Origin of the sequence: Micromonospora sp. NPDC047134 (genome assembly GCF_040643455.1) — a bacterium.
Taxonomy (GTDB): Bacteria; Actinomycetota; Actinomycetes; order Mycobacteriales; family Micromonosporaceae; genus Micromonospora.
Map to the genome: position 1 here is coordinate 349,361 of NZ_JBEYUI010000002.1, position 57,671 is coordinate 407,031.

General features: G+C 67.7%; 44 protein-coding genes and 2 pseudogenes (2 of these 46 running past the window's edge). 26 read left to right on the plus strand and 20 right to left on the minus strand.

All coding sequences use genetic code 11. The annotated features are described in order from the left end of the window. Positions 1-868, plus strand: partial view of a TIR domain-containing protein gene (locus tag ABZ795_RS04460; protein WP_357528773.1) — the 3' end only. 2,018 nt of this gene lie to the left of the window's left edge; 868 of the gene's 2,886 nt are visible here — the last part of the coding sequence; the start codon falls outside the window, past its left edge; the stop codon is at positions 866-868. Here ABZ795_RS04460 and ABZ795_RS04465 read toward each other — a convergent pair. Both ABZ795_RS04465 and ABZ795_RS04470 read right to left on the minus strand, forming a co-directional pair. Next, on the minus strand, positions 853-3,720 hold the full coding sequence (locus tag ABZ795_RS04465; RefSeq protein ID WP_357528775.1) for a toll/interleukin-1 receptor domain-containing protein: 2,868 nt from the start codon (positions 3,718-3,720) through the stop codon (positions 853-855). The two genes, ABZ795_RS04460 and ABZ795_RS04465, sit on opposite strands and share 16 nt — an antisense overlap. Further along, positions 3,702-5,900, minus strand: coding sequence for a tetratricopeptide repeat protein (locus ABZ795_RS04470; protein ID WP_357528777.1), 2,199 nt, complete (start codon positions 5,898-5,900; stop codon positions 3,702-3,704). Before ABZ795_RS04470 ends, ABZ795_RS04465 begins: the two co-directional genes overlap by 19 nt. A gap of 176 nt (positions 5,901-6,076) precedes the next feature. On the opposite strand from ABZ795_RS04470, the gene ABZ795_RS04475 reads away from it, so the two are divergent. Genes ABZ795_RS04475 through ABZ795_RS04500 form a run of 6 tightly spaced genes read left to right on the plus strand, consistent with a single transcriptional unit; the run spans position 6,077 to position 13,393 of the window. Then, positions 6,077-7,324 (plus strand): OmpA family protein, encoded by a 1,248-nt coding sequence (locus ABZ795_RS04475; protein WP_357528779.1) that lies wholly within the window; start codon positions 6,077-6,079, stop codon positions 7,322-7,324. Then, entirely contained in the window at positions 7,321-8,685 is a 1,365-nt protein-coding gene (locus ABZ795_RS04480; protein WP_357528781.1) for a hypothetical protein, read from the plus strand. The genes ABZ795_RS04475 and ABZ795_RS04480 overlap by 4 nt, the downstream gene beginning before the upstream one ends. Beyond that, a complete protein-coding gene (locus ABZ795_RS04485; RefSeq protein ID WP_357528782.1) occupies positions 8,682-9,476 on the plus strand; it encodes a hypothetical protein in 795 nt (264 codons plus the stop codon). Before ABZ795_RS04480 ends, ABZ795_RS04485 begins: the two co-directional genes overlap by 4 nt. 18 nt (positions 9,477-9,494) lie before the next feature. After that, positions 9,495-10,034, plus strand: a complete 540-nt coding sequence (locus ABZ795_RS04490; protein ID WP_357528784.1) for a hypothetical protein — start codon at positions 9,495-9,497, stop codon at positions 10,032-10,034. Next, the gene (locus ABZ795_RS04495) at positions 10,024-12,672 is read left to right on the plus strand and encodes a M48 family metalloprotease (RefSeq protein ID WP_357528786.1); all 2,649 of its coding nucleotides are present in this window, start codon (positions 10,024-10,026) and stop codon (positions 12,670-12,672) included. Before ABZ795_RS04490 ends, ABZ795_RS04495 begins: the two co-directional genes overlap by 11 nt. A 40-nt stretch (positions 12,673-12,712) precedes the next feature. Further along, positions 12,713-13,393 (plus strand): hypothetical protein, encoded by a 681-nt coding sequence (locus ABZ795_RS04500; RefSeq protein WP_357528788.1) that lies wholly within the window; start codon positions 12,713-12,715, stop codon positions 13,391-13,393. Here the strand turns inward: ABZ795_RS04500 and ABZ795_RS04505 are convergent. From ABZ795_RS04505 to amcA, 10 genes are read right to left on the minus strand one after another with little or no spacing between them, the layout of a single operon-like run. Next, entirely contained in the window at positions 13,308-14,195 is an 888-nt protein-coding gene (locus tag ABZ795_RS04505; protein WP_357528790.1) for an aminoglycoside phosphotransferase family protein, read from the minus strand. The genes ABZ795_RS04500 and ABZ795_RS04505 overlap by 86 nt on opposite strands. Next, a complete protein-coding gene (locus ABZ795_RS04510; RefSeq protein ID WP_357528792.1) occupies positions 14,192-14,842 on the minus strand; it encodes a histidine phosphatase family protein in 651 nt (216 codons plus the stop codon). The genes ABZ795_RS04505 and ABZ795_RS04510 overlap by 4 nt, the downstream gene beginning before the upstream one ends. Positions 14,843-14,864: 22 nt before the next feature. Beyond that, on the minus strand, positions 14,865-15,602 hold the full coding sequence (locus ABZ795_RS04515; protein WP_357528793.1) for a phosphotransferase: 738 nt from the start codon (positions 15,600-15,602) through the stop codon (positions 14,865-14,867). Further along, complete coding sequence (locus ABZ795_RS04520) at positions 15,599-16,414, minus strand: class I SAM-dependent methyltransferase (protein WP_357528795.1); 816 nt, start codon at positions 16,412-16,414, stop codon at positions 15,599-15,601. The genes ABZ795_RS04515 and ABZ795_RS04520 overlap by 4 nt, the downstream gene beginning before the upstream one ends. A gap of 24 nt (positions 16,415-16,438) precedes the next feature. Further along, the gene (locus ABZ795_RS04525) at positions 16,439-16,960 is read right to left on the minus strand and encodes a topology modulation protein (RefSeq protein WP_357528797.1); all 522 of its coding nucleotides are present in this window, start codon (positions 16,958-16,960) and stop codon (positions 16,439-16,441) included. A gap of 51 nt (positions 16,961-17,011) precedes the next feature. Next, positions 17,012-18,058, minus strand: coding sequence for a hypothetical protein (locus ABZ795_RS04530; RefSeq protein ID WP_357528799.1), 1,047 nt, complete (start codon positions 18,056-18,058; stop codon positions 17,012-17,014). Next, the gene (locus tag ABZ795_RS04535; RefSeq protein WP_357528801.1) at positions 18,040-19,743 is read right to left on the minus strand and encodes a carbamoyltransferase C-terminal domain-containing protein; all 1,704 of its coding nucleotides are present in this window, start codon (positions 19,741-19,743) and stop codon (positions 18,040-18,042) included. The genes ABZ795_RS04530 and ABZ795_RS04535 overlap by 19 nt, the downstream gene beginning before the upstream one ends. A 32-nt stretch (positions 19,744-19,775) precedes the next feature. Next, a complete protein-coding gene (locus ABZ795_RS04540; RefSeq protein ID WP_357528803.1) occupies positions 19,776-20,720 on the minus strand; it encodes a thymidylate synthase in 945 nt (314 codons plus the stop codon). Positions 20,721-20,740: 20 nt separating this feature from the next. Further along, the gene (locus tag ABZ795_RS04545) at positions 20,741-21,712 is read right to left on the minus strand and encodes an NAD-dependent epimerase/dehydratase family protein (RefSeq protein ID WP_357528805.1); all 972 of its coding nucleotides are present in this window, start codon (positions 21,710-21,712) and stop codon (positions 20,741-20,743) included. Then, positions 21,709-21,891 (minus strand): multiple cyclophane-containing RiPP AmcA, encoded by a 183-nt coding sequence (gene amcA, locus ABZ795_RS04550; protein ID WP_357528807.1) that lies wholly within the window; start codon positions 21,889-21,891, stop codon positions 21,709-21,711. Before amcA ends, ABZ795_RS04545 begins: the two co-directional genes overlap by 4 nt. 481 nt (positions 21,892-22,372) lie before the next feature. Between amcA and ABZ795_RS04555 the strand changes: the two genes are divergently transcribed. Next, the gene (locus ABZ795_RS04555) at positions 22,373-23,707 is read left to right on the plus strand and encodes a helix-turn-helix transcriptional regulator (RefSeq protein ID WP_357528809.1); all 1,335 of its coding nucleotides are present in this window, start codon (positions 22,373-22,375) and stop codon (positions 23,705-23,707) included. Here ABZ795_RS04555 and ABZ795_RS04560 read toward each other — a convergent pair. After that, positions 23,704-24,360, minus strand: coding sequence for an HAD family hydrolase (locus tag ABZ795_RS04560; protein ID WP_357529026.1), 657 nt, complete (start codon positions 24,358-24,360; stop codon positions 23,704-23,706). The two genes, ABZ795_RS04555 and ABZ795_RS04560, sit on opposite strands and share 4 nt — an antisense overlap. 66 nt (positions 24,361-24,426) lie before the next feature. After that, positions 24,427-24,924, minus strand: coding sequence for an NUDIX hydrolase (locus ABZ795_RS04565; protein ID WP_357528811.1), 498 nt, complete (start codon positions 24,922-24,924; stop codon positions 24,427-24,429). Between the two features lie 938 nt (positions 24,925-25,862). Here ABZ795_RS04565 and ABZ795_RS04570 point away from each other — a divergent pair. The 4 genes from ABZ795_RS04570 to ABZ795_RS04585 all read left to right on the plus strand — a co-directional run bounded on the left by ABZ795_RS04570 (position 25,863) and on the right by ABZ795_RS04585 (position 29,886). Beyond that, complete coding sequence (locus ABZ795_RS04570; protein WP_357528813.1) at positions 25,863-26,753, plus strand: replication-relaxation family protein; 891 nt, start codon at positions 25,863-25,865, stop codon at positions 26,751-26,753. Positions 26,754-27,125: 372 nt separating this feature from the next. Beyond that, positions 27,126-28,025, plus strand: a complete 900-nt coding sequence (locus tag ABZ795_RS04575; protein ID WP_357528815.1) for a DUF2637 domain-containing protein — start codon at positions 27,126-27,128, stop codon at positions 28,023-28,025. After that, entirely contained in the window at positions 28,022-28,417 is a 396-nt protein-coding gene (locus ABZ795_RS04580; protein ID WP_357528817.1) for a hypothetical protein, read from the plus strand. The genes ABZ795_RS04575 and ABZ795_RS04580 overlap by 4 nt, the downstream gene beginning before the upstream one ends. Next, on the plus strand, positions 28,414-29,886 hold the full coding sequence (locus tag ABZ795_RS04585) for a tyrosine-type recombinase/integrase (RefSeq protein WP_357528819.1): 1,473 nt from the start codon (positions 28,414-28,416) through the stop codon (positions 29,884-29,886). Before ABZ795_RS04580 ends, ABZ795_RS04585 begins: the two co-directional genes overlap by 4 nt. 335 nt (positions 29,887-30,221) lie before the next feature. On the opposite strand, the gene ABZ795_RS04590 is transcribed toward ABZ795_RS04585, so the two are convergent. The 4 genes from ABZ795_RS04590 to ABZ795_RS04605 form a co-directional block, all read right to left on the minus strand. Beyond that, positions 30,222-33,512 carry an SNF2-related protein gene (locus ABZ795_RS04590; RefSeq protein ID WP_357528821.1) on the minus strand — a complete coding sequence of 1,097 codons (3,291 nt, stop codon included), beginning with the start codon at positions 33,510-33,512 and terminating at the stop codon, positions 30,222-30,224. Next, positions 33,509-36,415: a DUF1156 domain-containing protein gene (locus ABZ795_RS04595; protein ID WP_357528823.1), complete on the minus strand. Its 2,907-nt coding sequence runs from the start codon at positions 36,413-36,415 to the stop codon at positions 33,509-33,511. Before ABZ795_RS04595 ends, ABZ795_RS04590 begins: the two co-directional genes overlap by 4 nt. 2 nt (positions 36,416-36,417) lie before the next feature. Then, the gene (locus tag ABZ795_RS04600; protein ID WP_357528825.1) at positions 36,418-36,786 is read right to left on the minus strand and encodes a hypothetical protein; all 369 of its coding nucleotides are present in this window, start codon (positions 36,784-36,786) and stop codon (positions 36,418-36,420) included. Positions 36,787-36,902: 116 nt separating this feature from the next. Next, a complete protein-coding gene (locus ABZ795_RS04605; RefSeq protein ID WP_357528827.1) occupies positions 36,903-40,064 on the minus strand; it encodes a DUF499 domain-containing protein in 3,162 nt (1,053 codons plus the stop codon). Positions 40,065-41,338: 1,274 nt separating this feature from the next. On the opposite strand from ABZ795_RS04605, the gene ABZ795_RS04610 reads away from it, so the two are divergent. The 12 genes and pseudogenes from ABZ795_RS04610 (at position 41,339) to ABZ795_RS04665 (ending at position 53,354) form a co-directional block, all read left to right on the plus strand. Next, a protein-coding gene (locus tag ABZ795_RS04610; RefSeq protein ID WP_357528829.1) for an IS3 family transposase occupies positions 41,339-42,468 on the plus strand; the annotation gives its coding sequence in 2 pieces (ribosomal slippage) (positions 41,339-41,584 and positions 41,587-42,468; 1,128 coding nt in all). Between the two features lie 70 nt (positions 42,469-42,538). After that, positions 42,539-42,646, plus strand: a pseudogene (locus tag ABZ795_RS04615) (IS110 family transposase); the annotation flags it as partial. 39 nt (positions 42,647-42,685) lie between these two features. Continuing rightward, positions 42,686-43,105 (plus strand): annotated as a pseudogene (locus ABZ795_RS04620) (transposase family protein); the annotation flags it as partial. A 712-nt stretch (positions 43,106-43,817) separates the two neighbouring features. Further along, on the plus strand, positions 43,818-44,984 hold the full coding sequence (locus ABZ795_RS04625) for a glycosyltransferase (protein WP_327022425.1): 1,167 nt from the start codon (positions 43,818-43,820) through the stop codon (positions 44,982-44,984). Further along, positions 44,981-46,312, plus strand: coding sequence for an aromatic ring-hydroxylating dioxygenase subunit alpha (locus ABZ795_RS04630; protein WP_357528831.1), 1,332 nt, complete (start codon positions 44,981-44,983; stop codon positions 46,310-46,312). The genes ABZ795_RS04625 and ABZ795_RS04630 overlap by 4 nt, the downstream gene beginning before the upstream one ends. After that, the gene (locus tag ABZ795_RS04635; protein ID WP_013731916.1) at positions 46,309-46,836 is read left to right on the plus strand and encodes an aromatic-ring-hydroxylating dioxygenase subunit beta; all 528 of its coding nucleotides are present in this window, start codon (positions 46,309-46,311) and stop codon (positions 46,834-46,836) included. Before ABZ795_RS04630 ends, ABZ795_RS04635 begins: the two co-directional genes overlap by 4 nt. Before the next feature lie 148 nt (positions 46,837-46,984). Beyond that, a complete protein-coding gene (locus ABZ795_RS04640) occupies positions 46,985-47,371 on the plus strand; it encodes a carboxymuconolactone decarboxylase family protein (RefSeq protein ID WP_013731917.1) in 387 nt (128 codons plus the stop codon). Then, positions 47,361-47,897: a hypothetical protein gene (locus tag ABZ795_RS04645; protein ID WP_357528834.1), complete on the plus strand. Its 537-nt coding sequence runs from the start codon at positions 47,361-47,363 to the stop codon at positions 47,895-47,897. Before ABZ795_RS04640 ends, ABZ795_RS04645 begins: the two co-directional genes overlap by 11 nt. A gap of 117 nt (positions 47,898-48,014) precedes the next feature. Continuing rightward, positions 48,015-48,959 carry a glycosyltransferase gene (locus ABZ795_RS04650; RefSeq protein WP_357528836.1) on the plus strand — a complete coding sequence of 315 codons (945 nt, stop codon included), beginning with the start codon at positions 48,015-48,017 and terminating at the stop codon, positions 48,957-48,959. 155 nt (positions 48,960-49,114) lie between these two features. After that, positions 49,115-50,929, plus strand: coding sequence for an ABC transporter ATP-binding protein (locus ABZ795_RS04655; protein WP_357528838.1), 1,815 nt, complete (start codon positions 49,115-49,117; stop codon positions 50,927-50,929). An 82-nt stretch (positions 50,930-51,011) separates the two neighbouring features. Continuing rightward, entirely contained in the window at positions 51,012-52,706 is a 1,695-nt protein-coding gene (locus tag ABZ795_RS04660) for an ABC transporter ATP-binding protein (RefSeq protein WP_357528840.1), read from the plus strand. Positions 52,707-53,081: 375 nt separating this feature from the next. Next, positions 53,082-53,354 (plus strand): hypothetical protein, encoded by a 273-nt coding sequence (locus ABZ795_RS04665; RefSeq protein WP_357528842.1) that lies wholly within the window; start codon positions 53,082-53,084, stop codon positions 53,352-53,354. Positions 53,355-53,394: 40 nt separating this feature from the next. Here the strand turns inward: ABZ795_RS04665 and ABZ795_RS04670 are convergent, their stop codons facing one another. Beyond that, positions 53,395-54,903 (minus strand): PIN-like domain-containing protein, encoded by a 1,509-nt coding sequence (locus ABZ795_RS04670; protein ID WP_357528844.1) that lies wholly within the window; start codon positions 54,901-54,903, stop codon positions 53,395-53,397. Between the two features lie 257 nt (positions 54,904-55,160). Between ABZ795_RS04670 and ABZ795_RS04675 the strand changes: the two genes are divergently transcribed. Continuing rightward, on the plus strand, positions 55,161-55,715 hold the full coding sequence (locus ABZ795_RS04675; RefSeq protein ID WP_357528846.1) for a kinase: 555 nt from the start codon (positions 55,161-55,163) through the stop codon (positions 55,713-55,715). Positions 55,716-55,771: 56 nt separating this feature from the next. Here ABZ795_RS04675 and ABZ795_RS04680 read toward each other — a convergent pair whose 3' ends face one another. Next, entirely contained in the window at positions 55,772-56,998 is a 1,227-nt protein-coding gene (locus ABZ795_RS04680) for a serine protease (RefSeq protein WP_357528848.1), read from the minus strand. A gap of 439 nt (positions 56,999-57,437) precedes the next feature. On the opposite strand from ABZ795_RS04680, the gene ABZ795_RS04685 reads away from it, so the two are divergent. Next, a protein-coding gene (locus ABZ795_RS04685) for an endo-1,4-beta-xylanase (RefSeq protein ID WP_357528850.1) crosses the window boundary here: on the plus strand, positions 57,438-57,671 show its 5' end (the start). It continues 1,185 nt past the right edge of the window; only the first 234 of its 1,419 coding nucleotides appear in the window; it begins with the start codon at positions 57,438-57,440; its stop codon lies off the right edge, out of view.

The following is a 57,671-nucleotide window of genomic DNA, read 5'->3' on the forward strand; positions in this document are numbered from 1 at the left end:
GATCCGTACGCTTGTCACGGATCTCGCCGCAGACAACGGTTCCTTGGCGCTCGAACGCCTTCAGGAGGCGCGAATCGAGCTGGCCCGCATCCAGTTGACCACCAACGAGCAGCAGGCGGCCCGGCACACCGCACGACTCGTCGTCGACCACTACGCCGCCCACGGTCTCGCCGACCACGTCCACGCCCGTCAGGCGCGGCTGGTACTCGACGGGGCGCACCTGGCGCTTGGCCTCTGGGAGCTCCACCCGGACCCGGCGCACTGGCGGCGGGCGTGCCGGTCTGTCGGTGAGCTGTTGCGAAGCCAGCGCGATGAGATCGGGCCGCTCAACCTGACCACACTCGCCACCGAGGTCGAGTACGCGCACGCGCTGCTGTGCAACGGCCTGGCCCGGCACGCCGCCGCGCTGCTCGCCGGCACCCGCGCGCGCGTGGCACAACTGCTCGGCCCCGAACATCCGCTGCACCTGCACGCGTTGCTGCTCGCCGGCCGGGCTGCGGCGCAGCGCGCCGACTATGCCGCTGCGCTCGAGCTGCACGAACGGGCCCACCGTGGGATGGAGCGGGTCCTGGGGCCCCGGCATCCGCAGACCGTGCATGCCCGCTACGGGCTGGGTGTCGCGCTTGCGCTCACCGGGCAGCGGGGGAGGGCCTGCCGGATCTTCACCGACGTCCGCCGTCTCGCGCCGCAGACCGTCGGCCGAAAGACGGATCTCTACGCCCAGAGTTGGGTAGCGATGTCGCTGGTTGTGCTACCGAGCGCGTTGTGGCGCACGGTAACGACGGCGTCCCGCCGACCGCCTGAGCAGTCCGTGGCCGCGCCGCACGACTGGGTCCTTGCCGAGGCGGCTGGTTACCCGTCGAGTTGATCGTCCACCCAGTCCCGCAGCCTGTCGGCCAGGCGGGCCTGCGGATGATTGGCGCCGCGGGCCTCGCGCAGACCGGCGGCCGCGTCGGTGAGGATGTCCAGCGCGGCTTCGAGTTGGTGGCCGACCTGCCCGAGCAGGGCGGACGCATGCCCCACGTAGCAGAGGGCGAGCAGAGTCTCCGCGTCCTCCGCGCCCAACCGGCGGACCCGCTCCTCGTGAACTACATGTGCCCGGGTGAAAACGGCCACCCGGTAGTCCGTGTTCGCGTCGAAGTCCTCCAACGGATCGAGCAGCAGCCCCGGCGGTGGTGCGGCCGGTCCGTCCGGCGCAGGCCGGCCCTCCGCCGGCAGTTCCGGTACCGGACCGTCCATCGTCGGCAGTTCCGGTGCGAGGTCGGCGAGCAGGTTGTGCAGGGTCGCGAGGACGTGTGGATCGGCGGGGTCATGTTCGAGGACGCGCGTGGCGTAGACCGTATGGAGACGGGCCGGGTCGGTGACGATCGCGACGTTCTCCGCCGCACTCAGCGTCTCGGGATGGGTAGGGCCCAGCAGCCGCACCCGGCCCGCGTACACCGCTTCGAACGTCGCCGCAGCGGCGACCTCGCCGGCTTTGTGCTGGCTTGCGCCAAGGTTGTTGAGCGCCTCCAACGTCAGGACGTCGTCGTCGCCGCGGAGCCGCTGCATCCGCTCGTGTACGACGCTCCGCAGCCGATGGGCCAGCCGCGGCCGGCCGGCTCTCGCCACGGCGGTCGCGTAGTCACCGAGCGAGACGAGGGTGTCGGCGTTGTGAACGCTTAGCAGGCGACGGCGGGCGCGGTAGACCGTCCGGAACAGCTCGGCAGCCGCAGCCGGCTCACGCAGGTTCAAGTGCCCGACCGCCACATTGTGCAGGGCGGTCAGGGTGGCCGGGTCGTGAGAGCCGAGGACCCGAGCAAGGGCCGCGTGGATCCTGACCTTGAGCTCGATCGCCTGGCGGTGTCGTCCGCGCAGATCCATCGTTGCCGCGAGGCCCACCAGCACGGCGAGCGTCGACGGATCGTCGTCCCCCAGGGTCGCCCGGCAGGCAGCGGCGAGCCGGGCGAAAACCTCCTCGGCCCGGGCCAAGTCGCCGAGCTCCACATAGGCGCGGCCAGCTTCGTTCAGTGCGTACCGGTCACCGGTGCCCTGCTCCGGCCGAGCCACCTCGCGCAGGTGAGGCAGGTCCCGTTCGAGCCGGGCATAGCGCAGCCTAGGTCGGCTGTCGTCGAGCCGCCGGGTGAGGATCTCCAACGCGGCCCAGCGAAACCGCTGGCGTCGCTCGTCCGCCAGATCGATGAAGCGCAGCGTGCGGATCACGAGAGCGTGTACGAGCCACAGCGGCTGATCGTCACCGTGCACCGGCTGGGTCAGTCCCCGTTGCCGGGCCACGTCAAGGCCAGCGGAGACGAGAGCGGCGCGTTGGGCGGGCTCGACGTCGTCGGCCGCGCCGATGATCTCGACCAGCAGCGGCTCGGTGATCGGGGCCGTTGCGAGCACGCTGACCAGCTGAAGCACCTCGCGCGCTGGAGCAGGGAGTTCGCGGATGCTTCGGAGCAGCGTCGCCGCGACGCTCGCCGGTCGCCGTCCTGCGACCTCGCCATGCAACTCGTCGGCGAGGGCCATCGCGTCCGGCCCGGGCGTGGCCAGTTCTGCTCGCAACGCAGCGTATCCGGCGAAGTTATCCGTGGCAGCCAGCCCAGCGACGAGTGACAGCGCCTGGGGATGCCCGCCGAGCTCGGCACAGGCGAGTTGGCGGGCGGCCGCTCGCTCGCCCGCTGCCGGGGGACGGGCCGAGGTGAGCAGCGCCACCGCGTCCTCGTCGGCCAGGGCCGACAGGCGGATCGGCTCGCCGCGCCGCGCCGCCGACTCGTATCGTGTGGTGATTAGCGTGCGGCCATTGGCGGTGGGGGCGAGCAACGCGTCGAAGAGTTCGTCGCCGGTGTCGCGCGGCAGGTCATCGACGATCCAGAGGTACGGCAGACTGGCGCGTTCTAGATGGTCGCGGAGTGCGTGTTCGTCGGCTTCCTGGCCCTTGGTGAGCTGCCGCGTGATCCACTCAAGCTGACGTCGCCGTATGTCGAACACGAACGCATGGTCGCCGTGAGCATTCAGGTGGCTGCCGAAGCCGTGTAGGAAGAAGATGCCGCCCGGGTACTCCTCAGCGAACTGGCGCGCGTACTCGACAGCCAGCGCGGTCTTTCCCTGTCCACCTAGGCCGAGCAGTACGGCGACCACCCGCCCGGGGCTGGTCGGTGTGTGTCCGGGGGTCAGCACTGCCTTGATTCGCCACAGCTCGGCCCACCTACCGCGGAAGGCAGGCGCTGGCTGGGGCTCGTGCGGCAGCCACCTTCCCGGGATGGTGCTCGGCGCATCGCCCAGGACTCGATCGTCCACCTCCTGGCCGAGATGGGTCGCGACCGATGCCGCAGTCGCCTCCACGGAGGCCGTCGCGGCCGGCAGCTTCACATCGGCCAGCTGAGCCGGAACCAAGTCGGCGAAATCTACGCCGTGCCGCACGGCGAGCACCCGGCGGGTGTGCCGGTCTAGGCGGTAGGCCTGGGCGAGCGCGGTGGTGAGTTCCCAACGGCAGTACGGGCTCTCCGGGAACGCGGGGCTGTAGAGCGCGACTAGGGACCGCGACCGGGCTAGGTGCTCGGCGATCGCCTCGTCGATCTGCTGGTAGTCCCGGATGCCGCGCTCGTCCCGGAACACCAACAGCCCTTGGGCCTTCAGGGCGGCCTGGAGTCGGCACGCCAGGGCGTAATCCATCCAGGAGTAGCTGAGGAAGACGTCGTAGCAGGGCAAGGGGTTCGCTGTCACTCCGTGATGGTCCACCAGGCGACATCCAGATCACTGACCGCGTCCGGACGCAACTGGGCCAGCAGAGTGTGGGCGTCGCGTAGCAGCGGGTGATTGTCCTCCAGTGCGGGTAGCTCCCAGGCACCGTCGTCGGTACTGGCACCGGTGCGACGGTCGTATGCTGGGGAGCGGTCACGTACCTGGTCGAGCAGGTCGACGGCCTCGTCGGTCCGGCCGGTGCGGGCGGCCAGCCGGGCGGTGCCGAGCCGGGCCGCCAGGGCAAGCGGATGACGATCCGCCGGGGTGCCGTCGGTGATCGCCTGGGCCTCGGCGAAGTGGGCCTGGGCCCGGGCGACGTGTCCCAGGGCAGCCTGTGCCTCGGCGAGCCCGGTCAACGTGCCCACTCGTGCGAGGTGGTGCGGTGCCAGGGCGGCCTCGTCGCCGAGGATCGCGTTCCAGTCGCGCAGGGCGGCCTCTGCGTCACCACTGGCGAAAAGGGTGCGTGCGACCGTGCGGCGAACCTCCAGGGTCGTCGGGTGAGCAGGCCCGAGTGACTGATCGGCGAGCCGAGCCACGGTGTTCAGCTCTGCGGGCTCGCCGGTGGCTTGCGCCCAGCACAGCCGGATCTCGATCGCCAGCCGAGGTGAGACGGTCGTCCGGAACCAGTCGTCCAGGGCCGGCGACTCGGCGAGCAGGGCCGCCGCCTCCGCGGGGCGTTCCAGGTCGAGCGTGCAACGAGCGATGATCAGCAGCGTGTGCTGGTAGGCATAGCTGAATGGCAGGTAGCCGGGTGTGTCGGTGAGGTGGGTCTTGCGGGCCACCAACGCCGCGCGGGTCGGGTGACCGGCCTGCAACAACACGTCGGCGAGGCCGAGCCGGGCCAGGTGGATGCCGCGTGGATGCAGCGCGCGGTCTGCCAGCAGGAGCCGGGACTCACGTACGGCGTCGTCGAGGCGACCGCCTGCGGCGTACGCGCGAACGAGCGCGTTGCGGCTCAACGACAACCGTTCCCGGCTGGTCGGGTCGGATCGGCCGATCGGTGCGCTGCGGATCCGGACCGCCTGCTCGGCATGCTCGACGGCCTCGTCGGGCCGACCGAGCGCCGCGAGCGTGTCGGCGAGATTCGTCAGGGCGCGGGCCTTGCGGGACGGATCGGCGAGTTCCTCGTCCGCCAGCCGCAGCGAGGTCTCGATCGGCGCGAGTGACTCCTGGTAATGGCCGAGCCGGTGAAGCGCGAGGCTCAGCCGGCTGGTGAGGTCGGCCCGTACCTCGATCAGCTGGCGGCGGGTCTGGCCGCGCTCCTGATGATCAGCCGAATATGGACCTTCGATGGCGGCGGCGACCAGATGCTCGGCCTTGCTGGCTTCCTCTGTGGCACGTACCAGCAGGACGTTGGTGCTGAGCAGTTCCATGATCAACGCGCCGTACGCGTCGATGTGGTGCCGGGCGGCTCGGCCGCCGGTCTCGGCGCGCGACAGAACGGCCTCTGCGCTCTCCAGTGAGCGGGCCCACGGCACGCGGCTGGACACGTACCGCCCGAACCAGTATCCCTCCAGCCCGGCGGCAAGCACTTCGGGCGTCACCTCGCGGTCGTCGGTGCAGGCCACGGTGGCGACGCTGGATAGGTGCAGTGCTGCGCCCTTGGGTAGCTGCGGTGGCGCGAAAGCAGCGGTCGCCGACGCGAGGTGTCCGGCCAGGTAGTCGGCAAAGATCGCTGATCGTCCGTGCCAGGCTTCCTTGGCGATCACAGCCAGTTGCCCTTCGCCGAAGTCATGCTCCCCGGCGCTGTGCGAGCCGCCGGCAGCCGCGCCGCGGACCCGATCGGCGGCGGTGTCGCCCAGACCGGCTCGAAGCTGGCCGAGGAGGAAGTCGTGCTTCCGACAGAACGCGGCGATGTCGGCGAATGCATGCCGGACGGCGGCCCGAGCATCCTCGGCCCGTTGCAGGGCAGGTGCCTCAATCTGCTGTGGGTGCTCCACCATCCATCGTTGCCAGGCGTGTGCGACCGCCAGAGCGGCGAGCACGCCCTTGGCCTTGACCTCGCCATACAGCCAGACTCCGCTGCGTCCACGGTGGCCGGAGGGGCGGCCACGTCCGGATTCGATCCGGAGCTCAGCGGCGACCTCTTCCATCCTCATTGATCGATACGTGGTGCGGGAGAGGACGCTCTCGGCGGCTTCGGCGATGGCGGTCAAGTGATTGGCGGGATCCGGCACCCGAGCATCGTACGTCACGGTAGCCGAACAATATTTATTAAAGTTAAATATTGACGTTAGGAAAGAAGTTGTAGTCGCGTTAAAAATCGAGTTACTCTCGGCCCCATCGTCACGTCCATGCCCTGCCGTCCCTGTGCAGGGCGTTATCCCTTAACTGACCGATTGATGGAGCGCCCATGAGTGCCGCGCCCAGCCTCGCCCCTTCTCATGCTCTTCTCCGTCCCGTCGCCGGACTCTTGATCATGGTCTTGCTGGCTCTGTCGAGCGGCTGCGGCGACGGCGGCGACGGGCCAAAGCCTGTACCCGACCGCGTCTCCGACAAGCTCTGTGTAGAGGTGGACCACTTCGAGTCGGACAACAAAAAGATCGACCTCGCGCTCGTGGTCGACAACACGGCATCGGCGGCGCGGGGCGAACTGCCACCGGCTGCCACCAGAGCCCTTGATGAGGCGCAGGGGCGGGCCCGCGAACGCAAGAGCGCGGGACAGGTCGTGCTCATCGCGGTCAACGGTGCAGGGATGCAGCCCAGTGTGGTCCGCCGGGTCGCCCTAGACCCGAAACCGGGTGATGCGGAGAGCTCGCGCAACGCTCGCGGCGCCGTGATCTCCTGCGTTCGGCAGTGGGCCCGTGAGGCTGCTCCGCAGGCGAAGGGGAGCGACGTGCTCGCCGCGATCACGTTCGCTGCGCGGCAGCAGGCCGAGCAGATCCTCGTCGTCTCCGACGGCGTGGCCAACGCCGGCGAGCTCGACGTCAACGGCGACGCGCTAGACACCGACCCGACGGCCCTGGCCCAGGCTCTCCTGCGGGACAAGCGGATCTCCGCCGAGACCATGAGAGGTTCCTCGATCGTCTGGGCAGGGCTGGGTGACACCGCTGAGCCGCTGGACGGCAGCGTCCGAGCGGCACTCCAGGAGCTGTGGTTGGAGATCCTCACCAAGGCGGAGGCCAAGGTGACCTTCGATAAGCAGCCCCGCGAGTCCGGCGTCTCCGACGACAATCTCCCGCTCGACCCGGTGTCGCTGGTGGCCACCCGCACGCGGCTGCCCTGCGGTTCGCGGTTCATCGCGCCGGGCACCGTGCTGTTTAAGCCGGGCAGTGACAAGTTGCGGCCGAAGGTGGAAGACGTCCTGCGCCCGGTGGTCGAGCAGTTGCGCGCGAACCCGGACCAGCACGCGCTGGTCACCGGGCACACCGCCGCCTACCAGTCGAAGCGCTACCGGCAGCGCCTATCCGAGGACCGTGCCCGAGCCGTCCGGGCGGAGCTGATCAGGCTGGGCGCACCGGCCGAGCGCGTGCGTGACGCCGGATACGGGTCACGCCGGCCGCTGGTCGACGAGTTTCCTGGTGGTCGGCACGACAAGATCCGTGCCGCACAGAACCGGCGGGTCGAGATTGACGTGAGCCGGAAGGACTGCGCGCGGTGAACACCCCTCGTTGGGCTAGCCGGCTGTTCGACCTGATCTTCCCGTCCGGTGCCGTGGAGCGGGAGCGGGAGCGCATCCTGCGCGCCGAACGCCCGCAGGCCGCGAAACTTGCACCGGAACAAATCAGCCCCGGCGAGGTCGCCGTCGCGCTGGAGACCAGCTCGACGCTCGCCGCCCGTGACGCCAAACAGGCCAAAAGGCTGCTGAAGGCGACGAAGAAGCTCTCCTCCGCCGCGGAGCAGCAGCAGCGGGCGTACCAGCAGCTCAAGGGAGTCGTCTCGGACCAGCGTCAGGTCGGGCGCTTCAGGCAGTTGCCGGCGCCGCAGGAGCCCGGCCCCGGCACCGACCCCGGGCGGGGGAAATACTTCGACCCGTACTGGCCACTCGTCGTCACCTGGGTGCTCAGCCTGGTCGAGGTGCTGTTCATTGTCGTCGAGGTGGTCTTCTGGTATCAGGTCTTCAACGACGACGTGGAGGCGGACGCCGGGCTGCTCGACGCCGAGCGGATGAGCGCGATCCTGCTCGCGGTGCTTATCCCCGTAGTGGGTGTCTGGGTCGCGCGCACCGTCGGCAAGCTCGGGCATCGCTGGGTGGCCGGCTACCCGGGTACGCGGCGCTCCGCCATGCTCGGCACGGTGCTCAGCGGCGTGGTCGGCGTGCTGGCAATCATCGCCATCGCGTGGTTGGTCTACATGCGGTTCTCGCCCAAGGAGCAGATCTTCGCGAGCGTCTCCGTGCCTGCTGTGCCGATGGCCTTGGTCTTCGTGCTGGTGCTGCTCATCGACATAGTGGCCCGGACCTTCCTCGCTTCCGAGATCTGGGCGCAGAGCGCTGCGCGCGCACGGCATTTCGACCGGAAAGCCAATCGCCTGATTGCCCGGAACAAGGCGCAGAAAGACGCCTGGGACGCCCTGCGCAGCGTCATAGATGTGGCGCTCGACCAGAGCGAGCGGGTCGGCTTGGTCGGCGGCCTCCTCGTCCTCGATGAACGGGCGGTGGGCGGACGCGGCGGGCATCCGCTCGCCGACACGACAGAACGCACCGCGCACACCACCCCCGTCGGATCTGGCCTGGCCGTGCCTGACCCGACGCCGCAGCACCTGTTCGGGGCTCCGGTCGCCCTCGCGCCACTGCGGACGATCAGCTCCGCGATCGATTCGCTCGCTGCCGAGTGCCCGATGACCCGGAAAGAGATCGACGACCTGATTGCCGAACTCCGCTTGGAGTTCCACGGTCCGTCGGGGCACACCGACGTGGCGGTGCTGCCCGACGTGGCGGTGCCGCGCGCCGTCAACGGCAGAGGCTCCAGCCACCCCGAGCCTGGTCCTGGCGTGCTAGACGGCACAGAGAGTAGGCCATGATGGCATCCGGCCTGTTACGGCCCGGCCCGTCGCTCGTCCGGGGTACCCGTCTGGACCCGGCGCACGGGGTCGCCCGGCGGCTCATTCCACTGCTCCTTCTGGTCCTGGTGCCGCTGGTTCTGCTGGGCTGGCTCGCCATGCAGACCGTGCATGCCGTGCAGGAGCGGTTGGAACAGTCCGGCTTGATCGAGGAGTATCAGTTGGTTGGGCCGCGGGGACCGGCCTGCCTCCGGATGGTAATCGTGGTTGACGTCTCCGGCTCAATGAGTGAATTCGCAGTGCCCCGGGACCGGGCGCTCGATCGACTGTTCACCTGGCTCGGCACCAACCTGCGTTCGGGAGACGAGCTCGCGGTGGTCGATTTCGCGGAGGAGGCAGCCACCCGGGTGCCCGCGACCGACTACCGGGGTGCCCGGCTGACCGGCCCGGCCGGGGCCGTCGACGGCGCCGGCACTCTGCTGCTGCCTCCGGTCACGGAGGTGGCCCGGCTCGGAGCCACCGATTGCGATGTCGAGCTCATGTTCATCTCCGACGCGTTGATCACAGATCTTCCGAATACCGCCGACGACGGCCGCCGGTTGCTGACCAACAACGGTGTGCACGGCATCCACCTACTGGTACCGGGCGACGACATGGAGATCAGTGACCAGTGGCGGGTGGCCTTCCCAGCGGCCCCGCCGATCCGATTCGACGGCAACGACGCCGACGAGACCGCGCTCACGCTCGGCCGCGCGGTGGCAGCCCTCACCGGCCAGCGGCTGGAACGCCGCCCCGAGCCGACAAACACCTGACGAGCAGAGGAGGGCATCGTGCCAGAGCACAGCTCACCGACGATCGACCAGGCCAGCAGCTGGATCGTCTGTGAAATCGCGCCGGAGCACAGCGCCGCGCTGGCGATCGTCAGCGCGGGCTACTTCGGCAACGACATGATCCGCCGCCGAATCGTCGCGGCTGTCCTTCGGCCTCGCCGGTGGGCGGCACCCAACTCGGTCGACCCGGAGGCCACCGCAGCGCTCATTGTCCACGTGACCCTGCTGGTGCTCAGCGGCGTCACGACGGAGTTGTTGACCGTGAGCGTCCTGGGTGCGGGGCGCGGGACGATCGCCCGGTGGCGGCGCTGGCGGGCGCAGCGCCGGCTCGCCCGGAGCCGGCCACCATCGGGTGGGCAAACCCGCCTGCCGCGGCTCACCGCAACCGACGCCCGCCAGGTCGGCGAGGGCGCGCGGCGGATCGCGCTCAACGCCGGCGTGACCACCGAACAGGCGGATCTTCTTGCGATCATGCTTGCCGCCGTGCTGACCGAGAACGGCACCGCCGCACTACCGGAGGGTGCCGCGGGTGCGGACTGAGCGCCGCGGTGCGCAGACTCTTCGCCTGAGCCCTGACGCGTTGCCGCACGCGACGACAGGTCGTTTCATTCTTCTGGTCGTCACCGCGCTGGCAAGCGCCGGCTACCTCTACGCGTGGCTGGTCGAGCAGCACGACACCATCAGCTCCGCTCCGCTGTACTGCGTACACGGTGCACAGGCCACGCCCGCCGTGCCGCCGGAACTCATGATCGACTGGTACGGCGGCTGCGTCCGCTGGCTCGGCATTCGCGAGGCGCTCGTCGTCGCCGAGTTCACCGGCCTGTTCGTCGCCGCTACGGTGCTCGTCTACCTCGCACTGCCCTGGCTGAGCAGTCGCGGGCTCGTGGCGGAGGACGACGCGAGCGCGTATGTGCCACCTGAGGCGTGGACGCGCTACCGTACGGCGCTGCCAGCCGGCCGGCTGATCCCCAAGCTCTACGTCGACCTCGCGCCGGTGACCGGTGGTGCCCGAGCGTACGGGCGGATCGGCGACTATCGGATCGTCGTCGATTCCGCCGTCCTCGCCAAGGAGGACACCACGGCGCTGCGCCGCTTCCTGGCACACGAGATGGTCCATCTCAACAACCGCGACGTCGACCTCACGTACGCGGCTGTGGCGGTGTGGTGGACGTTCGTGCCGTTCACGCTGCTGCCGCTCGTCCTGGTGGCCTGGCGCCAGCCGGCGCTGCTTGGCGACTTCAGCTGGCGCGTCTGCGTCCTGCTCGGGATGCTCTATCTGGTCAGGGCGATGGTGCTGCGCACCCGGGAGTTCTACGCCGACGTCGGATCGGTGCGGAGCCCGGCCGAAGAGGCGGAGTTGGTCGCCGCGCTGTCGCTGCGGGCGGCTCCCGTCACGGGACCGTGGTGGCGCCGTCTCGCCGCCTCCCGGCGCAGGTGGAACCACCCGGCCGTCGAGATCCGGCACCGGACTCTGCTCGGTGACGACCGCCTGTTCCGGGTCGACCGGCCCGGTGCCGCCTCAGTGGGGCTGCTGGTCGGAATGGCGTACCTGCCGGCCGACTACCTGCTCTCCCTTGCCCTACCCAACAGCGCGAACCTGCGCGGCTGGATCTGTGGCGCCATGTTCGGCGCGTTGATCGCGACGATCATCACGGGCGCTGTCTGGCGGTCGACTCTGTGGGAACTCGCCGGCGGCCGGCGGCCGGCAGTTTCGCCGATCGCGCTGTCCTTCGTCGGCGGGCTGCTGCTGGGGCAGGTGCTGACACCGCGGCTACCCGGCCTTGGCGGCTGGGCAGCGCTGGCGACCGGCTCGCCCTCGCTGGCGGCCGTTACCGCCGTTCTACTCTTCGCCGGCTGCGTCGCCTATCTGCGCTGGACCCGCTTTGCCGCACGTCAATGGCTGCCGCTGTCGGGTCGCCCGCGGCTGGCCTACCGGTTCGGCGTCGTGCAGTCGGCCGTCGTCGTCGGCGTCTGGATCGCCTTCTGGTTTCAGATCGTGGAGCTATTGCCGGCCGGGGGACGCAGCTGGCAGACGTTCGCGGTGCTCGTACTCTCGGTCAGTCTGAACCCCGTGTTGGTCCTCACCATCGTGTGGGGCTGTGGCTACCCGTTGCTCGTGTGGCAGACCAGGCGCATGGCGGCCCGGGCAGCTGAAATCCCGCTGTCCCGGGACACTGGCACCGTCATCCGGCTCCCAATTGCCCGGCCAGCGTGGCCGCCGTGGCTCGGTGCCGCTGCCTTCGCGGTCGTGGTCGCGGTGGGATACTGGTTGATCGTGCGCCCGTTCTATCCTGATTTGCGCGGCGCCCTTCAGCTGCTCTGGTCCAACGGAGACCTGCCCGCCGCCGGTCGGGTGGCGCTCGCCCTGACCATCCCGGCGCTCGCGGTCTGCCTACCGGCAGCGGCCGCGCTCGGCGGTGTCCTCGGCGGCCGCGGTCGCACCGCGACAGCGGTGGCGTCCGCCGGCAGTGGTCTCGTGTTGGCGACCATCGGTGTGCTCGTCCTGATACTCGTCCACATTGGATCGGTCTCGGACCGGCCACGCCCCGTGCTGACCACCCTGCGAGGTATATCCGGATATGGACTGGGTGCTGATCTGCCGGACGATCGCCCGGCCTACGCCGCCCTCGGCCTCATGCTCATGGTCCTGTACGCCCTGCTGGCTGCGGTGACGCTGCCGGCCGCCGCGCTGGGTAGCGGAGTCCGGGCGCTGGCTGCCGGCGTGGAGAGCCACCCCACCCGCCGGCCGTCAGGACTGCGGCCGGGCTGGCTGCTGTCCGCACTGCCCGCAGTGGCCGCCGCGCTTATGTTCGGCTATCTGAGCGTCGACGAGTGGTCAGTGCCGCAGACCACATCGATCGTCGGCGACTTCGACCTATCCGGTGTGAACGTCGTGCTCGGCGACGTCCGCCCTGGTAGCGCACCCCGATCCGCGGCGTGCGCCCAGGCCTTCGGCACGGCCGCGGGGCCGGTAGGCGTCGGTGAAACACTGACCGCCGTGTACGCCGTGCGGCTGGCGACCCTCGCCCGCTGGGCGCTGTCGTCCGACGACGTCACACTCCGCCGGGCCGGTGAGGGCACGGCCCAGGCGTTGCGGCGCAGGGAGTTGCAGCGGGCCGCCGACGGGGCAGCGGTGGTGCTGCACTACTGCGCCGTCGCGGAAACCGTCCGACGCTGACCGGCGAGGAGAGCGTGCTATGAGACGTACGATTGGGCTGTTGACGACGGGCCTGCTAACCGCGCTCCTGGCGTCGTGCGGCCTTCCCGCTCCGCCACCGCTGCCGACTCCGCCGCCGACATCGCCGGTTCCCGACCTGGTACCGACAAGCGTGCCCACCGCGCCACCGCCGTCCGACGCCGAGTTGGCAGCGGCGCTGTTGACCGCAGCCGACATCGGTGGCAGCTACCGTTCGATACCGATCGAGGCGAACGCTGCGGGTGGTCTGGGCGACGGCGTCACCCAGTGTGGGGAGGCCGCGAGCGACGACGGCGCAACTCCCGGCGGGCGTCGGGCCGAAGCCGGATTTCAGGGCGGGCAACTGGGTCCGTTCGTCGCGGAGGTGCTGACGGCGCTGCCGCAAACGGACGCGCAGCGGGCGATGGCAGCATTTCGACGAGCAATGCAGGAGTGTGCCGAGTTCACCAGCAGCGGTGATCTCTCCGGTGTCACCATCCGGCTCGAACAGCTCAGTTTTCCGACGATGGGCGACGAGACATTCGCGTACCGGGTGATTGCCGCTGCTGGTGGCGGACTCGTCCTGTACGGTCACGTCGTCGCAGTCCGCCACCGCGACGTGCTGGTGTTGATCACGCTCATGCAGGTCGGGTCGCCTGAGGTCGGGCCGACGGCGGAAATCGTTGCGAAGGCGGTCGACAAACTGAAGCGCGTGCGTAGATAGGCGCAGCGGAACGCGGATTGCCCGTGCCAGCGCGGCACAGCGTAGTCAGTGTGTCGAGGTGGGTGCAATGTTCCAGCACCTGTTGGTCGACTTTGTTGAGGTGGCCGTACCTCTCAAGGAGGCTGTCGCGCAGGTCGGGTCGGTTGGGCCAGATGCGGGTGGCGAGGCGTACGAGGTCGCGGGCGGGCAGGTCGTAGCGGCTGTGTTCGAAGTCGATCAGGCGGACGACGCCGTCGTCGTCGTAGATCATGTTGCGGGGCATGAAGTCGAGGTGGCATGGCACGGTCGGTAGGGGTGCGAGGTCTTGGAGGGCTCGCATGTGGGCGCGTACCTTGGCGCGGGTGTTGGGCGTGATGTGGTCTCCGGCTTGGTGGATCCAGTACTCGGCGCGTTGGGCGAGCCAGGCCGTCCAGTCCGGCTCAAGTCTCGGTGGTCCGGCGGCGTGGAGCGTCTTGAGGAGTAGCCCCGCTTGGCGGTAGGCGTCCTGCTCGGCCTCGGGGTCGAGTGTTCGCTGGTCGAGCGGGACACCTGGCACGGCGGTGATGACGATCGCGGGCGGATCGTCGGCTGTCGCGAGTAGGCGGGGCGCCCGGTCGCCGAGGGCCGGAACCCAGCTCCGGTAGGCGTGTACCTCCTGGGTGTGCCGTTCCCGGCTGCGGTGCGGCTTGACGATTACCTCGCCGTGCTCGGCGGTCGTGGCGCGGAGTACGTGGGTGCCGGCGTGGCCCGGGTGCCAGGTGACGGGTACTGCGTCGGTGTCGAGGAGGTGCCGGCAGAGTTGGAGGAGGTCGGCGCTGTTCATTGCCCGGGTTCGAGGTGGCGGGTGTCGTTGTGGGCGGCGAGTTGCCAGATGGTGCGGCCGAACCGGCTGGTTGGTCGCTGCCATCGAGTGACTGAGGCGTGGTCGGTGACGAAGCCGAGCCGCAGGCAGGCGTTCCGGGGGAGTGCGAGGAGTAGGTTGTTGGCGGCCTCGATGGTCTCGCCGTGGGCGGCGATGAGGATCCGCTGGCCCTCGTGTCGGGCGAGGATCTGCTGTAGGGCTTTGGTTGCCCGGTCGAGGTATTGGTTCCAGGTCTCGGATCCGTTGGCGTACGGGACGTCGGGGGCGTGTTGGGGTGGGCCCTGAAAGGCCGTCTTGACGTCCGCCCACGGGCGGCCGTCGGCGTCGCCGTGGTCAGGCCCGCGAAGTTCCGGCTCGACGGTGGGCGGTAGGTGGAGGACCTGGGTGATGATCTCGACGGTCTGGACTACCCGGAGTCTGGGTGTGGAGTAGAAGGCCGAGTACGGTCGGGCTGCGTGCTCGGTGGCCAGCCGGGCAGCGAGTCGGGTGACCTGGTGGCGTCCGCGGTCGGTCAGTCCGGTGCAGCCGTGTGGGCCGCCTACGATTCCGGCGACGTTGCAGGCGGCCTCGCCGTGGCGGGCGATGACGAGTTCGGCGGTTTGGGCCATCGGCAGGGCTCCTTCGGAGTGGTCAGGCTGGAGCGAACGGGTCGGGCCAGGGCCGGACGGTGGGCCAGGGGTGCCGGTATCCGTTGGTGTCGAGGTACCGGAGCGTCAAGAGGTGGTGTAGTTCGGCGTACTGCCGCAGCTCGTCAAGGCCACACTGGTTCGGGGCGATGGCGGTCCGGTAGGCGTCGACGCAACTCGTCAGGGTGGATTGGTCGAGACGGCCGTACGTCAGGGAGGCGGTGACGAGTAGTCCGGCCAGGTCGTAGCCGAAGGGGGCGAGGGTGAGGTCGTCGAAATCGACAACGGCGACGTCATCTCCCTCAACGAGGTAGTTGCGGACGTTTGGGTCCTTGTAGAAGGCCACGGCCTGGTCAACCCGATCGAGGACGGTGTCGAGCGTGGTCAGGTCGATGCCCGTGATGTGGGCGGCACGGTGCAGCGCTTGCCGACGCGGGCCGGCGAAGTGGGGAAGCACCAGCCCGGTCGACGTGGTGTGCGCTTGGTCGAGGCGGGCAGTATGCAGTTCTCTCCGGTGGGCGGTGTGGTGCAGCCGGCCGAGTGTGGCCGCCACGCGGGGCAGGTCCGCCACCTCGGGCGTCCGGCCCGGTAGCCGTTCGAAGACCAGGTGGTGACTGGTCCGCGTGACCAGGCGCGGGAGGCGGACGCCGGACTCCAGCCCGGTGAGCCAGTGGTGGTGGGCCGCTGCTGCTGAGCAGCGCTGTGGGTCGTCGTATCGCTTCATGAAGGGGTTGCTGGTCACGGTCGTGCTGCCAGGGCGTAGCTGACGGTGGATCGGGTCAGGTATGGCGGTGCCGGTAGTCGTTCCCGGAGGATCGCGGCGAGGCCGGTCGGACCACCGGCGGCGCGGATCCGGTACTTCGGGGTCGTGGCGAGGTATCGGGCGAGGTGCGTGGCGTCGGCGAATTCGAAGACGTGTTCCTCATGCAGGACATTGAGCACCGTGAGGTGGGTGGCGGCGATGTCGACGAGGTTGCGGCTGTGGAAGCTCTCGTAGAGGCTCGGCCGACAGGCGGCGTCGGGGTCGAGGTCGGCGGTTTGGACGAGCTGGTCGAGTTCGGTGTAGCTGTCCAGCGACTTGGTGGCCAGGACGGCGATGCCTCCGGGGCGGAGGCAGCGGGCGATCTCTGCGACTGCGGCGGCCGGTGTGGGCGAGTGGTAGAGGCAGAACGCGGCTACCGCCGCGTCGGCCAACGCATCGGGCAGCGGTAGGTGGTGGAAGTCGGCGCAGATCGTCGAGCCGGTTCCGCTGGCCTCGGCCAGCCGGGTACGGACGGTTGCCAGCAGCGCGGTCGAGGCGTCGACAGCAATCAGGCGTCGGGGGCGGAGACGTGTGGAGATGCGGAGGGTGGTGGTGCCGCGTCCGCAGCCGATGTCGAGCACGACCGCGCCGGGTGGGGTGCGCTGAGCGACCAGGTCGACGATGACGTCGGCGGCGTCGCGTCCGGCGATCTTGGCTTCGCGTAGTGCGCGGGTGCGTTCTGCGAGTCGGCCGCTGGAACGGTAAAGATCACCGTGAACCAGCTTTGGATCAAGGAACGGGTTAACCGGCATGGGTCGTCTCCCGTGCCGGGCGGGTCAGGTCATCGGCTGGGCTTGTTGTCGCATCCGTTCGATCAGTTGGTTGGCTTGGCGGCGGCTGGTGAGGGAAATCAGTCGGATGTGTGGCCCGTGTTCCTGGATGAGGGTTTGCACGCGAGGTCGCATGGTGCGGCGGTAGTTGAGGATGTACCGGACGAAGTTCCAGGTGATCCGGTCGTAGACGCCGTCTGCCTGGTGCTGGCCGCCCCGGTAGCGTCGGCGTCGCTGGGCGATGCCCCAGAGGCAGGTGGCCGCGGGAAGGTCGAGGAAGATCACGGTGTCGGCGGCGGCCAGCCGGATCGGCAGGGTGCCGGCGTAGTTGCCTTCGATGATCCAGCGCTCGCCGGTGACGAGTTTCTCCTGCTTGGCTGCGAACTCCTCCTGGGGCAGCGGGCTCCACTGCTCGTCGTAGAAGATCGCATCGAGGTGGGTCAGCGGCACGTCGAGGATCTGGGCGAGCTGCCGGGCAACTGTCGACTTGCCGCTGCCGCCGCAGCCGATGATGGCGATCCTGTCCATGGCCCTCCAGGGTAAGGGCGGTGCGGGGTGAGGTCGGGCGGACACGGCGAGTCATGACGGCACCGGTTCCGGATGACGTAGGAGACGATCGAGCACGCCGAGTTGGGCGGAGAGCCGGAACGGGTCAAGACGGCGCAGGCAGTCGTCGATCAGGTCGGCGTGGTCGTTGGTCCTGGCGATCTCGGCGAGCCAGCCGACCCGATGCCGTACGTCGATGGCGTGCCTGACGTGCAGGCTCGCCGGTACGAGTTCTGCGGCACCGCGGACACCGGTGGGCAGCAGAGGCACGCAGCCGGCGAGGACCGCTTCGAAGATCCGTTGGGTGATCTGGCCGGCTGCGGCGTAACGGTCGGGGAGCAGCAGCACTGTGGCGAGGGCGTCGGCGTGGATCTCGGCGACCCGTGGGAACGGGACCCGGCCGACGAAGTTGAGACCGGGCCAACGATGAGTGTCGGTCCACTTGCCGGCGATCAGGTGCGGTAGGTGTGCGGCGGCGGGAGCGAAGAAAGTGTCGAAGGCCTCGTCACGGTCGTACTGGTTGCCGACGTAGACCAGCGACGTCGAGCGATTCTGGGCAGCGAGCATGGTGGGGTCGGCGTTGTCGAGGATCACGTCGGCGACGGGAAAGAGCAGTGGAGTCGCTCCTGGGCTTGGGTGCATGGCCGCTTCGCAGACGGTGACGTTGGCGGTCCGGCGAAGCGGATCCACCGGGTCGAGTTGCCTGTCCTTGTCCCAGAGGATCGTCGGAGTGCCGAGCCGGTGGGTGTAGTGGGCGATGAGTTCGGTCTGCCGGTGCAGGTCGCAGGTGTGTCCGGGCCGACCGCACGGGGTGGTGTTGCGGCCGGCGATGGGCCAGCGCCATTCGAGGAACAACGCGTCGAGCTCGGGTAGGCCGACATCCCACCGGTAGCTGCTGGTGAGGTCGAGGCCGGCGTCGCAGAGGTCACGGTTGAGCTGGAGGAACACGATGTCGTGGCCGGCCTGGCGAAGCCCGTCGACCAGGGGCCGGCGGTGACTGCGTCCGCCGTCGGGGGTGTCGACGACACCGGGCCCGAGGAATCCCCAGAAGCTGTACCCGATCAGCACTTCGTCACCCACCAGCCCTCGATGAGCAGGGCGTCCAGGCCGGTCTCGACGAGGCAGTCCAGGGCCATGTCCGGGGTGCCGCAGATCGGTTTGCCCTTGATGTTCAAGGAGGTGTTGATCAGCACCGGGTGTCCGGTGACCTCGCCGAAGGCGGCCAGCACGTTCGCGAGGAACGGGTGCTGCGTGCGGGTCACGGTCTGGACCCGGGCGGTGCCGTTGCCGTGCACGATCGCAGGAAGATCGGTCCGGGTCAGTTCGGTGACCGGTGCGGCGATGGACATGAACGGCGAGGGCTGGCGAAGCCGCACGTAGTCGGCGGCCTTGTCGGCGAGGACCATCGGAGCGAATGGGCGGAACGGTTCGCGGAACTTCACCGTGCCGTTCAACCGGTCTGCGACCTCGTGGGTAAAAGGTGAGGCGAGGATGGACCGGTTGCCCAGCGCTCGTGGCCCGGCCTCCAGTGGGCCGGTGAAGAGACCGACGATCGCCCCATCGGCGAGTTGCCGGGCGAGGTGCTGGACCGGGTCGGCCGGGCGCGCGGCGGTCAGGCCGGGCCGTGGTTCGGCGGGTAGGGCCAGGTCGGGGTACGCCGGGCCGAGGTAGCAGCGCCCGCCGATGCCGGTGGGTGGGCGGCCGGTGGCGTCGAGCCAGGCGGCCGCGGCAGCGCCGATCGCGGTGCCCGAATCTCCTGGCGCGGGCGGGATGTGGATCTCGTCGACAATGCCGGCCTGGGCTATCTGCCCTGCGGCGACGCAGTTCATCGCGACGCCGCCGCCGAGACAGAGCAGACCGGAGCCGGTCAGCCGGGCTGCTTGCCTGGCCAGGTGCAGCATGACCTGCTCGGTGCGTTCCTGCAGGGCGGCAGCGAGGTCGGCGTGCACCGGTTCGACCGGGGCGTCCGGTGGTCGGGGCGGGCAGGCGGCGGCGGTGAACGTCGGGCTCGTCCGGCAATGCCGGCTGGACAGCACCCGTAACGGAAACAGGCTTGGATCGAGGGTGAACCCGTCCGGGGTCAGTCGGATCGCGCGGGACATCAGGTCACGGAAGCGTGCCGGGTCGCCGAGGGCTGCCAGCGCCATGACGGTGCCTTCCTCGTCGCCGCGCCGCCACCCGAGGTGCTCGGTCACGGCGCCGTATGCGTAGCCGAGCGACGCCGGATCCTTGACCGACTCGTTCAGACGGAGGTGGAAGGGCTGCTCATCGTGGTGTGTGGCGTGCCAGATCGTGGTGGTCTGCAGCTCGCCGAGACTGTCCACGACCAGGATGGCCGCATCATCCACCTCGGCGGCGAGGAAGGCATAGAGGGCGTGTGCGCGGTGGTGCAGCACGGGGATGAGCCGAGCGTGCGGAAACCGCCGCGACAGATCCCGCATGCGCGCTCGGTATCGGCGCTGCACGGTGAGGAAGCTGCGTGCGCGTAGAATCGCCCGGCTGCGGGTCGAGGCCTTCACCAAGTGGGCGGGGAGTTGCCCGAGCGCCGACAGGTAGCGGCGACCGTCGAAGTTGTATGCCACCGTCGTCACGTCGTTCGTGGTGAGACCGGCATGGTCGAGGAGCCAGGCCACGGCTTCGGCCGGATACGCCTTGCTGTGCTTGACCCCGTCGAGGCGTTCCTCTTCGGCGAAGCCGACCAGGTGACCGTTGACCAGGAGCGCCGCAGCCGAGTCGTGGGTGAAGGCGCAGAGCCCAAGTACCACTTCGGCATCATGGGCGGACTGTTGCGCGATCATCACTGGCCGTTTGGCGTGCGCGAGGTGAGGTGGTCGTACCAGGTCGCCAGGGCACGGCCGAGCGGGTCGGGAGTGTCGGCGGCGATCTTGCGTGCCTGGTCGCGCTCACCCGATTTCCAGGCACGGTAGCTGGCGAGAGTCCGGCCGAAGGCGTCCCAGACCGAACTGTCCGCGGGGCCGGCGTTTCCGGAGGTCACACGCTGGAGCAGAGCATCGAGGTCGGGCCAGGGTACGGCCACCGGACTCAGTTCCGCAGTGCCCTCGGTGCCCTGCAGGGAAGCGGCGGCTGCCTCGGCGTTGTCGGCGTACAGGTGCAGGGAATCGACATGGTGGTGGTATTCGCCAAGCTCGACGCCGAGCCAGCCCGCCATCAACTCGTGGATCAGCGTGGTGGTGAAGATGTCGTACGGAAAGCCGAGCCACAAGTCCTGGCTGCGCATGCTGGTGTGCATGATCAGCCGCCCGTCCCGGATGAAGAACCGGTACCCGAGGGTGCAGGGCACGTCGCGGTAGCCCCGGTGGTCGCGGGAGGGGTCGTACAGCTGGATCACGCCTCGCCGTGAATCCCGGTCTCTGAGCAGTTGCTGCCGTACCGCGTCGAGCTGGTCGATTTGGCCGTCCCATCGGCGCAGCCGCGGCCCGTATGCGCCGCGCAGCACACCGTCGTCGGCGTAGATGCGCAGCCGGTCGTTGTAGTCGAAGATCCAGGGGTCGTCGGAACCGGAGAGGATCCAGAGCGCCTCCGCGACCGCGAAGGCGGGATTAATCACCCTGGCAGGTGCTACATCGACGAGTCGCCGCCGGGGATTCGTGAGGCACAGGTGCGCTCCGATCACCTCGGTCGTGGTGAGGTCACGCGGACAGACGACGCGACCATTGAGCAGTACGGCCTGGCAGGCGGCGGTGAACAGCTCACTTGCCGAGCCAGCGGTCAGCACGATCATGTGGCACTCCTCTGTAAGGGTCAGCAGGCGAAGGCGGCGAGTCGATCGCCGGAAAGATTGACCAGCCAGGTGGCCTGGCGGGTAAGGCCCTCGCGGAGCCCGACGGTGGGCCAGTAGCCGAGTAGCCGACCGGCGCGGGTGAGGTCGGCTGCTGTGGCGGCTACGTCGCCAGGTTGAGCGGACACGACCTTCACCGGAACCTCGCGGCCGGTGACCTTGGCCGCTTCGTCGATCAACGCCAGCATCGAGACGCTGGCACCGCCGCCGACGTTGATCACCTCGGCGTGGCCGTCGAGGTGGCCGGCGGCGAGGGTCGCGGCGACCACATCGCCGACATAGGTGAACTCCCGTCGCTGGCTTCCGTCGCCAAAGAGCGTTACGGGAAAGCCGGTGTACGCGGCGAACAGGACCCGGCCGATCGCCATATCGGGACGCTGCCGGGGCCCATACACGGTGAAGTAGCGCAGCGCCACGACGCTCAGCGCGCTGTCGGCTCGCCGGGCGTAGGCGAGACAGAGTTGTTCGGCGGCGAGCTTGCTCACCCCATACGGGGACACCGGGCAGGTCGGGTCGTCTTCGCGGCTGGGCCGATCAGCCGGTCCGTAGACGCTCGACGACGAGGCGACGACCAACCGGCGTACGCCCTGACGGGCGCAGGTATCGAGCAACCGGTGCGTGCCGAGGACGTTGGCCTGGGTGTAGTCGAGGAACTCGCGGCCCCACGAGGGCCGAACGCCGGGTCGCGCGGCGAGGTGGAAGACGGTGTCGCAGCCAGCCGTGACCTCGTCCAGCGGGTCCACAGCCAGATCCAGGCAGTAGGAGGAGAAGAGGGGACTGGCGGCGGCACCGGCCAGGTTCTCGTCTGCCGATGGGTGCTCGCCGAGTCGACGACGGTCCAGGCCGACGACCGTGACGCCTCTGGCCAGCAACGCGTCGACCAGGTGCGAGCCGATGAAGCCGGCGGCACCGGTAACCAGGGCACGAGACATCATCGATGCTCTTCCTTTCGCAGGGTCTGCTCGAAAAGCCGCTGCCAGACGTGGTTGAACAAGGGCGGGTCGACGCACGGGAAATCCACTCGCTCGGCCACAAGCACGGGTTCAGCGCGGACCGGTCCGGGGGAGTTGTTGGCAGTCGCCGCGGTGGCATGTCGGGAGCGGTAGAGGGTCATCGCCGCTGCGTCCTCGGATCAGCTCTCGGCTGCGCAACCTGCGAATGGCTGTCGGGCGCGCGGAATCGGCGACCGGTGTTGCGGGCCCGCCGGGAGCCTGGCGGGCCCGCGACCGGGAGGCGGCGAGTGGGGGATTCTCGCCGGTCGCCCGCCCGCGCAGCCTCGTTGGCGGTACGCGGGCGCGGAGTCAACCTCACGGCACCGGAGCCGACCGCCGTCGAGGCAATCGGATCCGGTCGGAGCGACGCAATCTCGGGTCTGTGCGACGTGTCCACGATGAACCTCATGCCGTTGACGGGACTGGTCGGCGACCATCGAGGCCAGCCCGGAGCAGGCGGCTTCGATGCTCGGCAATAGCGAACCGTCCACGGCAGCGGACCGGTACCGTCCACTACCCGTCCAATCGCAACCACGTGGTGACGACGGGTAGCCGGACTGGCTAGCGTGATCGATGTCGACAGGCGATGCCCGGAGGTGCGCGATGGCGGGACGGCGCTACCCCTCGAACCGGCAGCTAGCGTGGGAGAGACTCCAACGCGGCTGGTCCTACGAGGAGGTGACCGAACGCATTCGGACCGAGATGAGCCGCGCTGGAGAGATCGACACCGGGCTCAACGCCAACACCGTCCGGCGGTGGGAGATCGGCGAGCGGTGGCCGGACCCGCGGTACCGCAAACACCTGGTCGCGATCTTCGGGAAGCCGGCCAGCGACCTCGGCCTGCTCACCCCCGACGAACTGGCCGTACGCCCGGACGCGGAAACACTGCACGAGTTCAGGAGGTTGTGGGACATGCTCACTGGAGAGGACAACGGCAACGGTTGGGACCGCGCGTCCGTGCTACGCGCGCTGGTCGGCGCCAGCATGCTGCCACTGGTCGCGCCCTTGCTGTCCCTTGACCCGGAAGCCGCACACGCCGACGGCAAGACCATCGACCCCGACTCGTACCGGCAGATCGTCCGCTGCCAACGCGAGTTGTACTGGACCAGCCCGCCCCGGCCGCTCTACGAGGCCGCCTACGCCCACACCCAGCTCGGCGTCGGGCTCCTGCGCGCTGCCACCGGTGCCAGCCGGACCAGTCTTGCCTCCGCCCTCGCGGAGTCCGCGCTGCTCACCGCCCGGCTCGCCTTCTTCGACCTCAGCCAACCCGCCATCGCCGAACGCTGCTACGACGTCGCCCTCGCCGCCACCCGCGAAGCCGGTGACCACGCCCTGGCCGCCGCTGTCCTCGGCCACATGGCGTTCGTTCCCGCCTTCGGCCACCAGCCGGCCAACGCCCGGCCGCTGATCGACGCTGCCCTCCAGCACACCTGGCACGGCGTCAGCCCCATGGTCCGGTCATGGCTGCACTGCGTCGCCTCGGAGATCGAGGCGCGTGCCGGAGCCGCAGCCGCCAGCCGCCGTCACATCGACCTCGCCGCAGGCGCGGTCGACGGTGACGGCACCCCGCCCGAATGGCTCGACTTCTACGACAACGGCCGCCTGCACTCGTTCGCTGGCTACGCAGCCCTCGCCGGCGGCGACCACAGCGAAGCGGCCAGCCAGCTCAACCAGGCGCTCGCCGCGCTCACTGCCGCCGGCGCCAAGCAGCGCAGCGTCGTACTCGCCGACCTCGCCACCGCACACGGCCAAGACGGCGACCAGGCCGCCGACTACCTCAACCAAGCCGTCGACGCCCTGCAAAACGACTGGTACGGCGTCGGCCTCGACCGGGTCCGAACCGTCCGTCCCATGCTCGGCGACAGCCGACACGGCACCCTGCTGGACGAACGAGTCGCCGCCCTCACCGCCAGCCGCGCCGCCCTGCCGGGTAGCTAGCGCGCCGACTCGTTGTGCTTGCGCACGAGGTCAGGCAGCTCGGCCAGTGAATCGAGCTGGAACAGACACCGGTCGCTGACCGCTTCGTCGCCGAGGATGTAACCCCACGGGCCGCGACGGACCAGGGCGGTCGCGATACCCGCCTCCTGCGCCGGCCGGATGTCGTTGTCCAACCGGTCCCCGACGTAAAGCACCTGATCAGCCGGGCATCCCGCCTCGGCAATCACGCGGTCGAAGAACGCGGCCGAAGGCTTCTCCACACCCCAGCCGTCCGAGGTGCCGATCACGTCGACCGGTAGGTCCAGGGCACGCAGGATCGTCTCCGCCCGCGCCGTCTGGTTACCGGCCAGACCAACCTGCAGCCCTGACTCGCGTAGCGCCGCCAGGCAGGGCCGAGCATCCGGATAGAGATCCTCCTCGGTGAAGGACTCCGGCTGCCCCGCCGCCGTCCGGCGCTCCCGCTCCTCAGCCAGATCGAAGCCCGGCCGGAAGACCTGGAACGTCTCCCGGTAGTCAAGGCCGCGAGCGATGATCGCCCCGAAGACGGCCGAGAACGTGTGGCGCGGCACCCCGAGCCAGTCCGCCCAGGTCCCGTACTCCCGGGACTCGTCGACGATGGTCTCGCCCACATCGAAGAACACGCTCGCGATCACCCGGCGATTGTGCCCGGTGCACCCATCGGGATCAACGCGCACCGCGAGCCGGGCCAGTGCGGCGGACTACCTGCTTGAGGCCGCGAGTCCGTTTTCGAGGTAGACACCGCCACGCCCGATCGCGGCGACTGCCGCAGCAACCCGCCGAGCCAACCGAGGAATGAGCACGTCGTCGAGGCGTTCCGGTTCGACGAACTCGAACCGGTCCAGCTCGTCGGGGCATAGCCGGATCGTCGCGATCTGGTCTGCCGTGAGGACTCCGCCCTCGAAGACGAACATGAGTCCGCCGTCCCGCGGCGGGCTTGCCGGCACCCAGTCCACGCAGAGCAGCGCGCCTGCGGACACCGACAGGCCCAGCTCTTCCCTGACCTCGCGGGCGCACGCGTCTGCCGGGGACTCGTCCGGCTCCACTGCCCCGCCGGGGATCTCCCACACGTCCTTGTATGTCGGGTGGACTATCAACACCCGACCTGCCTCGTCGCGGAGGATGATGCCGGCGGCTGCGCGGACGCGCGTCACGTTGGCGATGTAGGAGAGATCAGGTTCGGTCTGTGTCTCGGCCACGCGACCGACCCTACGGGCTCGTCTCTTACGTTTCGCTCGGATCGAGTGGGTCCGGCGACCGGAGTGCGGTGACCCTCAACATCGCCCCGAGCGCGCGGGGCTTGGCGGGAAGCATCTCAGAATATGAGAGTCCCGCGCAGGTGCTTCAAGGATTTTTCGCCTGTTCAAGCGGGAAATTTGTGCTGACGGAAACTAATGCGGGTCAACCGGTGCTGACGCGTCCTCCTGGGTCCGGAACCGTCATGATCGACCGCCGGTATAGCTGGTTGACAGGGCGCTGCTGGTGGAGGCGTACTGGATGAACGCGACCGCTTGGCGGTCTGCCTGCCGGGTTCGATCGGCCGATTTGGTGGCGCTCCTCGCGAGCGTCGTCTGTCGTTCGGGCTCAGGAGTGGGCAGGCTAGTCAAAGGTGTTCTGAGTGACAGGGGGACCGCTATGAAGGATCTTCTCCCGGCTGGTTGAGCCGGTGCGCCGCCGCAGCCTCACCGTTGGTGGCTGCCGGGATTGGCGCTGCCCCCGTCCACGAGTCGCGCAACGCGCAGGATCGGATCTGTTCGCGTCTGACGACCCTCTCGCTGACGTGCGTCTCCTGAACGCCTCTGGCGGCGGTCGGGCGAATCTCGTGTTCTCACCCGATGCCGTGCTTGGCCGGCGTCGGCGACCTACAAGGAGTTCCGTTGTTGTTCCCGATGCTTTCAACCGCCGCCGTGGCCGGTGGCGGTGACAGTTCCGGCTTGACGCCCGTTCGGGGGTCGGGTTTGCCGTCCGGGTTGGTGTCGGTCTTCGACCGGACCCCCGAACGGACCCACGATTCGTACTTACACCGCAGGTCAGTCGGTCTGTCAGTGGTGGCTGCTTGTCCTGCGACAGACCCCTGCCGGTCTCGGGTCTCTCCCGCTGGGAGAGCACATGCGTACCGGAGAGGAGGTGATGGTGGATGGATGATCCGGTTCTGCGGGTGCAGTCGCAGTTGACCGCCCGTGATCGAGTGTTGCTGGGCTGGCTGTACGACCACGGGGTACTTACCTCGTTCCAGATCGCGCATGCCCTGTTCCCGTCCCTAGATTTCTGCCAGCGCCGGTTGCTGACGTTGTACCGGTTGCGGCTGGTGGGGCGATTCCGGCCGCAGCGCGCCGACGGCGGCTCGTACCCGTATCACTACGTCATCGATCAGCTCGGCGCGGAGGTCGTGGCCGCCGGCCGCGATGAGCGGCCACCACGGCGTGACCATGCCCGGGTGGAGCGGCGCCGTTGGACGTCGAGCCGCACCCTGGAGCACCGGCTTGGTGTGAACGGCTTCTTCACCGACCTCGCCGGCTACGCCCGCACCCACGCGGATGTCGGGCTGGGGGAGTGGTTGTCGGAGGCGGCGTGCCAACGCTCGGCGGTGTTCACCCGGGCGGAGGATCCGGCTCTGGTGCGCGCGTATCAGCCTCGGGTACGTCCGGACGGCTACGGCCTGTGGACGGTGCGGGGTGTCGGGGTGCCGTTCTTCGTGGAGTACGACACCGGTGGCGAGCAGCTGTCGGTGCTGACCCGCAAGCTGCTCGGCTACCGGGACTGGTTCGCGGCGTTGGGGCGGGTGTGGCCGGTGCTGTTCTGGCTGCACTCCGCCGCCCGGGAACGCAACCTACGCCGCCTGCTGGCCGAGACACCACCCCTGGTGCCGGTCGCCACCGGAGCCCGCGACCACGCCACCACGGCGGGTCTGTGCCCCGCGCAGGCGGTGTGGTCCGTGGCCGGCGGCGACGGCCAACGTTCGACGCTCGCCGACCTGGCGGTGTGGGTCGCCGACGCTCGTGACCTGGCGGGGGAGGCGGCGGCATGAACCTCGACATGTCATCGAACACCATCCCCGCACGGTCCGCGTCCGACTCCGCATCGGGGTGGTTCTGTCACCGGTCTGTCAGCGTCTCACCGGGGGCGGCTGACAGACCGGTGACAGAACCGGACCGCCCTGACAGTGCGAGGCCCGAGGTTTCGTCCCGGCCCTCTTTCGGCCGCTCCGCGCTCCCCGTCTGGACCCGTCCGTCCACGGTCCCGGACCGGTGCGTCGGGACCGTCCGCCCACTTGTCCGGGCCTGGGGGCCGGGGGCGGTTGTGGTCCGGTCCGGGGAGGTGGTCCGCCACGCCAACATCAGGTGATCCGGATGCCAAGTCGGGACGGAGCCGGGCCGAAGGTTACGTCCAGGTGGTGATCATGCTCGCTATCGGTGGGGCGGCTGGTGCGGCCAGCTTCACCCACGTCCGCGATGTCGCCGCCGCGCACGGCCAGCCGGGTTGGCTGGCGTGGGCGGACGCGATCGTGCTGGAACTGATGTCCATCGCCTCCGGCCTGGAACTGCGCCGCCGTAAACGAGCCGGTGTATCGGTGGTGTTCCCGGCGACGGTGCTGGCCTGCGCGGTGACGTTGTCCCTCGCGGCGCAGGTCGTGGAAGCCGAGCCGTCACCGATCGGTTGGATCGCCGCAGCCGTACCGGCGCTCGGCTTTCTCGTCATGGTCAAGATCGCCCTCGGCTACACCGCCGCGTCCCCGTCCGCGCAAGCAGACACCGACCCGTCCACCGCCGAGCCGGCGGACCAGCCCACCACCGTCATCCCGGCCCAGTCGGACGGACACCGCGACAGCGGGTCCATCCCACCGGACTCGGACCAACCATCCAACGCACGGACCGTCCACGACACCGGCAACCATCACGATCAGCACGGGGCGGACCGTTCCCGTACTGGCGGACCGGTCCACCGACGGCGGCCGTCACGACGCGGACCGTCCGCCCACCCCACCGACACTGACGAGCTGCTCGCCGTCGCCAGGCGCATCCGAGAGCAGCGTGCCGCCGACAGTCAGCCCCTGACCCGCGCCGCTCTGGCAGCCGCGTTGCGCTCCACCGGACACACCGTGTCCAACACCAGAGCATCGCATCTGCTGAAGACCCTCAAAGCCGACCAGCCTGCGGCATCTCCGTCGCATGACCAGGAGGCCGGAATACAGGCCGATGACAGCGCGCCACCGACGGCCCCGGTACCCGCCGCTTCTACGCCCACCACCTCACTCGCCTCGTATCAGCTTCAACCGCAGTCAGGAGAACCGACACCATGAACACCAACACCCCAACCCGCGACACCCGAACGACCAGCCCACACCCGCCTGCCGGTACGCCGTGGACTGCCGAGCGGATCCGTGCGCTCGGCGCCGCCACCACCCTGCCCACCGCTGCGGCCGTCCTCGGCATCAGTCGTTCCCAGGCCTACCGCCTGGCCGCCACCGACACCTTCCCCGCGCCGCTGATCCGCGCCGGCACCCGCATCATCGTCCCCGTCGCCGGCCTCCTCCGGCTTCTCCTTCTGGACGACAGCGCCCTTGCCCCCGACGACAGCCGGCGACTTGATTCCGCCCCCGTGACGAGCGTGGATGCAACGACCCCGCCACCAGCGGACTACCACCGACACCGCTGGCGGCACCACGCCGAGCACCCAGGAGACAACCCGTGAAGGGATCCACCTTCAAACGCTGTGGCTGCCGCGACACCACCACGGGCCGGCGACTCGGACGTTCCTGTCCCCAGCTTCGTCGGCCCGGCGGCGGCTGGTCCCGCACCCACGGCCACTGGCACTGGCAGATCGAGATCCCCGCCCGTGCCGACGGCACCCGCCGACCGTTACGTCACGGCCCCTACCCGACTCAGGCCGACGCCGACGCGGTCCTCGATCGCATCCGCGCCGCCCTGGCCGTGCCCGACCCCACGGACTCGCACGTCACCGTCAAGACCGGTGACCTCCTCGAGAGCGCCGTCAAGTCCGGCGCGCCCATCCCCACGCCGGATCAGATCCGTCGGGCGCTGCACCTGGATATCACCCCGACCGAGCTGCCCACCATGGAGGCATATCTGACGGACTGGCTCGCCGGACGGAAGAACATCAAGGCCGGCACGCTGCGCTCGTACGAAGGGCACATCCGGCTGTACCTGATTCCGCACCTCGGCCACCTGCGCATCGACCGGCTCCGCCCCGGCCACATCGACGCCATGTACGACACCATCGCCGAACGCAACACCACCATCACCACCCTGCGCGCCAGCCGCGACCCCGCCAAACGCGACCAGATCAAGAACCAGCGCATCGTCGGCCCCAGAACACTGCACGTCATCCACGCCACCCTGCGCAAAGCCCTCAACGACGCGATGCGCCGCCACCGCTACCTCGACACCAACCCCGCCCTCATGATCGAACTCCCCACCGCCCGAGCGCCCAAGCCCACCATCTGGACCGACCAACGCATCCGCACCTGGCGCGACACCGGCAAGACCCCCAGCCCCATCATGATCTGGACCCCCGAACACACCGGCAGATTCCTCGACCACATCCACGACGCGAACGACCGGCTCTACGCCCTCTACCACCTCATCACCTTCACCGGCCTCCGCCGAGGCGAAGCATGCGGCCTGCACTGGGACGACCTCGACCTCGACGCCGCCACCCTCACCGTCCGCTGGCAACTCGTCCAACACGGCTGGGCCACCACCATCGACACACCCAAAACCACCGACAGCGAAGCCGCAGTCGCCCTCGACACCGAAACCGTCGCCGTCCTGCGCGCCCACCGCACCCGACAACACCGCGAACGCCTCGCTGCCGGTGCCGCTTGGACCACCACCGGACTCGTGTTCACCACGCCCAATGGCGGGCGGCTACACCCCGCCGACGTCACCGACCACTTCCACCACCTCGCCGCCCAAGCCGGGCTACCACCCATCCGACTTCACGACCTCCGCCACGGCGCCGCGACCATGGGCTTGGCCGCCGGCGTGCAGATGAAGGTGATCTCCAACCGGCTCCGCCACTCCAGCCCACACTTCACCGCCAAGTTCTACGGCGACGTCCTCCCCGAGCTATCCCACGCCGCCGCCGAAGCAACCGCATCGGTCGTCCCGCGTCAACGTGGCGCGACAAGGCCGGCGTAGACCGGAGGCTGCCCACCCGTCGTCAGCGGCGGCCAGCCGGTGCCTCGCTGGCTGGCCGCTGCTGCGTTGGCGACCTGTCCTCATCGAGCGGAATCAGGGCCCGCCAGGCGGCATCCCTGTCGGCCAGCCCTGGCAGGGACGGCAGTCGCGGTGCGCCTCAGAATGCCAATTTTTGGCACACCAGTAACCAGCAACCTCCCCAACGATCGATCGTGCAGCCAGGGCCTGCTATCACGTCTACCGCCTCGGCCGCGCCGTGGTCTTGCGCCCGGTGCCGCCGCGCAGGGGGCTGCACCCACGGTCATCGGCAAGCAAAAGTCGGAGTGCCCAATGAGTTACGACGTCTCCCCGTTCGGGTTAGCTGGAACGGCTTCCTCCAGCAGTTTCGCCAGGGCTTTCGCCTCCGCTGTGCCCCAGGTGAACAACGACACATCGCGCTTACTCGCATCGGCCACCGCGCGATCAAAGGACACGAGTTGCGGTGCCGCGCCCGGAAGCGCGAGTTCCCAGACGCCGTTCTCCGCTGGGTCGGGTCTGAGCCACGGCGCAATTGCCTTGTTGCCAACCATGGCAGTTGCTATATCGGCGAGGCTGGCGGATGGGTGAAGCTCGGGTATGGAGAGGGTCTGCTGCTCGGCGTCCGATAGGCGAACGTCGCCGCTAGTAGCCTCCTGCACCCGGTCCCGGATATCGCGGGTTGCCTGGGCCGCCGCGGCGTCCCGCTGGGCGGGGCTGGCAGCCATCGCCGCTGCCTTGATCGCCGCCTCGGTGGCGGCGAGGACCGGCTGGGCATCGCCCACGATCTCCGTAAAGTCACCGAAGTCATCCTTGATGGACGAGTAGATAGCCTGCTCGACGGTATCAGCGTAGAAGTAGTTGCTGATGGTCACGACCTCGTGCGAGGCACCGATCCGGTCGACGCGTCCGATGCGCTGTTCCACCCGCATGAGGTTCCATGGCATGTCGTAGTTGAACAGCCGGCCGCTGGTCTGCAGGTTCAGACCCTCGCTCATGCTGTCGGTGCCGAGCAGGATGCGGATCTCGCCCTCCCGAAACAGCTGCTTGAGCTCGTTTTTCGTGATCTTCGTCCAAGTGGACGTGGCAGGGTCCCACCGCTCGCCGCCTCGGCCGGAGTAGCACGCGACGCGCTGGTATGGGCCAGCGAGCCGGTCTCGTAGATAGTCCAGCGTGTCGGTGTACTGCGTAAACAGCACGACGCTGTCGTAGCCGCTGAGGAGAGCCTCATTGAGGTCGCCGTAGAGCTGCTCGGCCTTCGTGTCCTGACCGCCGAGCGCCTCTATGTCAGCGATGAACGAGTCGAGCTCGGCGATCTCGGCGGCCAGCAGATCGGCCGAGATCGGGTCCGCGACGCCGGTCAGGTCGACTCCGCTTTCGTCGTCTTCAGTTGCTGTCTTGTCGTCAGGATCGAGCAGCTCGGAGATGGCGAGCGCCCGTCCGGCGGCGAGCGCCTCCCGGCGCCGCTTGAGCGACAACCGGACGGCCTGGAAGCTGCTGGTCAGGCGGCGCCGGTACACCGTCATGATGAAACCGAGGGCTCTGGCGGCGGAGTTGCCTGGGCCGGCGGCCATGTAGGCGTTGTAGTAGCGACTGATGTAAGCATCGATGCGCTCGTATAACGTCCACTCGGCCGGGGACAGCCCGATGAACTCGTCGCGGATCGTGCGTCGCGGAATGATGAGGTCGGCGGGTAGCAGACCCTGCTCTTGGTAACGGCGCATCGTGCCACGGGTATGCCGGAACACTCGATCCCGCATTGGTGTGTGGGCCCGCAGCCATTCGTCGGCGAGTTCGCATTGCCGGATCTTCCACCCGAGGACGCGTTGGCGACTGGGCGGCGGCGGCTGGTGGAGCCGCAATATGCTGCGCGAGACCACCGGCCCTAGCTCGCTGACGACCCGGTTTCTCAGCGGCTCGTCGGCGGCGGCATCCGGCGCGTCGAGCTCGTCGCGGAGCATGCGCGACAGGAGCGCCCAGTCACGGTCGGCGTGCGGTCGGCGGAGCTCGGCGAAGTACCGGACGAACTTGTCGGCGGATTCGGACCATTCGCCTGGCAGACCGAGGAGTTCGATGAGGTCCCACGCCTCGTGCGGTGCCATCTGCATAGGGGTGGCCGACGCTAGGTATAGCGCCTTCCAGGACTGCTGTGCCTTCATCGTCTGTAGCAGGCCCAGCAGCGTGTTCGGCGTGCCGTTGGCCTTCAGCCCGCGCCGGCGGGCGTGGTGCGCCTCGTCAACCAGCACCACGTCCCAGCTCCCGGCGAGGACCTGCGCGCGCCGATCGGCGCGCCGCGCCAGGTGGGAGGACGCGAGTACGACCGGGAACGCCGTCCAGGGGTTTGCGGTTGGCTCGGACGGGACCTCTCGGTTGTGCCGATCAAGGAACACGCCGCCTTCATACCGCGGTACGTCCAGGCTGATCTTCTCGTGGAGCTCCTCCTGCCACTGCGACATCACGCTTGCGGGGACCAGCAGGAGCGCCGTCTCAGCCCGGCCGGACAGGAGCAGCTCGCGCAGAATTAGCCCCGCCTCGATTGTCTTGCCTAAGCCGACCTCGTCCGCAAGCAGATAGCCGCGCGGGTAGGTCTCTACCGCCCGCACCGCGATGAGCTGCTGGTGCGGCAGCGGCAGGGCCGCCGCGCTCGCCACGCCCACCATGGTGCGGGACAGAGGAGCGCGCAGCATCTCCAGCAGCCTGACCCGGTCGGCCTCGACCGCATTCTCGTCGGCCTTCGAGTCCTCCGCTGGCGTGGGGGTCCAGCCCGGCGCAGGGCCTCCGCCGAGCGGGTTGTCCGGTACGTCGAAGTCGCGCAGCCGCAGGTCGGGGTCCTGCGCGGGCGGGGCCCAGCCGGCCGGGACGATATTGATGAGACCCTGCCGCAGTGCAGTCGGAACCGGCAGCACTGCCCAGCCCGTGTCCGGCGTACCGTCCCAGTGCTGCTCCAACCGGCGAATGACATCCGCGCCGTACAGCGGCCAAACGGCGTCGTTCCACGACCAATAGACGTGGAAGGTCTCGTGGTTGCCGGTCCACCCGGCGACCGTTTCGTTGTCGCTGCCGGAGAACGCGACCTGCCGGCCAAGCGCATCAGTGAACAGCCCGTACTTGGAGTGGAAGTAGCGACGGGCCTGCTCCGGCCGCAGCGGCTTGCCGTCGCTGTCAACCGGCACCCCGACGCGGAGCTCCAGCAGACCCTCGCGCAGCAACCATGCTAATAGCCTCAGGTGCTCTTTCTGAACGATGCTCACGCCTTCGGTAAGCGGTTCGAGGCACAGTCGCTCGGCGACGACCTGGTCCAGCGGCTCGCCGCGCAGCACGGCATCGACGTCCTCGTCAGAAAGCTGCGCGCCAACGACGAGCTGCATCCTCGCACGACGGGCGGCGAACGGCGCGAAGCCAGCGGCAGCTCTCGCCAGGACCTGCGCGCTGAAGTAGCCGACGAGCCGCTTGTATTCAATCGCCCGCGCCAGCAGCGGCACGTAGAACCGGGTGAGCGGCTGCTCCCCGGTCGAGTACGCGACCTGCAGCGGAACGCGGGTGAAGTCTGCCTCCGGCAGGGCCGGAGGCAGAGGACCGTCCCTGGGCCCTGTGGCAGCGGGTTCGGTCACGCGAGCAGGTCCGCGAGCAGGTCGCCTTGCACCAGCTGCTCGCCCTCCGCCGGGTCGGCTGGGAGGGCCACCTGCGGGAGATAGGCAGTAACGAGCCGATCGAGACTGCCGGCGAGCGGCAGCACGAACACCCCTCTCGTGCGGACGCGCGGCACCGCGTTGACGAGTGCCTGCACGGCGGCGACAAACCGGCCGTCCTTCGCCAGACCCGTGCGGTCCATGAGCGCCTTCGCGTGTGCCAGGCCGTCCTCATCGGCGACCAGACACACCGTGTGGACCGCGTCCACGAGGTTGTCGAATGAGGCGGCCTGCGGGCGGACGCCTGGCATTCCTTCGTCACCCATACGAGGGCGGAGCCGCTCCTCTGGGCTGAGCAACCGCACAGTTCCGGTTTTCTTTTCCAAGATCTTTGCCCGCTGCAGCTCATCGATGTCCAGGCCGCCGACCGCCAGAGCCAATCGGCGCCCTTCGTCGAACGTGGCGGTGTCATCCTTCACGACATCCCAAAACGCGACGACAAAGTCTGTTAGCGGATCGAATTCGATCGGACGGCCGACGAGCCGGGCGCGTTGCACCCGAACGATCTCTGACCGGGCGATCGCGAGGGCCTCCTCCGGGCGCAGTAGGCGAGCCCGGCCGTCGTCGTCCGCCTCGCTGCTGTGCACCGGCCAATGCTGACTGACTACGCCGAGGGTTGGCCCGTAGGCGGACAGCAGCAAGTCGACGCCGTCAATGCCGTCAGCCCGGAACCGCTTGACCGACTCGCGGGCTACTTGCCTGACCTCTCCCTCGATGTCCTCGAGGTACACATCGCTGGCCGAGGTCCTCAACGTGCTGCGCTTGCGGCAGACGAGCATGATCGTGCTCGCCGCTGAATTCACTCCAGATTGGTGCAAGGAGTGCTCCGCTTCCGTGTTCACCGGCCAAGAGGCCTCGATCGTGAAGCCTGCTCTGAGGAGACCCATGCCCAGCGTGTCCCAGGCTTCGGCGCGCTTGTGCGTGAACATGACCGTGAGCACGCCGTCGTCGCGCAGGATTCGCCGAGCCTCGGTGAAGATGGCGGTCATCTTCGCCTCGTAGTCCGCGTCCGCCAGGGCACGGACTCGCTTGCCCATGTGGGCGAAGCGAGCAGGGTTGGCAATAGCCTCGTTGTCCTTGTCCGCCAAGTCCGCCGGGAAGAGCTCGGGGGCGACGAAACCAGCGGTGCGCTTCTCCCAGACATAGAAGAAGTCGCTCAGCTCGGCATACATCACGTTGTCGTAGTAGGGGGGATCCATGCAGAGATGAGCGACGCTGCCATCCCGAAGTTCCGGTATGTCCGCTGCATTGCCCTGCGTGGTGGTGATGTCCCGACGCATGGGAGCCCCTGTCACAGCGTCGCATCCGGTGAGGGCCATGAGCCTCGCTAGGCCACCGTATGCGTCAAGCAGCTGTTCCAGAGCCCATGCGTATAGAGCGCGGCCCTCAAACTCGGCGAAGGTCCATCGAAAAGAGAAGTTGTGCTTATTGAACGTGTTTCCCATGGTCTGGCGCGCGGTGTGCCAGAACGACATGCGCGAGTTATAGTTCAGAGTCTTTCCCTGCATTAGCGCCAGCAGGGTCATAATGGCCTTCGCGCGCTCGTTTCCGACCGCAGCCCGCACTTCAGGCGCAAGTTGCCTGAACTCTTTGACGAAGGCGGCGTGGCTCAGCAGTTGACGGTCAGTGAAGAGCTCGGCCCAAGAATGCATGCCGTACATGCCGTGCCCACGTTCGTAGTTGCCAGGCGGGATGTCCTCCGTCGGGAGATAGCCGTTCTGCTCCGCGTTTAGCCGCGTAGCCGCGAGGTCATGACTCGCCTGCGACAGCGCATCGAGGTCGCGCTGGGTTGGGACTCGAAAGTCGCGTGACCTGTCCTGCTTACGGATGACCACGGCGACGAGTGCGTCGCCAAGGCGGCCAGCTTGGGCCTCCGCCTTGATGTAGTCGCCGTCGATGACGCTGTCGTCCCACGGGCTGAAGCCGGCGCCGCGCCGGACAGTTCCTTGTTTGGGATCGAAGTCAATGGCATCACCCTTGGCGATCTCGAACTCAGGCTGGGCGAGGGGTACGTTATCGCGTGCGACGACGAGCCGAACAGCTACCTCCTTGCCGCTGTCGCCACGGAGCGTCCAGTCCGGCACCAGCGGCACGCTTTTCCCGGTCCGCGGACACACCACAGTTCTCGCCCAGACGTACGTCGCGACTTGTTCGCCCGTTCCCGAAGGGAAGTAATCAGCGACGCGAGCCTGAACGCGCGTGATCAGAACTCGGCCCCACTTATCCAGGTCGTTGGTCAATTCGGGTCCGTACTGCGCCGAGTACTGCACGCCGCAGCGCAGGATGGCCGCGGCGACCCCATTGAGGTCGTTGGCGTGGGTGCGCAGGCCGAGCCGTGCCGCGGCGAATGGGATGCTGCCGCCGCCGGCGGTGACGTCCGCGACCAGTGGCTGCTCCCCCCAGGTGCGGCCGAGAACCGCTGCCAGCAGGTGGGTGTGGTATTCGGTGGGGTGGTTCCGGAAGGCCTGCTTGTAGCTGTACGGGTTCGGGATGCGGACGCCGCTGCTCACCGCCGCGTCGTACGCCTTCCGGGCCTTCACCGGGTCACCCCAGATGCCCGTGAGGTGCTTGAGCCAGTTGCGGTAGGCAGCTTCGCTGGCGATTTCCGGGGCGTCGGCAAATGCCTCAGCAAGCTCTGGCGTCCAGGCTGGAAGGAGACCTGCGAGCACGACGCCCGCGCTGGCGACGAGCGGCCGCCGGGCCCACCAGACGTGCAGGAACGATAGCGGCGGGAGAGCGCTGGCAGCTGCTCTCTCGCGCCGGGACTCGATACCGAGCTCGGCCATCGGCAGCCAATCCTCGGCTAGGACGCGGGGGCTGTCCATGCTCACTCCTCTGCCAGGAACAGACGAAGCGCCCGGCGGACGCGCTCCGCATCGGGGCCGACGGCCTTCGCGTACCAGTAGTAGGTCTCCTCGGTGCTCATGGCGGAGACCCCTGCGACAATGCGTCGGATGCGGTCCGGCTTACTCACGGGCTGCGCGGCGAGCAGGGCAAGCGCAAGCCGCACCCCAGCGGCTTCGTCCAGCGGGATGGGCCCGCGACGAGACAGCGACAGCACGCCGGCCTGGTGACCACTCGCGCGCACAGCGGCGACAAGCGCGTCGAGCAGCCGCGCGGTCTGCAGCGGGGTGGTGCTGGCGACCCTCGATGCGAGGGTCCGCTCGCCATCGGCGTACGCCTCCTCGAGGCGCACGCCGTACCGGTCACCTTCACCGCTACGAGCGGGTGCGGCCTGGACCGTGAGCCGGAACGTCCGGATGCCGGCCTTGTGAAGCCCTGTCGCGCTTGAGTGCCTTGCGAGTGGGGTCGTCATGCGACGGTTCCTTCGACGGTGAGCTCGGACGGGCCGAGGCCACGGATCACCGTGTCGACGGTGCCGAACGCCTCGTCCGTGGGCGTCACGCCGTTCTCGCCGAAGTCGAGCGTCAGAGTAAGCCTGCCGTCGACCTCGTTGGCTGCCTTGAGAAGTGGGCCCAGCTTAGCGCTGATTTGCTGGTACCTGGCTTTGTCACCTTCGAGCCTGATGTCGACGGCGCCCTCCAGGCCGGGCAGCGACGCGGCTACGTCTACCGCGACCCGGGCGGGCTGCTTTGGCATCTGCGCGAGGGCCATACCGAGTAGGTCGAAGTCCTGCAGGCCGCTGCCCGTCTCGGCGCGAACGGTAAGCCGCATCTCGACGAGGGGCTTGCCCTTGTCCACCAGTGCGTCGCGGAAATTGCTCAGCGCGACGCCGGCCTGGCCCGTCTTGGCGTCGATGCGCTTGGACGCGGGCTTCGCAACGGCCGATTCGACGCCAAGCTTGTCAGCCTCTGCCTTGGTGAGGACATGAAAGTTGTCGAGGCTTCGCTCACGGATCTCCTTGACGCCTAGCGCTTTGACGCCGGCGGCAGGGGTAACGTCGGTGACGACAAGCCTGCCCTGCCGGAACGCCTCGGCGAGCTGATCGGCGACTTGAGCCTTGGTCGGCTCCTTCTGGCACCGGGCCTCTAGGGCGGCGCGCAATGCGGGACCGGTGGTCGCGGGACTGACGCTGGCCAGCACATCTCCGAGGGACGGTGCGCGGCCGAGGATGCCTCTCGCGGCGGCTTCTTCGGCGGTGTAAAGCTCGGCGGTGTCGACGAGCTGGACCGCTGGGGTGGCCGACGTCGCGCTGTACGCCTTCTCAGTGAGCGTGTCGTAGTAGACCCACCCGTCGTTCGCGATGCCCTTCTTAATTGCGTCCGTGAGCAGGGTCGGGTCGAGCAGCAGCAACGCGGACTGGTCCCTCCAGAACCAGTCGTTGATCTTTTTCGTTGTCGTCGCCTCGGGTTTGTCCCAGGCGCGCTGTCGCAGCCAGTTCGTCGGGATGGGCTCGGTGCGAACCTTGCCTTCGTTGACGAGCAGCTCACGGACGGTGCGGACGACGCTCTTGGCCGTGTCGCCCTTTTGCGCTGCGGGGAGCTCTCGGTGTGCGAGGTGGTTGTTGCTGGCGTCCTTGACCGGGTAGTACACGTGTTTGTAGCAGCGGGTGACAGCGATGCGGGCGTTCAGGCCACTGTCGTCGTACATCTCGCGAACCCTTGTCTTGACCTCTTTTGCGAACGTCGCAAGGCGCGCCGGCTCGGTAACCAGCGCTTCCAGCGCTAGCTGGGAACGGACCCGGTCCTTAAGGTCCTCGACGGCTCCGGTGTCGGCAACGACGAACACCGCAGCGTTGCGGTATGCCCGCAGGCTTCCTGCTGCTCCGGCGCGGTCGCGCATTTCGACCACCTGGGCAGGCGCTGTGGCCGAAGAGGTGCCCTCCACCGAGACGTGGTCGTAGTCGAAGGCCACAACTCGAAGGCGCGGCTCGTCCGGGACAGAGGCAGGGCTAGTAGGGAAGACAACGGCAGTAACACCGGCATCGCTGGTGAAGGACTTGGCGATGAGGGCCTTGGTCTCCTCAGTGACCCGGGTGCTCGGGATATCGCGCTTGCCATCCTCGACGATCTTGTTGACGTTTGGCTCGGTATGGAACCGCCACCGCGTGCCGTCGTAGGTCAGGTGCCAACAGACCTGCTCTGCCTCCGCCAACGCCTCGTCAAGGATCTCCGGGGCTTCGCCGACGCGTAGCGTCCCTAGGACGTACTCGTTGCGCCCGGCGCCGACACCTGAGCGCATCTCCAGCGAGTGCAGGAACACCGTGGTGGCGGTGCGGGTGGCGAACGGCGGCTTGCCGGGGAAGCGGGCGACATCGACAAAGTGGCAGTGCGACTCCGGCCAGGCCAGATCGACCTTAGCGACGCCAGAGAACGCCGTGCGGTCGATCGCAATGGTGAGGTGATTGAGCGTGTTCAGCCGAGCGAGGTTGATGTCGGCGACGTTGATGATCTCGGGGTTGGACGTGCCTTCCCACAGGTCGGCCACTACTTCCGCGAGGAGCTTGAGCGAACCCCGGGCGCGCTGAAAATTCGGGATGCTCCCCAGTCGCTTGTCCAGCACGCGGATTGTCTCCGGGTGGAACGGGTAGCTTGCGGCGACCGCGTCACCGTAGTGAGCCGGACTTTCCGCGCCGCCAGCCAGCGCAACGGTTGCCCCAATCTGTTCGTACAGGCCGCGGTACGCATCTCCGGCTTCCTTCGCGGCGGTCGGATCGATGCTCTCGAACAGCCGCCGCTTTAGGATTTCCGCGATCTCGCTGTCGGTCGCGGGCTGGATCACCCGTCCCGACCGGGCGAGGACACTGGCGCTCTCGGCGTGGGCCGTCGCAGCCTTGCTGGTGCCGTCGAGCAGTTTGCCGAGTTGACCGGTCTCCTTGGCGTAAGCGTCGCCGGAGGAGGCGAGGCTGATGATCACGACCACGCCGGGGTCGCCCATCGCGAGTTCGAACAGGTTCTTGAGGAAGACCGGGACCTGGGCGGCGGAGCGGCGGACATCCTCGTTGCCGGACTCCGCCACCTGACGCAGGTGTTGGGCGATCTCGTCGATGATGATGACGGTCGGTCGGCCGGCCAAGGCCTTACGAAGCGTCTCGGTCCCTGGGGCCGTCCGTTCAAGGTCGGATTGAGCGAGCGTTTGGTGGGCAGCCGGCCCGAGCTGAGCCCCCACCTCACCCCAGAGAGTGCGGCTCATCAGGCCATTGGTGGCGAGACCGTTTACCGGATCCAGGACGTCGCCGACGACGGCAGCGACGCTAACCGGCCCCTCGGGTAGCAGCGATGTGTTGATGAAGTCGTTGACGTTCGCCGGGCGGGCACCTTTTGCGAGGTGGTACACGGCCACCAAGCTGTGAGTCTTGCCGCCGCCGAACGACGTCTCGGCGCGGAGAACGCCGTGATCACCGTCATCGCCTGCGACGCCGGCAAGGCGTCCGAACGTCTTGGCGAGGAGTTGCTTCAAGCCGCTCGTCGGGTACGTCAGGTCGAAGAAGCGGTGTGCATCGGAGTAGACCTCGTAGCCACTCGGGTCTCGGACGACCTTGTCGAGCTGGGCGGCGAACTGGTTGTCGCTCATGCCGCCCGCGATGACGTCCGGTCTCGGAACACAGGTGCTCCGAATGCCGCGAAGGGCGCTGCTCATTGGGTCTACCATCCGATCGTGATCTTCCGTCTACTGAGGATCGAAGAGCCAGGATAAGGCGAGTCCGGCTCGGAAAGGACCCCGCCCTATGGCTGATGTTGGACAGGAGGTGGGCTGGTTCTGGCGCCTCGGCCGCGACCGCCCCGCCGTCAGCGTCTACCGCACGCAGGCGACGTCGCTGCCCGCCGCGCACCGCCACGACTACTTGCGCACCTGCTGCCGAAGTCCGCCCGCCACCGCTGGCACTCCCACCTCATCGGCCAGGCTCACCTTTCGACCAACCGCTGCGGGGCGCGGTCGCAGCGCGGCCGTCATGGCCAAGCCTCCTTCGACCAGGGAAGCTGGCACAGCCACACGTCGACGGGTCCCGACACCCGGATCAACGGGATCGGCGATGTAGGCGGTCGTCCCTCGTGCCTGAGCCGCGAGGGCGGGCGTCATAGCGGCCCGTCTATAGGCGCGTAGGTGCTCGACGGGTGCTCGGGTGCCGTGGACTGGGGCCGTGGTTGGATGGACTGACTGGGATGCCGGCTCGAGCGAATCGGGCTACTACCGCGAACAGATGGACTCAAGCGACCCGGTTGGACCGGTTGACTCGACCAAGATCATGCTCTTAATCCGCGGGTTCGGGGTTCGAGTCCCCTGGCGGCGCACCAACGAGCAAAGCCCTGAACTGGCAGTTCTCTGCCGGTCGGGGCCTTTTTCGCGTACACCGGTGATGGGTGGTCGCTCGGTGGGTGCTCGGGAGCCGTTGGACGCGATTGTGTCTGGCTGGACGCGGTGCGACCGTCATGGACGACGTGGCTCAGGCCACGGCTGCGTCTCCCGTCGTACGCGCTGAATGAACCGGTGGGCGCGATCTCGGCTGGTGAGGGTGGTCATCTGGACATGTGGTCCGTGTTCTAGAAGCAGGCTATGAACGCGGGGTCGCATGGTGCGCCGCTAGCTGAGATGTAGAGAAGGAAGCTCCAGGTGATCCGGTCGTAGGTGCAGTCGGCTTGGTGCTGGCCGCTCCGGTAGCGCCAGTGGCGTTGGGCGATTCCCCACAGGCATGCGCCGGAGGGTAGGTCGAGGAAGATCACGGTGCCGGCGGCGGCGAGCGGGTCTGCTGCACCGATAGGTGACATCTGAGATGGCTTGCCGTGACGGCAGGCTGGAAGGATGTCGCTGTGCCCAAGCCCTACCCTTGAGAGTTCCGCGATGATGTCGTGCGGGTGGCCCGTGACCGTGAGCCAGGCGTGACGGTCGAGCAGATCGCCAAGGACTTCGGGGTCCACCCGATGACGTTGTTCAAGTGGCTTCGCCAGGCCGACATCGACGCCGGCGTCACGCCCGGGACGGCCAGTACCGAGTCAGCCGAGCTGCGGGAGGCCCGGAAGCGGATCAGGTTGTTGGAGCAGGAGAACGAGGTCCTGCGCCGGGCTGCTGCCTACTTGTCGCAGGCGCATCTGCCGGGAAAGGGCTCTACCCGCTCGTGAGCGAGCTGGCCGCCGACGGGATCCCCGTGGCGGTGGCGTGCCGGGTGTTGAAGATCGCTCGCCAGTCTTACTACCGGTGGCTTGCCCGACCCGTCACCAGCGCCGAGGAGGTGGCGGCGTATCGGGCTAACGCGTTGTTCGACGCCCACCGTGACGATCCGGAGTTCGGCTACCGGTTCCTGGTCGACGAGGCCCGCGACGCCGGGCAGCCGATGGCCGATCGCACCGCGTGGCGGATCTGTTCCGGTAACGGCTGGTGGAGCGCGTTCGGCAAGCGCAAGCGTCGCGGCAAGGGCGGCAAGCCAGGTCCACACGTGCACGACGACCTGGTTCAGCGGGATTTCACCGCCGACGGCCCGAACCGGCTGTGGCTGGCCGACATCACCGAACACCACACCGCCGAGGGCAAGCTCTACCTGTGTGCGATCAAGGACGTGTGGTCCCACCGGATCGTCGGCTACTCCATCGACTCGCGGATGAAGTCTCGCCTGGCCGTCGCCGCGCTGGACAACGCCGCCGCCAGACGCGGTGAACTGTCCGGTTGCATCCTGCACACCGACCGCGGATCCCAATTCCGGTCCAGGAAATTCGTCCGAGCCCTTCACCGCCACCGGATGGCCGGATCGATGGGCCGCGTCGGCGCCGCCGGCGACAACGCCGCCATGGAATCCTTCTTCGGACTGCTGCAGAACAACGTCCTTAACCGGCGATCCTGGACCAGCCGTGAGCAACTCCGGATCGCGATCGTGACCTGGATCGAACGGACCTACCACCGCCGCAGACGCCAGCGGTCGCTGTCCCGGTTGACCCCCGTGGAATTCGAGACCATCATGCACCCACCGGCCAGTCAGGCCGCGTGACTACACCTGTCACCTGCCGGTGCAGCAGACCCATCTCAGATGTCACCTATCGGTGCAGCAGACCCTTCCGACGAGGGCCTACCTACAACGACGCACCGCTGAGGGTCGAACCAAGCGTGAAGTCATCCGCTGCTTGAAGCGATACCTCGCCCGCACGATTTACAAGATCATCGCTGCCGCTCAGTCCCCTCAACGAGTTGACATTCATAGGGACATCAAATACAAGCGGCACGGCGTGAACGTGCAGGTCATCGCCGACGCGGCCGGGCGTCTCGTCTGGGCCTCGGCCGCGCTGCCCGGCTCGACGCACGACCTGACCGCCGCCCGCACCCACGGCATCATCGACGCCCTGACCAGCGCCGACGTGATGACCTTCGCGGACAAGGGCTATCAAGGTGCCCCCGGCAGCGTCCGCACCCCGTTCAAACGGCGCCGCTTCCGGCCGAAGCTGTCACGCCGGCAGAAGGCCGTCAACCGTGCCCACGCGAAGATCCGCGCTCGCGGCGAACGCGCTATCGCCACCCTCAAGACCTGGAAGATCCTGGTCAAGCTGCGCTGCTGCCCACGCCGAGCGACCGCGATCGTGCAGGCCATCCTCGTCCTGCACCACGTCGAAGCCGACCGCCACGCAGGATGAAAATGGCTCATAGTCAGCCTCCTTTGTCCGGCGGAGCACCAAAATCGGCCCGCAGAGCGTGTGCTCTGCGGGCCGATCGCGTCGCCTTATCGGCAATAAGGCAGGGAAAGGCCCCCTGTCGAACAACGGGGACCCCGGGTAGGGGCCTCGTCTGTGAGTCGGAACGGATAGCCGGTGACCATGGCTCGCAGCTCCGCCCAGGGTGACATTTCAAACTTGATTGACGCCATTACATGAAATCTAGCGATTCGGCCGGAAGGGTTGTGAACCCGCAGCCTTCCCGCCTTCGCTGCCGAGGAACCTGCCCGCCTGCTGCGGGTCGAGGCGGAGTTCGGTCAAAGTGGCGGTGTTGCGGGTGCGCCGACAGCGTTGAGGCATTGACATTGATCACCCTGTCCGGCAAACTTTCCGCAGTCGCCTCGGCGCAGGCGCTGGACCCCTTGTTGCAAGTTTGTTTCCGAGTAGTAGATGTAGACGGGTCCGCGTCCCCACAATGATGGAGGGGATTGCGTAGATCCTCGTAACAGTTTTGGGGCGTCGATGGCTCCGTCGCACTGCCGGGTTCTCGCGTGCCTGCGGGCGGATTTATGCCGCTCGTACGTCGCGGTGCCGACTCGTCTTCGAAGGCCGGGTGTCGTAATCGTGCCCAATACGGTCGATCCCGGCCCAGATCTGAGTCGGCTTGTTCGTTTTCCCATGGATCGGAGACTTAGTGCGCATCGTCTTTCTCACCACCACTCAGCATGGTCACCTCAACCCGTACATTCCGGTGGTCAATGCGCTCCAAGCCACCGGCAATGAGGTTGTGCTGCTGTTGTTGTCAGCGGACGGTGGCGCGCTCGGCGAACAGCGTCGCCAGGCCCTGGGGCCGGCGGAGGTCCACATGGTCGGGCAGGTCCAGATGGCGCCGTGGAGCGACGATCCGGCAAAGATCGGTCCGATGCTCGAATCGTCACCGCTGGCGGACCAGGTGGCTGATGCGCTGCGGGCGACGGCGCCGGACTTCGCGCTGCTCGATTCGCTGCCGGTATTGGCGGCGGCGATGGCCGGGGCGCAGGCGTCCGGTGTGCCGTACGGGATGATCTGGGCAAACCTAGGCGGAGTATGCCCAAAGGAACGTCGGCGGGGTCGCTGGCTGTACGACGAACAGGTTGGCGACTATCTGACCAGGCACGGGGTGTTGTGGTCGACCCGGACTCATTCGGCGCGTTCGCCGATTCTCAATCTGATGCCGACGATTCCCTCGCTCGTCGGGGATGAAGCGGTCACCGACGACGGTGTGCAACTGGTCGGGTTGCCGGGAGCGGCCGGAAAGCGCGGCGACGAGGTCGCCTTTCCCGGCCTGGAGGAGATCGACCCCGGTCGTCCGCTGGTGTTCGTCTCCTTCGGCACGATCTTCTTCCGGCGGCCCGACCTCCTCCGCACGGTGATCATGGGGGCGGTGAAGACCGGTGCACAGGTGATCGCCGCGGTGGGAGATCTCGCTGAGGAACTCGCGCTGCCCGCCGACGTGCTCACCGCCCCGTACGTGCCACAACGTGAGGTCCTTGCGCGCGCCGATGTGTTCATCACCCATGGCGGCTACAACTCGGTGGCGGAGTCGATCCGGGCGGCGACACCGATGCTGGTGATCCCGCTGGCGGTGGATCAGCCTATCCAGGCGTACTTCGTGGAAACCGCGGGCTTCGGGACGGCAATTGAGCCGGCCGACGTCACAGAACGGGCGGTCGCTGACGCGGTCACCGATCTGCTTGATCCCGGCCGGGACTACCGGGCGCGGCTGCGCGCGGCGCAGCCCGAGTGCGGCGATTCCGCCGCGCGCACGGCGGAAATGGTTCTCAGCATGGGCGAGAAGCTACCGCGAAAGGGGGAGCAGTGACGATAGAACTACAGCGGCCGGTGGGCGACCGGATCGTGTTCGATGATCTTGAGAACTTCTCATTCCGGGTCGACCACCGGGCCTACACCGACGAGGACGTGGCCGCACAGGAGATGACCAAGATCTTCGATCGCTGCTGGTTGTACGTCGGGCACGAGTCGGAGGTGCCCGCGCCGGGCTCCTACGTGTCACGAGACGTCGGAGGGCGCCCGGTGGTCATGGCGCGCGGCTCCGACGGGGTGATTCGAGTGTTCGCCAACAGCTGCCCGCACCGGGGGGCCCTGATCTGCTCGCAGCCAGCCGGGCAGGCCAGATCGTTCCGGTGCCCGTACCACGACTGGACATTCTCCAACCAGGGTGACCTGGTCGGAGTTCCGCTCCCGGACGGGTACGGTCCAGGCTTCCGCAAATCCGACTTCGGCCTGGCGCGGCACCGCAGCGACAGTTACCGGGGTTTCGTGTTCGCGACCTTCGATCCTGAGCAGCCACGCACCTTGACCGAGTATCTGGCGGGCGCGACGGAGTACCTCGATCTGATCGCCGACCAGTCCGAAGTGGGAATGGAGGTGATCCAAGGTGCGCAATTGCACGGGGCCCGGGCCAACTGGAAGCTCATGATGGAGAACAGCGTCGACATCTACCACTTCCGCGCCCTGCACAAGCGTTACGTCGGCTACATCGAGTCGCTCGGCACAATGGCACCGCGACGACGAGGCGGCTTCGCCCGCGCTCTCGGGCGGGGGCATGGCGCCAACGAGCTGGTACCGGCGGCAGCCCGACCGCTCGCCTACTGGACGCCGATGTTCCCCCCCGAGGTCAGGTCACGGATGGAGGCGACGGCCGCACGGTTCGTCGAACGGTTCGGCGCCGAACGCGCCCAACGGATCACCGGTGCCAATCGGGCGTTGATGATCTTTCCCAACCTGATGATCATCGACGCGATCGGGATCACCATCCGCAAGATCGACCCGGTCAGCGCCGGCCAGATGTCCATCACCTCGGTCGCGCTGGCCCCCAAGGACGAGGATCCGGACATCCGGGAACTGCGTAAGAGTCACTACCTGACCTTCCTCGGTCCCGCCGGTTTCGCCACCCCCGACGACATCGAGATCGTCGAGTCATGTCAACGGGGCTACCTCAATCGCACGCTCCGCTTCTCGGACCTGTCACGCGGAATGGCCAAAGAGGTCCCCGAGACCACCGACGAGCTCCCCGCCCGCGAGTTCTGGCGGCAGTGGGACCGGCTGATGCACGACGGCGACGACGACCACGAGGAAGCTCAAGACGTCACTCAGCGGGCCGAGAGGCAAGGGGCGCAACGGCGATGACCACCGACACGATAAACACCGATCCGGCGGTCGACGAGACGGCCCAGCTGCGGTTGTGGCACCGGGTGAGCCAGTTCCTCTTCCGTGAGGCGCGACTGCTCGACGAGTGGCGCCTGCGCGAGTGGTATGACGAGATGCTGACCGACGACATCCGCTACCTGGTGCCGGCCACCGACGTCCGGGGCGAGTCGGCCACCGCGCTCGGGCTGATCGACGACAACGCCGCCCGGCTGCGCCAGCGGATCGAGCAACTCCTCAACGGCGAGGTGTGGTGCGAGAATCCCCTGTCGCGAACGAATCGGATGATCACCAACGTGGAGATCCTGGCTGATCGGGGCACGCACATCGAGGTGGCGGCGAATGTCGTCGTGTACCGGTTCGGACACGGGCGCTCTGACTCGTACGTCGGAAAATATCGGCTCGAACTCGCCGTCGAGGGCGAGTCGTTCCGGGTCCGGAGACGTCTCGTGGTGCTCGACCACGAGAGTCTTCGCGAACACGGAAAGCTCAGCATCATCCTCTGAGATCTGACCGAGACACGGCCCTCCGCACAGCTCCGGCGCAGGGGTGGGTCTGGTTCAGGCTGCCCCGCGCCGCTGCTCGCCGCCTTCGTGGCGTCGTAGGAATTCACCACTGTCCGACAGGCCACCTGGCAACACGAAGGAGTGATCGATGAACCAGCCGCTTGCCCGACATGAGCGGGGTGAGGCCATGTTCAAGCACGTCTTCGGCCGCGAACCCCGCCCAGGCTCCTACCCCGATTTCCTCCAGCTCACCATCGACCACTTGTTCGGTGAGATCTGGACCCGCCCGCACCTGAGCGTCGAGGAGCGCGAATTGATCGCGCTGACCGCGGTCACCCTGGCCCGGACCGACTGGGAGCTGCGTGGCCACATCGGCGCCGCCCTGCACCTGGGGATGTCACAAGAGAAGATCGTCGAAATCATCATCCAGCTCGCCTACTACGGGGGATGGCCGGTCGCCAACAACGGGCTGCGCATCGCCCAGGAGGTATTCGCTGAGCTCGCCACCGGCAAGGACGCCGACCATGACCAATGACCCTGCTGCCCTCGACCCCGCCGTCAAGGTCGATCTCTGGCGCCAGCGGTTCTTCGAGGCCCAGGCGGCGGCCGAAGAGTTCATTCTGGGCGTGCACGGCGATGAGGGCGTGTCCGCGTGGATCCAGGCGAACTCACGCATCACCGCGGACCTGCTGCAGTCGCAGCGACCCGCCGGAGAGTCAGCCACCGTGCACTTCATGAATCGGCTGCAGCGCCAACTGCTGCTTTACGACTCGGCGGTGACCAGCGAACCCCAGCCTTCTGGCACCGTCCTGCGCAACGCGGAGTGCGGGATCCTGCGGTACCGCAAACAGGCCGCCGGTGCCGGCGTCAAACTGACTTTCGCGTCACCATGCCCGTACTGTCAGGAACTCAACACGGCCATCGCCGCCCGCTACGTCGAATCGGACGTCACGGTGTCGTGCAAACAGGCAGGCGACGGATGCACCTGGCGCGCGGAATCCCGTCACGCCTCAGAGGGCGATGCGGCCGGGCCACCTGACCGCGGCGGAACCGTAGATTAACCGACAGTGGGGCGTCGGTCGTCGGCCGTCGGTTCGACATCGAACTTGCAAGAACGTGATGCGGGGCTTCCCACGTCGGGAACCCGGTTTCTGCTCTGGAACGGAGACCGTCCGTCGATGAAGGCATCAGTGGTTGTGCCGACATTCAACTCGTTCGTGTTGCTGGACAGATGCCTTCGCACGTTCCGTGCACAGAATCTGGCTGTCTCCGATTCTCTCGAAGTGCTCGTCGTCGATGATGGATCGACCGACCCGACAGCAGAGACCGTGCGGCGTCACGTGATGGCGGACTCCCGGTTCCGCTACCTGTATCTGCCTCGGTCTGCAACGTCGTCCAGAAGCGCCGCAAGAAATCGCGGTGCAGAAGAAGCGACCGGCGACATCCTGATCTTCGTCGATGGTGATCAACTGGTTCCGCCCACTTTTGTCGCACAGCATCTTCGGCGCTACCAAGGCATTTCCGCGAAGAAGGCCGTCATCGGCTTCAGAAAATATCTGCGGACTCCGGAGGCGTTCGACGACCGCTTCATGGAGTACGGCGGCGAGGAATTCCTCGGCGGCGTGATCAAGAGCGACATCAGGCTGGACCTGCTGAGTCGCCTGAGCGATATCGGCGGTGATCTGAAGACATCGTGGCATCTATTTTTCACCTGCAACGTCTCTGTTCCACGCGTCGACTTCACGCGCGTCGGTGGATTCAACGAGGAATTCCGGGGATGGGGCCTGGAGGATTCCGAGTTGGGGTACAGACTGGAGCGCTCCGGCACGCAGCTCGTCTTCGACGAAGATAGCTTCGCCTATCATCAAGGGCCGCCGCTGAGCCCCAACAAGACTGTCTACGAGGGCTGGCTGAAGAACCTGAGCCTATTCATCGCGCTACACGAGGGAGCTCCCGAGGTGATCCTGCAGGCCATGCTTGCGCCGATATTCAACCCTGAGGTCGGCGCCAACTGGGTCGCTCTCTACGAGCAGTTCGAAATGTGCGCAAGGTCCACCCCCACGGCCTCTCCTGGGTCACCTGCCGAGGTTGAGGAAAGCGGATTCTCCGTTCCTGCCGCGTAGGCAGAGTTGGGGGACGGCACGCCCATATCTCCCTACCTCATTCACGGCCGCACGGGAGGCGCCTGGTGGTGACGACGCACGAAAGGTCTGTGTGGGCGGAACTTGTTCGCGGCCACAGATCGCGCCTCGACGGGCGAATGAGAATCCTGCACCTGGTGCCCAACGCCGGCTGGTCGCTGGTTTCGTCCGCCGTGATGATCCAGATCGCCGCGGGGATCCTGCCGGTCGCGTTCATCCTCGCCACCTCAGCCGTGGTCGCCCGAGTGCCGGACGCGGTAGCCGGCGGGCTCGGGTCGGCGGCCTGGAGCGATCTTCGGACCAACTTGATCCTCGCGGCGGCCGCGTTCTTCGGAGTGCAGCTGCTGCTGCCGGTACAGGAACTGCTCGGCAACCTGATCCGCCGTCGCCTCGACGATCTCGTCCGTGACCGGTTGATGGCGGCCTCCCAAGCGAGCGGCGGCGTGGCCGTGATGGAGGATCCGGAGCTGCTCGATCACGTCGCCGACGCCAAGGACCGGCTGCGGACCGAGATGTGGTCGCCTGGTGCCGCGGGTGCCGGTCAGATCGCGCTGATCTCGCGGTACCTGCAGACCGTGCTCGCTGCCGGGGTCACGTCGGTTGCCTTCGTGTGGTGGGCGGGGCCGGCTCTGCTCCTCGCGGCCCTGACGATCCGCTTCGGCTACCGGCTCGGCCTGTCGGTGTTCACCGAGGTCTTTCGCAGCACCGCCCGGCTGCGGCGCCGCAGCGAATATCTCCGCACCATGCTGCTCCAGCCCGCGGCGGCGAAGGAGTTGCGGGTCTTCGGCCTTCTACCTTGGTTGAAGCAGGAGTACACGACGGCCGCCATGGACGCCGTGCTCCCGGTCTGGCGGGCCCGACGCAGGCTGTTCTACGGCCCCTACATACTCTATGTTCTTGTCGCCTTCGTGCTGCTGGGCGCGCTGCTGACGGGAGCGGCTCAGGCAACGGCGTCCGGACTGCTCGGCTTGGGCGGGTTGATACTCGTATTCCAGGCGTCCCTGGCCGCCATGAGGATCGGCGGTTTCATCGCCGAGTCCGATGTGGCGACCGAGCAGGGCCTCAATGCCTACCGGTCGGTGGAGCGGATCGAGAGGATGAGCGAGGCCGACGCCCGCACCACCGAGAACGACAGGGGCGATCCGGCGGGACTGCCCAGGACGCTGTTGCGATTCGACAAGGTGTCCTTCGCCTATCCGGGCGGGCTACCGGTGCTGAACGACCTCGACCTCACCATCGAGGCGGGCCGGTCGCTGGCGATCGTCGGCCTTAACGGCGCAGGCAAGACGACCCTGGTGAAACTGCTGGCCCGGCTCTACGAACCGACGGCCGGGACGATCACCGCTGACGGCGTCGACATTCGGACCTTCCCGGCCACGGCGTGGCAGCGCCGGGTTGCCGCCATCTTCCAGGACTTCACCCACTTCGAGCTGCCGGTGCGCGACAACGTCGCTTTCGGCGCGATCGAGTTGCTCGCCGAGCCGGAGCGTGCCGACAAGGTGGTCCGGGCCGCCCTGGAAAAGGCCGGCGCGGCGGATTTCGTCAACCAGCTCCCCCGCGGCCTGGAGACTCCACTGTCACGGCGTTACGCCGGCGGCGCCGAACTGTCCGGTGGGCAGTGGCAGCGCATCGCGATCGCCCGTGCTCTGGTCGCCGTCGAGGGTGGCGCGAGCATTCTCGTCCTCGACGAGCCGACCGCCAACCTGGACGTGCGGTCGGAGGTGGCGTTCTTCGAGCGGTTCCTCGACCTCACCCGAGGAGTCACCAGCGTGGTCATCTCGCACCGGTTCTCCACGGTGCGCCGTGCCGACCGGATCGTCGTGTTGGAACACGGTCGCGTCGTCGAGGAGGGCACCCACGAAGAGCTGCTCGCCCTCGACGGCCGCTATGCGGAGCTGTTTCGGCTGCAGGCCGCGCGGTTCACCGAGGAAGAGGTGGAAGGCTGTGCATAGAGTCCTGCGCAGTGTCCGCGCGACGTTGGCGTCGGCGTGGCGGCTCAGCCCGGGAAGGCTGATCACCGCTGCCCTGTTGATGATGCTCGGCGCGGTGAGTGGACCCCTGCTGGCGCTCTTTCTGGGTGTGGCGGTCGATGCGGCCCTCGACCGGCGGACCGATGTCGCGGTCTGGACGGCGACGGCCGCCGCCGTGAGTATCCTGCTCAGCTTGACGATGGAGCACTTCGCCCACATCTTCTTCTTCGAGCTCGGTGATCTGCACAAGCAGGACACCGAACGCCAACTCGGCGACCTGGCGCACGGGCCGGTCGGACTGGCGCTGCACGAACGGGGGGACGCCGCGGATCGCTTCGAGCTGCTCCGACAGCAGTCGTGGACGCTGGGTCAGAGCGTGCAGACCGTCCTGACGATCGGGGTGCTGGTCACCCAGTTCACCCTGACCGCCGTGCTCCTCGCCCGCATCGAGCCGTGGCTGCTCCTGTTGCCGATCTTCGGTGTCCCCCCGTTGATCGCCGGGCGGCTGGCCGAGAAGCGGCTGGAACGTGCCGAACTCGTGACCGCCGAGTCGACCCGCATGAGCTGGCACCTGTTCGATCTGGCCCTCAGCTCGATCGCCGCCAAGGAGATTCGGCTCTTCGGGCTCGGCGGAGAGCTCCGCCGCCGCCATGGGACGGTCCGCCGCGAGGTGGACAGCCGATTGCGCCGGGCTGAATGTGCTGGCGCGGCCCTGCGGTTCACTGGTCAGCTGATCTTCGCGCTCGGATACATCGGCTCCATCGTCCTGGTCGTCCGCGCCGCCATCAGCGGCGAGCGCACCGTCGGCGACGTTGTCCTCGCCATCACGCTGGCCGTGCAAACCAACGCGCAGGCCGCCGGAGCCGTCGCGCTCGCCCAGGCGCTGCAACGCAACGCCCGCGCCATCGGCTGGTTGAGCTGGATCCGCGACGCCACGCCGTCGGAACCCGGTCCGCCGGCTGACCAGGCGCCGCCCGCCGTCCTCGCCGACGGCATCGAGCTGCGTGACGTCGCGTTCCGCTACCCGGGCACCGATACCGACGTGCTGCAAGGCCTCAGCCTGCGCATCCCTTCCGGCACGATCGTCGCCATCGTCGGCGACAACGGCTCCGGCAAGTCCACCCTGGTCAAGCTGCTCTGCCAGTTCTACCGGCCCACCGCGGGTGAGATCACCATCGATGGCGCCGACCTGCGGCGGCTCGACCCGCTGGGATGGCGCCAGCGGATCTCCGCCAGCTTCCAGGACTACCTCCGGCTGGAACTGCGGGCCAGAAGCAGTATCGGCCTCGGTGACCTGCCGCGACTCGATGCACCGGGCGCGGTGGAGCGGGCAATCCGGCGTGCAGACGCTGAGGAGGTGATCGACCGGCTGCCGATCGGCCTGGAGACCTACCTTGGCAAGTCCTACGACAACGGCGCTGAACTGTCGGGCGGGCAGTGGCAGCGCATCGCGTTGAGCCGGTCGATGATGCGCGACGATCCGCTGCTGCTGTTGCTCGACGAGCCCGCCGCCGCCTTGGACCCGCTGACCGAGCACGCCTTGTTCGACCGGTACTCCGACGCGGCGCGTGACGTGGGGATCCGTACCGGCGGCGTCACCGTCTTCGTGTCACACCGGTTCTCGACCGTCCGGATGGCGGACTTGATCCTGGTCGTGTCGGACGGGCGGATCGCAGAGTCCGGCAGCCACGAAGAGCTTCTGGCGCTCAACGGGATGTACGCCGAGTTCTTCAGCCTGCAGGCGGCCGCGTATCGCTGATCACCAGGGCAATGAGCAAGGCCTGACCTGGTGGTTACCACCGGTCGGGCCTTTTCGCGTACGCGGGTTGGAACTTCCTCGCGGCAGGGCGTCGGATCCGGGCCGAGTCGTTCGTAGAACGGGCGAGAGGTGAAGACGTCAGCCCGACCCGTGATGCTTTCTTGAGCCAGCGGGTCAGAGGTCACATCCCGTGGGTCCTACGTGCGCCGGAAGGTAGAGGTATGGCAAAGCGCGATCCCCGATGAGTAGCGACGAGGATTGCCCGGCGGACGCCGAACCGCCTGCGCCATCGGAGCATCTGCCGTTACGGCCGCTTGCACTGCCAGGGGGCCGGTCGGGGCAGTCCGCGCCGAACCGCCCCGACCGCACTTGCCAATGCGGCCGCTGTGGCTGTGCCGGCGGTGCGGCCAGCCGTGGCCCTGCGGCGCGGCGAAGGTCGCCCTTCTGACGGAGTACCGGGACAGCCCGGTCAGCCTCTTTCTCTACCTGGCCAGCTGCCTGCACGACGCGATCGACGATCTGCACCAGCTCCACCCCAATAACACCGGTAGCACCGCCAGCGTCTTCGACCGATTCCTCGGCTGGCCCACCCAGCACCGCAGCCGACGCCCGCCTACGGCCGCCCCACAGACACCAGAGCAGACATGAGCGTGCACCAACAGGGCGCTGACGGCAAATGCCGACTGAATTATGAGCGCCTGACGAACTCGACCGTTTCGCTTTCTATTCGTACCCCGCGGGCTTTGAAGCCTGCCGCTGCTATCGCTCTACCCAGGGAGTTCTGCGGGGAGTACCAGTAGGGGAGATGCCTGCGGGCCGAAGGTGCGAGCGTGTCCCCAAGGATGTCTTCGATCTCACTGAAGGTCATTGACGTCGTCTCGGTATCCAGCGCCGCCAGATAATCAGCGAGGGGTTGGTACTTGCCACCCGCTTCTGCCTCCAGCTCGCTGCTGGTCGGTGTGACGCTCGCGCTGAGAATATCCACCACTTCCGATGGAACGCGAATGGCGCTCAAGGCGCCCGCGTCGATGTAAACCGGCTTCATCATCGGTGTGACGGACGGCGGCAGGACTCTGGCGGCTTGTAGGTCGGCGGTGATCCGGGCGGCTGGCCGGGTGATCCCGCGCAGCATACGATCTTCGCGGTAGCCGCAGAGGGTGTAGATGTCTTCGCGACTGATGGTGCCGCCGGCTGATGCCGCAGCAGTGATTACGTCAGCTAGGTCGCGCCGTCCCTCGCCGCGTAGTCTCTTGAGCAACATATCCACTGCTTCTGCTGTCCACTTGCCCGGCTCATGGATGTCTGCGCGGTTGATGTCGGCGTCCCTGGCGGACGCTGGATTCACCTCGACATCGAGAGCCTCTGACCGATTCAGCAGATCACTTGCCCGCATCAGGAACAAGCGGCGTCCCGTACTGTCGAAGAACTCCTTCGTCATCTCCTGTCGCGGGCCGATCATGTCTGGCCCACGGCGCCACCACCAGTCCTCCTTCTCGTCGTTCGTGACGATGATGAGGTCCATGCCCCGCGTTTTCGCCTCGTGACATGCCTGTCGATAGACGAGGAAGTCGCCAGCAGCGCCCTCCGGATACTGGTCGCCCTTCTCGGCGTCCAGATATCCGGGAGGTGTGAGTTCGTCAACGCGCTGGTTGCCCTCGGCGATCATGGCTTGCCAGATCTCGTCACCCGGGTATCCGAGGACCCTGCCGGCCAAGAGTTTGGAGAGTCTGCTCAGTACCGGGTCTGCGTCGGCTGGCGTGGAGGGGTGAACGCGGTCGGGTGTTGCTCGCTCGATCGCGTCCTGTAGGCGCTGGAACACGGCATCAATGTCAATGTGCAGACGTTGCAGTTCAGCGTCGTCGATGGCTAAGTGCTTGGACCAAGTCTCGAGGGCCCGTGCTGCGGTGGCCCGGCTCTTGTCCAAGGCGGTATGCGCTTCGCCTGTCGCCTGCTCGGGATTGCCGATGGCGCGGAGTCGATTGCGGTGGAACTCGCGCATAGCCTGGTACGGCACTACGAGGCGGTCGCCGAGCTTCTCGAAGATCGTCAACAGGTCCGCAGTGGTCCGAGCGTTGTAGCGGTAGAGATTGAGGAGCACATTCGCGTCTACCGCGACCAGTGCGCTGACCAACGCCTGACGCGACTCGGCCTCACTCACCACACGATAGCCCTCGAACCCGTCGAACAGCCCAGCCATTGATGACCTCCCCAGGACGAACCTCATTGTTGTCGATCATCCACTGTGGGTCCTATGGGCCGAGCGGCCGATTGTCCTTCTCCTTGGCGATTTTGTGTTCAGTCAGGGGAATTTCGGCGGGACGGGTCCATGATGAGGACGGCCAGTTCGGTCCCAGGCTGCGGTCAGATTGACAGGGGTGCCGCGAAGAAGTAGCCCCACCATGGGACGCGGGGTGGGGTGCCCACCCAGCGTGACGACTGGTCCGAGGAGGGGTGGTGCGCGCGGAACCGACTGGCAGCCCGGACACCGTTCTCGTCTGCATTCGAGGTAACTCCGGGTCGGGCAAGAGCAGCATCGCCCGTGAGCTACGGCGTCGGCACGGTCGAGGTTGTGCCCTGGTGGAGCAAGATTATCTGCGTCGCATCGTGCTGCGGGAGCGGGACAAGGCCGGCGGTGTGGCACCGGCGTTGATCGAGCAAACCGTGCGGTTCGCCTTGGACCGCGGCTATCACGTCGTGCTGGAGGGCATTCTGCACACCGGCCGGCACCGGAGCATGTTGACCTCCCTGCGGGAGGGGCACCGCGGCCGGTCGTTGTTCTGTTACCTCGACGTGTCTCTGGCGGAGACGCTGCGCCGGCACCTCACCCGTCCGCAGGTTACGGAGCTCACCGCCGAGCAGATGAGCGGCTGGTACGCCGACCATGATGTCCTGGGCTGGCCGGACGAACTCGTGCTGGCCGAGACCACCGGTCTGGACGAGGCCGTCGAGGTCATCGCCGCTGCGGCCGGGCTACCTCAGAGTGTTCGCGACGACGAGGTGCCACCGTGATACCGGCCGCCGCCGGGGTCGGCGGCGGCCAGCATCGAAGGATGGCGCCGTGGTGGTCAGCCGTTGTCGATTAGGCTGGCGATCTCGTTGTAGATCAGGTGCGCCTTGGCGCCCTGATTGGACGGGCAGCCGCCGAGGTGGTGCAGGGCGATCACCCGGTGGCTGCTGTTCAGCACCGGCGAGCCGGAGTTGCCGCCGGAGGTGTCGCAGCTGTAACTGATGTTCCAGGTGTTGTAGTTCGCGCTGCGTACGGTGCAGCGGGCGCCGTTCTGGGTGTTCTCGAAGATCGACAGGCGCTTGGGGCTGCCGTCGCCGTGGCCCGGGATGTACATCTGGGTGCCGTTGGTGGTGGCGGTCGTCGCCAGGTACAGGGTGCCGAAGCCCTGGATGGCGGCGAAGTTGTTGACGGAGAACAGGGCGTAGTCCAGTTGGCTGGAGCCGCCGCTGCTCACCCGGTAGAGGGTGGCGCCGCTGACCTTGGTGCCGGGGCCGGGGTTCGAGCCGCCGCAGGTGGCGCACTGGTAGTTGAACTGCATCTCGCTGCCACTGACCGCGGCCTGGGTGGAGAAGCAGTGCTTGTTGGTCAGCATGCGGTTGGTGTTGCCGACCCGCCAGGTGGTGCACATGCCGCCGCCGCTGATCAACAGTCGCGCCACCGCGTTGCTGCGGGCGAACTCGGTGGGGTGGCTGTTCTGGTAGCAGACCACGTCGCGGCGGGCGTCGGTGCTGCACACGGACTGGGTGGAGAAGTTGTACTGGGCGACCTCCGTGCGGTCGTAGCCGCGCCAGAACCGGTCGATGGTGGCGGCGGTGGCACGCGAGGATCGGTTGCTGTGCAGGGTGACCACCGCGGTGTCGCCCTCCACGGACATGGCCCAGAAGCCCGGTCGGCCGTCGGTGGTGTAGTCCGAGCCGGTCGCCCGGTTCAGGTTGCGGTCGTACCGGTAGCTTTCGCTGCCGTCCGGGCTGGACACGGTGACGTACTCGCCGGGGGCCAGGCGCAGCGCGCTGAAGTGCACCTTGACGTAGGTGGCGCCAGGGTGCCGGATGACCTGGGTGCGGCCGTCGCGGAGGTACGACAGGGTGCTGTCGACCGTGCGCAGTTCACCGACGGTCGTGACCCCCTCGGCCTCGAACTGCTCCGATTCGGGTGCCCGCTCGGAATGTGGAGCGAGAACGGAAACTGAGGACGCTTCGGCGGGTGCCGACAGCAGGCTAAGCCCGAGTGTGCAGGCGCCGAGTGCGGCCACCAACCTACGTAGATGGCGCGAGGCGTTCTTCATCGCCGCTCCTCCCAGGAACCGGACCTTAACGAGTGTTAAGCATTCATACCGGAGCTCCGTTAACGCATGCAAGAGTGTCGATTTTTTGCCCTCGAATTGCCCGGCAGTGAAGGGGTGTCCGGGTCGGTGGTCGATGCTGGGCGGGCGGGGTCGATCCCGGTGTGGTGGCTCCCCGACGTTATCGTTCACCATCCGGCGGGCCGCTGGTCCGCCCGTACCTCCGGTGGAGCGGCCGAGCCTTCAGGGGTTGACGATCATGATTGGATGCATCGCCCTGTGCAGGGCTTCTTGAGTGCAGCGAAACTTTGTGGCAATCTCAGCTTCATCGACGTGTGACGTTCTCTTGCCCCTGTGTCGCCCCCGCGCGCAGCCCGACTTAGCCGGCGATGTTAGCGCTCACTCGTCTAGGCGAATCCACTCCGAGAAGGGTTGCGGGCACATGAAGACACTCCTACCACGGCGGCGACTGTGGTCCTCCACGGCGATCCTGCGCACGCTGGCGGCCGGGGCGCTGGCGGCCGGCTTTGTCCTGGCACCGGTCAGTGCCGCCAGCGCGGCCAGCACCCTCGGTGCCTCGGCGGCCGAGAAGGGCCGGTACTTCGGCGCGGCCGTCGGGACGTACAAGTTCAACGACAGCACCTACATGTCGGTGCTCAACCGCGAGTTCAACAGC

Excerpts from the sequence above, each read along its gene's own strand:
- ABZ795_RS04475 (WP_357528779.1), top strand. The coding sequence starts at position 6,077 with ATGAGTGCCGCGCCCAGCCTCGCCCCTTCTCATGCTCTTCTCCGTCCC.
- ABZ795_RS04485 (WP_357528782.1), top strand. The coding sequence starts at position 8,682 with ATGATGGCATCCGGCCTGTTACGGCCCGGCCCGTCGCTCGTCCGGGGT.
- ABZ795_RS04505 (WP_357528790.1), bottom strand. The coding sequence starts at position 14,195 with ATGAACAGCGCCGACCTCCTCCAACTCTGCCGGCACCTCCTCGACACC.
- ABZ795_RS04510 (WP_357528792.1), bottom strand. The coding sequence starts at position 14,842 with ATGGCCCAAACCGCCGAACTCGTCATCGCCCGCCACGGCGAGGCCGCC.
- ABZ795_RS04520 (WP_357528795.1), bottom strand. The coding sequence starts at position 16,414 with ATGCCGGTTAACCCGTTCCTTGATCCAAAGCTGGTTCACGGTGATCTT.
- ABZ795_RS04525 (WP_357528797.1), bottom strand. The coding sequence starts at position 16,960 with ATGGACAGGATCGCCATCATCGGCTGCGGCGGCAGCGGCAAGTCGACA.
- ABZ795_RS04540 (WP_357528803.1), bottom strand. The coding sequence starts at position 20,720 with ATGATCGTGCTGACCGCTGGCTCGGCAAGTGAGCTGTTCACCGCCGCC.
- ABZ795_RS04545 (WP_357528805.1), bottom strand. The coding sequence starts at position 21,712 with ATGATGTCTCGTGCCCTGGTTACCGGTGCCGCCGGCTTCATCGGCTCG.
- amcA (WP_357528807.1), bottom strand. The coding sequence starts at position 21,891 with ATGACCCTCTACCGCTCCCGACATGCCACCGCGGCGACTGCCAACAAC.
- ABZ795_RS04555 (WP_357528809.1), top strand. The coding sequence starts at position 22,373 with ATGGCGGGACGGCGCTACCCCTCGAACCGGCAGCTAGCGTGGGAGAGA.
- ABZ795_RS04570 (WP_357528813.1), top strand. The coding sequence starts at position 25,863 with ATGGATGATCCGGTTCTGCGGGTGCAGTCGCAGTTGACCGCCCGTGAT.
- ABZ795_RS04575 (WP_357528815.1), top strand. The coding sequence starts at position 27,126 with ATGCTCGCTATCGGTGGGGCGGCTGGTGCGGCCAGCTTCACCCACGTC.
- ABZ795_RS04580 (WP_357528817.1), top strand. The coding sequence starts at position 28,022 with ATGAACACCAACACCCCAACCCGCGACACCCGAACGACCAGCCCACAC.
- ABZ795_RS04595 (WP_357528823.1), bottom strand. The coding sequence starts at position 36,415 with ATGGACAGCCCCCGCGTCCTAGCCGAGGATTGGCTGCCGATGGCCGAG.
- ABZ795_RS04605 (WP_357528827.1), bottom strand. The coding sequence starts at position 40,064 with ATGAGCGACAACCAGTTCGCCGCCCAGCTCGACAAGGTCGTCCGAGAC.
- ABZ795_RS04635 (WP_013731916.1), top strand. The coding sequence starts at position 46,309 with ATGACCACCGACACGATAAACACCGATCCGGCGGTCGACGAGACGGCC.
- ABZ795_RS04640 (WP_013731917.1), top strand. The coding sequence starts at position 46,985 with ATGAACCAGCCGCTTGCCCGACATGAGCGGGGTGAGGCCATGTTCAAG.
- ABZ795_RS04645 (WP_357528834.1), top strand. The coding sequence starts at position 47,361 with ATGACCAATGACCCTGCTGCCCTCGACCCCGCCGTCAAGGTCGATCTC.
- ABZ795_RS04650 (WP_357528836.1), top strand. The coding sequence starts at position 48,015 with ATGAAGGCATCAGTGGTTGTGCCGACATTCAACTCGTTCGTGTTGCTG.
- ABZ795_RS04660 (WP_357528840.1), top strand. The coding sequence starts at position 51,012 with ATGCTCGGCGCGGTGAGTGGACCCCTGCTGGCGCTCTTTCTGGGTGTG.
- ABZ795_RS04665 (WP_357528842.1), top strand. The coding sequence starts at position 53,082 with ATGCGGCCGCTGTGGCTGTGCCGGCGGTGCGGCCAGCCGTGGCCCTGC.
- ABZ795_RS04670 (WP_357528844.1), bottom strand. The coding sequence starts at position 54,903 with ATGGCTGGGCTGTTCGACGGGTTCGAGGGCTATCGTGTGGTGAGTGAG.
- ABZ795_RS04680 (WP_357528848.1), bottom strand. The coding sequence starts at position 56,998 with ATGAAGAACGCCTCGCGCCATCTACGTAGGTTGGTGGCCGCACTCGGC.